56 protein-coding genes, 1 pseudogene and 1 riboswitch (1 of these 58 only partly in view) are annotated in these 57,671 nt (G+C 55.1%); of the genes and pseudogenes, 3 read left to right on the forward strand and 54 right to left on the reverse strand.

Annotation, left to right across the window (positions count from 1 at the left end; genetic code table 11):
• From sucC to smc, 14 genes are all read right to left on the reverse strand, one after another.
• Positions 1-898, reverse strand: the 5' portion of a protein-coding gene (sucC, locus tag ACZ2GZ_RS09350; RefSeq protein ID WP_021067107.1) for an ADP-forming succinate--CoA ligase subunit beta. It extends 263 nt beyond the left edge of the window; 898 of the gene's 1,161 nt are visible here — the first part of the coding sequence; its start codon is at positions 896-898; its stop codon lies beyond the left edge, outside the window.
• A 111-nt stretch (positions 899-1,009) separates the two neighbouring features.
• Positions 1,010-1,279: an EscU/YscU/HrcU family type III secretion system export apparatus switch protein gene (locus tag ACZ2GZ_RS09355; RefSeq protein WP_021067106.1), complete on the reverse strand. Its 270-nt coding sequence runs from the start codon at positions 1,277-1,279 to the stop codon at positions 1,010-1,012.
• Complete coding sequence (locus tag ACZ2GZ_RS09360) at positions 1,276-2,121, reverse strand: hypothetical protein (protein WP_021067105.1); 846 nt, start codon at positions 2,119-2,121, stop codon at positions 1,276-1,278. The genes ACZ2GZ_RS09355 and ACZ2GZ_RS09360 overlap by 4 nt, the downstream gene beginning before the upstream one ends.
• A gap of 11 nt (positions 2,122-2,132) precedes the next feature.
• A complete protein-coding gene (locus ACZ2GZ_RS09365) occupies positions 2,133-2,885 on the reverse strand; it encodes a ribonuclease HII (RefSeq protein ID WP_470295191.1) in 753 nt (250 codons plus the stop codon).
• 41 nt (positions 2,886-2,926) lie between these two features.
• Positions 2,927-3,787 (reverse strand): ribosome biogenesis GTPase YlqF, encoded by an 861-nt coding sequence (gene ylqF / locus ACZ2GZ_RS09370; protein ID WP_470295192.1) that lies wholly within the window; start codon positions 3,785-3,787, stop codon positions 2,927-2,929.
• A 12-nt stretch (positions 3,788-3,799) separates the two neighbouring features.
• On the reverse strand, positions 3,800-4,342 hold the full coding sequence (lepB, locus tag ACZ2GZ_RS09375; RefSeq protein ID WP_021067102.1) for a signal peptidase I: 543 nt from the start codon (positions 4,340-4,342) through the stop codon (positions 3,800-3,802).
• Positions 4,343-4,424: 82 nt separating this feature from the next.
• A complete protein-coding gene (gene rplS / locus ACZ2GZ_RS09380; protein ID WP_021067101.1) occupies positions 4,425-4,778 on the reverse strand; it encodes a 50S ribosomal protein L19 in 354 nt (117 codons plus the stop codon).
• Between the two features lie 113 nt (positions 4,779-4,891).
• Complete coding sequence (trmD, locus tag ACZ2GZ_RS09385; protein WP_021067100.1) at positions 4,892-5,608, reverse strand: tRNA (guanosine(37)-N1)-methyltransferase TrmD; 717 nt, start codon at positions 5,606-5,608, stop codon at positions 4,892-4,894.
• The gene (rimM, locus tag ACZ2GZ_RS09390; RefSeq protein WP_470295193.1) at positions 5,598-6,113 is read right to left on the reverse strand and encodes a ribosome maturation factor RimM; all 516 of its coding nucleotides are present in this window, start codon (positions 6,111-6,113) and stop codon (positions 5,598-5,600) included. The genes trmD and rimM overlap by 11 nt, the downstream gene beginning before the upstream one ends.
• A gap of 53 nt (positions 6,114-6,166) precedes the next feature.
• Positions 6,167-6,442 carry a 30S ribosomal protein S16 gene (rpsP, locus tag ACZ2GZ_RS09395; protein ID WP_021067098.1) on the reverse strand — a complete coding sequence of 92 codons (276 nt, stop codon included), beginning with the start codon at positions 6,440-6,442 and terminating at the stop codon, positions 6,167-6,169.
• An 81-nt stretch (positions 6,443-6,523) separates the two neighbouring features.
• Positions 6,524-7,864, reverse strand: a complete 1,341-nt coding sequence (gene ffh / locus ACZ2GZ_RS09400) for a signal recognition particle protein (RefSeq protein WP_021067097.1) — start codon at positions 7,862-7,864, stop codon at positions 6,524-6,526.
• 11 nt (positions 7,865-7,875) lie between these two features.
• Entirely contained in the window at positions 7,876-8,199 is a 324-nt protein-coding gene (locus ACZ2GZ_RS09405) for a putative DNA-binding protein (protein WP_021067096.1), read from the reverse strand.
• A gap of 96 nt (positions 8,200-8,295) precedes the next feature.
• Complete coding sequence (ftsY, locus tag ACZ2GZ_RS09410; protein ID WP_021067095.1) at positions 8,296-9,297, reverse strand: signal recognition particle-docking protein FtsY; 1,002 nt, start codon at positions 9,295-9,297, stop codon at positions 8,296-8,298.
• Complete coding sequence (gene smc, locus ACZ2GZ_RS09415) at positions 9,294-12,851, reverse strand: chromosome segregation protein SMC (protein WP_470295194.1); 3,558 nt, start codon at positions 12,849-12,851, stop codon at positions 9,294-9,296. Before smc ends, ftsY begins: the two co-directional genes overlap by 4 nt.
• 115 nt (positions 12,852-12,966) lie before the next feature.
• Here smc and ACZ2GZ_RS09420 point away from each other — a divergent pair, with 115 nt between their 5' ends.
• Positions 12,967-13,161, forward strand: a complete 195-nt coding sequence (locus tag ACZ2GZ_RS09420) for a DUF1128 family protein (protein WP_021067093.1) — start codon at positions 12,967-12,969, stop codon at positions 13,159-13,161.
• A gap of 51 nt (positions 13,162-13,212) precedes the next feature.
• Here the strand turns inward: ACZ2GZ_RS09420 and rnc are convergent, their stop codons facing one another.
• The 11 genes from rnc to ACZ2GZ_RS09475 form a co-directional block, all read right to left on the reverse strand.
• A complete protein-coding gene (gene rnc, locus ACZ2GZ_RS09425) occupies positions 13,213-13,992 on the reverse strand; it encodes a ribonuclease III (RefSeq protein WP_021067092.1) in 780 nt (259 codons plus the stop codon).
• A gap of 58 nt (positions 13,993-14,050) precedes the next feature.
• The gene (acpP, locus tag ACZ2GZ_RS09430; RefSeq protein WP_021067091.1) at positions 14,051-14,290 is read right to left on the reverse strand and encodes an acyl carrier protein; all 240 of its coding nucleotides are present in this window, start codon (positions 14,288-14,290) and stop codon (positions 14,051-14,053) included.
• Between the two features lie 59 nt (positions 14,291-14,349).
• Positions 14,350-15,090 carry a 3-oxoacyl-[acyl-carrier-protein] reductase gene (gene fabG / locus ACZ2GZ_RS09435; RefSeq protein WP_470295195.1) on the reverse strand — a complete coding sequence of 247 codons (741 nt, stop codon included), beginning with the start codon at positions 15,088-15,090 and terminating at the stop codon, positions 14,350-14,352.
• Positions 15,083-16,003, reverse strand: coding sequence for an ACP S-malonyltransferase (fabD, locus tag ACZ2GZ_RS09440; protein WP_021067089.1), 921 nt, complete (start codon positions 16,001-16,003; stop codon positions 15,083-15,085). Before fabD ends, fabG begins: the two co-directional genes overlap by 8 nt.
• A gap of 18 nt (positions 16,004-16,021) precedes the next feature.
• On the reverse strand, positions 16,022-17,011 hold the full coding sequence (gene plsX, locus ACZ2GZ_RS09445; protein WP_021067088.1) for a phosphate acyltransferase PlsX: 990 nt from the start codon (positions 17,009-17,011) through the stop codon (positions 16,022-16,024).
• Positions 17,008-17,577, reverse strand: a complete 570-nt coding sequence (gene fapR, locus ACZ2GZ_RS09450; RefSeq protein ID WP_021067087.1) for a transcription factor FapR — start codon at positions 17,575-17,577, stop codon at positions 17,008-17,010. The genes plsX and fapR overlap by 4 nt, the downstream gene beginning before the upstream one ends.
• A gap of 92 nt (positions 17,578-17,669) precedes the next feature.
• Complete coding sequence (gene recG, locus ACZ2GZ_RS09455) at positions 17,670-19,700, reverse strand: ATP-dependent DNA helicase RecG (protein WP_058763359.1); 2,031 nt, start codon at positions 19,698-19,700, stop codon at positions 17,670-17,672.
• On the reverse strand, positions 19,687-20,574 hold the full coding sequence (sdaAA, locus tag ACZ2GZ_RS09460; protein ID WP_021067085.1) for an L-serine ammonia-lyase, iron-sulfur-dependent, subunit alpha: 888 nt from the start codon (positions 20,572-20,574) through the stop codon (positions 19,687-19,689). The genes recG and sdaAA overlap by 14 nt, the downstream gene beginning before the upstream one ends.
• Positions 20,575-20,586: 12 nt before the next feature.
• A complete protein-coding gene (gene sdaAB / locus ACZ2GZ_RS09465) occupies positions 20,587-21,249 on the reverse strand; it encodes an L-serine ammonia-lyase, iron-sulfur-dependent subunit beta (protein ID WP_021067084.1) in 663 nt (220 codons plus the stop codon).
• A gap of 63 nt (positions 21,250-21,312) precedes the next feature.
• Entirely contained in the window at positions 21,313-23,004 is a 1,692-nt protein-coding gene (locus ACZ2GZ_RS09470) for a DAK2 domain-containing protein (protein ID WP_470295196.1), read from the reverse strand.
• 22 nt (positions 23,005-23,026) lie between these two features.
• Positions 23,027-23,389: an Asp23/Gls24 family envelope stress response protein gene (locus ACZ2GZ_RS09475; protein ID WP_016509701.1), complete on the reverse strand. Its 363-nt coding sequence runs from the start codon at positions 23,387-23,389 to the stop codon at positions 23,027-23,029.
• A 253-nt stretch (positions 23,390-23,642) separates the two neighbouring features.
• On the opposite strand from ACZ2GZ_RS09475, the gene rpmB reads away from it, so the two are divergent.
• Positions 23,643-23,831, forward strand: a complete 189-nt coding sequence (rpmB, locus tag ACZ2GZ_RS09480; protein WP_015881349.1) for a 50S ribosomal protein L28 — start codon at positions 23,643-23,645, stop codon at positions 23,829-23,831.
• Positions 23,832-23,889: 58 nt separating this feature from the next.
• On the opposite strand, the gene ACZ2GZ_RS09485 is transcribed toward rpmB, so the two are convergent.
• From ACZ2GZ_RS09485 to gmk, 14 genes and pseudogenes are all read right to left on the reverse strand, one after another.
• Positions 23,890-24,477, reverse strand: coding sequence for a thiamine diphosphokinase (locus tag ACZ2GZ_RS09485; protein WP_058763355.1), 588 nt, complete (start codon positions 24,475-24,477; stop codon positions 23,890-23,892).
• Positions 24,477-25,049: an energy-coupled thiamine transporter ThiT gene (thiT, locus tag ACZ2GZ_RS09490; RefSeq protein ID WP_021067081.1), complete on the reverse strand. Its 573-nt coding sequence runs from the start codon at positions 25,047-25,049 to the stop codon at positions 24,477-24,479. Before thiT ends, ACZ2GZ_RS09485 begins: the two co-directional genes overlap by 1 nt.
• Positions 25,050-25,125: 76 nt before the next feature.
• A riboswitch (TPP riboswitch) is annotated at positions 25,126-25,226 on the reverse strand.
• A 19-nt stretch (positions 25,227-25,245) separates the two neighbouring features.
• Positions 25,246-25,902 carry a ribulose-phosphate 3-epimerase gene (rpe, locus tag ACZ2GZ_RS09495; protein WP_029595716.1) on the reverse strand — a complete coding sequence of 219 codons (657 nt, stop codon included), beginning with the start codon at positions 25,900-25,902 and terminating at the stop codon, positions 25,246-25,248.
• A gap of 1 nt (position 25,903) precedes the next feature.
• Positions 25,904-26,788, reverse strand: coding sequence for a ribosome small subunit-dependent GTPase A (gene rsgA, locus ACZ2GZ_RS09500; protein WP_021067079.1), 885 nt, complete (start codon positions 26,786-26,788; stop codon positions 25,904-25,906).
• 44 nt (positions 26,789-26,832) lie between these two features.
• Positions 26,833-28,776, reverse strand: a complete 1,944-nt coding sequence (gene pknB / locus ACZ2GZ_RS09505) for a Stk1 family PASTA domain-containing Ser/Thr kinase (RefSeq protein WP_021067078.1) — start codon at positions 28,774-28,776, stop codon at positions 26,833-26,835.
• 5 nt (positions 28,777-28,781) lie between these two features.
• Positions 28,782-29,516 (reverse strand): Stp1/IreP family PP2C-type Ser/Thr phosphatase, encoded by a 735-nt coding sequence (locus ACZ2GZ_RS09510; protein ID WP_021067077.1) that lies wholly within the window; start codon positions 29,514-29,516, stop codon positions 28,782-28,784.
• An 8-nt stretch (positions 29,517-29,524) separates the two neighbouring features.
• Entirely contained in the window at positions 29,525-30,610 is a 1,086-nt protein-coding gene (rlmN, locus tag ACZ2GZ_RS09515; protein WP_021067076.1) for a dual-specificity RNA methyltransferase RlmN, read from the reverse strand.
• 2 nt (positions 30,611-30,612) lie between these two features.
• The gene (gene rsmB, locus ACZ2GZ_RS09520; RefSeq protein WP_021067075.1) at positions 30,613-31,941 is read right to left on the reverse strand and encodes a 16S rRNA (cytosine(967)-C(5))-methyltransferase RsmB; all 1,329 of its coding nucleotides are present in this window, start codon (positions 31,939-31,941) and stop codon (positions 30,613-30,615) included.
• 1 nt (position 31,942) lies between these two features.
• Positions 31,943-32,857 (reverse strand): methionyl-tRNA formyltransferase, encoded by a 915-nt coding sequence (fmt, locus tag ACZ2GZ_RS09525; RefSeq protein ID WP_353048041.1) that lies wholly within the window; start codon positions 32,855-32,857, stop codon positions 31,943-31,945.
• A 45-nt stretch (positions 32,858-32,902) separates the two neighbouring features.
• Positions 32,903-33,328, reverse strand: a pseudogene (def, locus tag ACZ2GZ_RS09530) (peptide deformylase); the annotation flags it as partial.
• Positions 33,329-33,339: 11 nt separating this feature from the next.
• Positions 33,340-35,664 (reverse strand): primosomal protein N', encoded by a 2,325-nt coding sequence (priA, locus tag ACZ2GZ_RS09535; RefSeq protein ID WP_214713808.1) that lies wholly within the window; start codon positions 35,662-35,664, stop codon positions 33,340-33,342.
• A complete protein-coding gene (coaBC, locus tag ACZ2GZ_RS09540) occupies positions 35,661-36,851 on the reverse strand; it encodes a bifunctional phosphopantothenoylcysteine decarboxylase/phosphopantothenate--cysteine ligase CoaBC (protein WP_214713810.1) in 1,191 nt (396 codons plus the stop codon). Before coaBC ends, priA begins: the two co-directional genes overlap by 4 nt.
• A 59-nt stretch (positions 36,852-36,910) precedes the next feature.
• Entirely contained in the window at positions 36,911-37,120 is a 210-nt protein-coding gene (gene rpoZ, locus ACZ2GZ_RS09545; protein WP_021067071.1) for a DNA-directed RNA polymerase subunit omega, read from the reverse strand.
• Positions 37,120-37,767 carry a guanylate kinase gene (gene gmk, locus ACZ2GZ_RS09550; RefSeq protein ID WP_029595720.1) on the reverse strand — a complete coding sequence of 216 codons (648 nt, stop codon included), beginning with the start codon at positions 37,765-37,767 and terminating at the stop codon, positions 37,120-37,122. The genes rpoZ and gmk overlap by 1 nt, the downstream gene beginning before the upstream one ends.
• Positions 37,768-37,898: 131 nt before the next feature.
• Between gmk and ACZ2GZ_RS09555 the strand changes: the two genes are divergently transcribed.
• On the forward strand, positions 37,899-39,587 hold the full coding sequence (locus ACZ2GZ_RS09555) for an Rqc2 family fibronectin-binding protein (RefSeq protein ID WP_214714076.1): 1,689 nt from the start codon (positions 37,899-37,901) through the stop codon (positions 39,585-39,587).
• Between the two features lie 401 nt (positions 39,588-39,988).
• Here the strand turns inward: ACZ2GZ_RS09555 and ACZ2GZ_RS09560 are convergent, their stop codons facing one another.
• The 15 genes from ACZ2GZ_RS09560 to ileS form a co-directional block, all read right to left on the reverse strand.
• Positions 39,989-40,924: an FUSC family protein gene (locus ACZ2GZ_RS09560; protein ID WP_021067068.1), complete on the reverse strand. Its 936-nt coding sequence runs from the start codon at positions 40,922-40,924 to the stop codon at positions 39,989-39,991.
• Positions 40,921-41,736 carry a hypothetical protein gene (locus ACZ2GZ_RS09565; protein ID WP_251135216.1) on the reverse strand — a complete coding sequence of 272 codons (816 nt, stop codon included), beginning with the start codon at positions 41,734-41,736 and terminating at the stop codon, positions 40,921-40,923. The genes ACZ2GZ_RS09560 and ACZ2GZ_RS09565 overlap by 4 nt, the downstream gene beginning before the upstream one ends.
• A 116-nt stretch (positions 41,737-41,852) precedes the next feature.
• Positions 41,853-42,482 (reverse strand): orotate phosphoribosyltransferase, encoded by a 630-nt coding sequence (gene pyrE / locus ACZ2GZ_RS09570; protein WP_131471147.1) that lies wholly within the window; start codon positions 42,480-42,482, stop codon positions 41,853-41,855.
• Positions 42,466-43,170, reverse strand: a complete 705-nt coding sequence (gene pyrF / locus ACZ2GZ_RS09575) for an orotidine-5'-phosphate decarboxylase (RefSeq protein WP_131471146.1) — start codon at positions 43,168-43,170, stop codon at positions 42,466-42,468. The genes pyrE and pyrF overlap by 17 nt, the downstream gene beginning before the upstream one ends.
• Positions 43,145-44,071, reverse strand: a complete 927-nt coding sequence (locus tag ACZ2GZ_RS09580) for a dihydroorotate dehydrogenase (protein ID WP_214713814.1) — start codon at positions 44,069-44,071, stop codon at positions 43,145-43,147. The genes pyrF and ACZ2GZ_RS09580 overlap by 26 nt, the downstream gene beginning before the upstream one ends.
• A complete protein-coding gene (locus ACZ2GZ_RS09585) occupies positions 44,068-44,787 on the reverse strand; it encodes a dihydroorotate dehydrogenase electron transfer subunit (protein ID WP_131471144.1) in 720 nt (239 codons plus the stop codon). The genes ACZ2GZ_RS09580 and ACZ2GZ_RS09585 overlap by 4 nt, the downstream gene beginning before the upstream one ends.
• On the reverse strand, positions 44,784-47,987 hold the full coding sequence (gene carB, locus ACZ2GZ_RS09590) for a carbamoyl-phosphate synthase large subunit (RefSeq protein ID WP_470295197.1): 3,204 nt from the start codon (positions 47,985-47,987) through the stop codon (positions 44,784-44,786). Before carB ends, ACZ2GZ_RS09585 begins: the two co-directional genes overlap by 4 nt.
• A gap of 1 nt (position 47,988) precedes the next feature.
• The gene (locus ACZ2GZ_RS09595) at positions 47,989-49,071 is read right to left on the reverse strand and encodes a carbamoyl phosphate synthase small subunit (RefSeq protein ID WP_029595727.1); all 1,083 of its coding nucleotides are present in this window, start codon (positions 49,069-49,071) and stop codon (positions 47,989-47,991) included.
• Entirely contained in the window at positions 49,049-50,329 is a 1,281-nt protein-coding gene (locus tag ACZ2GZ_RS09600) for a dihydroorotase (protein WP_214713819.1), read from the reverse strand. Before ACZ2GZ_RS09600 ends, ACZ2GZ_RS09595 begins: the two co-directional genes overlap by 23 nt.
• Complete coding sequence (locus tag ACZ2GZ_RS09605; protein ID WP_021067059.1) at positions 50,326-51,231, reverse strand: aspartate carbamoyltransferase catalytic subunit; 906 nt, start codon at positions 51,229-51,231, stop codon at positions 50,326-50,328. The genes ACZ2GZ_RS09600 and ACZ2GZ_RS09605 overlap by 4 nt, the downstream gene beginning before the upstream one ends.
• A gap of 130 nt (positions 51,232-51,361) precedes the next feature.
• A complete protein-coding gene (locus tag ACZ2GZ_RS09610; protein ID WP_214713821.1) occupies positions 51,362-52,663 on the reverse strand; it encodes a uracil-xanthine permease family protein in 1,302 nt (433 codons plus the stop codon).
• 48 nt (positions 52,664-52,711) lie between these two features.
• A complete protein-coding gene (pyrR, locus tag ACZ2GZ_RS09615; RefSeq protein WP_021067057.1) occupies positions 52,712-53,245 on the reverse strand; it encodes a bifunctional pyr operon transcriptional regulator/uracil phosphoribosyltransferase PyrR in 534 nt (177 codons plus the stop codon).
• A gap of 201 nt (positions 53,246-53,446) precedes the next feature.
• Entirely contained in the window at positions 53,447-54,358 is a 912-nt protein-coding gene (locus ACZ2GZ_RS09620; RefSeq protein WP_021067056.1) for an RluA family pseudouridine synthase, read from the reverse strand.
• Positions 54,358-54,831, reverse strand: coding sequence for a signal peptidase II (gene lspA, locus ACZ2GZ_RS09625; protein ID WP_021067055.1), 474 nt, complete (start codon positions 54,829-54,831; stop codon positions 54,358-54,360). The genes ACZ2GZ_RS09620 and lspA overlap by 1 nt, the downstream gene beginning before the upstream one ends.
• A gap of 58 nt (positions 54,832-54,889) precedes the next feature.
• A complete protein-coding gene (gene ileS / locus ACZ2GZ_RS09630) occupies positions 54,890-57,616 on the reverse strand; it encodes an isoleucine--tRNA ligase (RefSeq protein ID WP_470295198.1) in 2,727 nt (908 codons plus the stop codon).
• Between the last annotated feature and the right edge of the window lie 55 nt (positions 57,617-57,671).

A 57,671-nucleotide genomic window follows, 5' to 3' on the forward strand; every position in this document is an offset into this window, starting at 1 on the left:
CCGTTACTTTTTCTTTCGTTGCACCGCCGCCTACATCGAGGAAGTTAGCGGGTTCGGCGCCGTAATGCTTGATGATATCCATCGTCGCCATGGCCAAGCCAGCCCCGTTAACGAGGCAACCGATGTTGCCGTCGAGCGCGATATAGCTAAGGTCGTGTTTTGACGCCTCGACTTCACGCGGATCTTCTTCTGTCGTGTCGCGAAGGTCGACGATGTCTTTATGACGATAAAGCGCGTTGCTGTCGAAGTTGAGCTTCGCATCGAGTGCGATGACGTTGCCGTCTTTCGTCGTGACGAGCGGGTTGATTTCCGCGATCGTGCAATCTGTCTCGACGTACACTTTATACAATTTCATGACCATGTCGCTGAATTTGTTGACGAGTTTGGTCGGCACTTCCATCTTGAACGCGAGACGGCGTGCTTGGAACGGACGGAGTCCGACGACTGGGTCGACGACTTCTTTATGAATCTTTTCAGGTGTATGTTCAGCGACTTCCTCGATGTCCATACCGCCTTCTGATGAACCCATGATGACAATTCGGCCGATCGAACGGTCAAGCACAAGTCCTAAGTAAAATTCTTGGTCAATGGCAGAGCCTTCTTCAATGTAAAGGCGTTGCACGACTTTTCCTTCTGGTCCAGTCTGATGCGTGACGAGCGTCTTGCCGAGAATCTCTGACGCGTACTGTTTGACTTCTTCATCTGACTTCGCAAGTTTGACACCGCCGGCTTTACCGCGGCCTCCTGCGTGAATCTGAGCTTTGACAACTTTTAGTTCACCGTCTAGCTTGGCGGCGGCTGAGACTGCTTCTTCAACCGTGAACGCTGGATAGCCCGTAGGTACGGCCACTCCAAACGCCCGAAGCAATTCTTTCGCCTGATACTCATGGATATTCATTTCGTTTCCCCCTTAGTCCCCTTTAATATCGGCACGTCTATTGTAACGAAAAACTGAAAGCGCTGTCTATCGTTCTTGCTTTAAGTTTTCATCTTTTTTTCACATCTACCCCTAGACATCCTCGATTTTTCCTTGTTCCATCTGATAAAGAAACACGAAAAGCTCGGCGATGACCTGGTACAGGTCGTCTGGAATCTGCTCTTCAATCTGTAGCGCGGACAAGAGTGACAGTAAGGCCGGGTCCTCATGAATCGGCACACCGTTCGCTTGCGCGAGCGCGAGCATGCGCTCGGCGACGAGTCCGCCCCCTTTGGCGACGACGCGCGGTGACTCCATCGATTGCTCATAGGACAAGGCGATGGCTTGTTTGCGATCGGTCATACGCGTTGGTCCACCTTTCCGAGTGGGGCGAACGTGTCCGGCACCGTTTCACGCTTTGCTTCGAACGAGAAGCGGGACAGCTCATAGCCGCTCGCTTCGAGTGCCCGACCGAGCAACGGCTCGTAGGCGTTGACGAACGGACTCAAGTCATGTTGCTCGTTGAACACTTTAACCGACACGTGCCGCTTCTGGACGAGCAAATCGATGCCCGTCTCTCCATACTTCGGGGTCTCGAGGAATAGAACGATACGGGCGTGGTCGGAGTCGATGACCTCGCCTTTCGGCGCCTCGAGACGGAACCGCACTTGTTCAAATGGTCCTAAATGCGGTATGTGAAATGCTTGAACGACGAACGGCGGGGCCTGAACGGCGTTGAACGTCTCCTGGGCCCGGACGAACTGTTCGAACTTCGGGTCGCCTTTCGCTTTGAACAGCTCGCCGACGAGTTGCTTCACGTCAGCCCCGGCCCCGCTCTCGAGCAGTTGCCGACCTTGCGCCTGGAGCGGCTCGGGCGTAGCGAGTGGTTGGCGAGCCAGGCGCCCGAGCTCGCTGCCGAGCTGGGCGAGCGGTGACCGTTGGGCCTGCTGCGCCTCGATTTGTTGCGGCACGACCTTCAAGACGAGTTTCGGTTCGAGCTCGGTGACGACCATCTTGTACGTCACGTTCTCTTTGACGTCGGCGTTCACCCCGACCCGGAACATGCCTTGCGGCAGCTGCATGACCGCCTCGCCTCCCGGCAACAGTTGGAGCACCCGGCCGACGACCGTATTGCCGACGAGCAGTTGCCGTGAATTTTGTTCGGTGACCTTGAACGGCAGGACGCCTTGGTGATCGATGCGCATCGTTTCCCCTCCTACATCTGTTTAATCGGTGCGAACGACTTCCGGTGAATCGGTGTGATGCCGTGTTCCGCGAGGCCGGTCAAATGGTCTTTCGTGCCATAACCCGCATTCCGCTCGAACCCGTACCCGGGATAGAGAATAGCGTAATCCTCCATCATGTTGTCGCGCACGACTTTGGCGACGACGCTCGCCGCCGCAATCGAGACACTCCGGGCATCCCCTTTGATGAGTGACTGCTGCGGGATGTCGAGGTCGAGGCGCATCGCGTCAATCAACAGCGCATCGACCGTTCCGAGCTGCCGGACCGCTTCCACCATCGCCAGTTTCGTCGCCTCATAAATATTGACCTGGTCAATCACGTCAGCGTCGACGATGCCGACACCGACCGATGCCTCGTCCATGAGGATGCGGTATGCCAGTTCCCGCGCCCGTTTCGACATCTTTTTCGAATCGTTCAGGCCGGGATGATAAAACCCTTCCGGCAAGATGACGGCCGCCGCGACGACTGGTCCCGCGAGCGGCCCTCGACCGACCTCGTCGACGCCGCCGATGAGACCGAACCCTTGGGCCTTCCAATCGTCTTCGAACGCCTGACGGGCCGTATAGTCGGCACGGAGGGCATGTTCTTGTGCGAACTGTCGCTCCCGTTGCCGGATGAGCGTCTGGACGCCCGTCCGCGGGTCGTCTTTCAACTCGGCCCGTACCTGCTCCCACTCTTCATATCGGACCGTCTGTAGCCGTTGTTTAATCGCTTGAATCGTCATTCCGTTCCTCCTATTCAAAAAAGCCCTGTTTGCACAGGACTTCACGCCATGTCATGGTCGGCCGGCGTCTCGAGGGAGACGCGTCCGATTTTCTCATGACGCAGTTCGTTCAATAGTAATTCGCTCGCTTTCTCGAAATCGACGTAACCGCCGCTGAGGAGTCCACGTTTCTTCCCGATCAATTCGAGCAGTTCGACGGCATCTTCCGGCAATTGATCGATTTTGAATCGCTCTTTCAACTGGTCCGGATAGCGGGCCGACAGCTCGCGGGCCGTGTAGAGCGCGATATCATCAAGGTTCAAGATATCATCCTTGATGGCACCGGTCGCCGCCAAGCGATAGCCGACCATCTGGTCCTCGAACTTCGGCCAAAGAATCCCTGGCGTATCGAGCAATTCCATCTCGCCGCCTTTCATCTTGATCCATTGCTGACGCTTCGTGACACCCGGACGGTCGCCGGTGACAGCGATGTTACGTCCGGCGAGACGGTTGATAAGCGTCGACTTGCCGACGTTCGGGATGCCGATGATGAGCGCGCGGATCGGGCCGGGGTTCCGGCCTTTCTCACGCATGCGGTCATGCTTCTCTTGCATGAGCTTCTCGGCGCCCGACATGAGCTGTTTCAAGCCTTTGCTATGTTTCGCGTCGACGGCGACGACCTCGATGTCATCGCGCTTCAAGGCGCGGAGCCAGGCGTCAGTGACGACCGGATCGGCCATATCGGCTTTATTCAAGACGATGAGACGCGGTTTGCCTTCCGTGATCTCATCGACCATCGGGTTACGGCTCGATTGTGGAACACGTGCATCGACGAGTTCGATGACGACATCGATGAGCTTTAACTTTTCTGTTACTTGTCTTCGTGCCTTGGCCATGTGGCCAGGGAACCATTGAATTGCCAAACAAACACCACCTTATTCTTGTACGGTCCCGAAATCACCGAGCGGCCAGAACACGAAGTTCGTTTTGCCGACGACGTCCTCTTTCGGGACAAAGCCGATTTCACGGCTGTCTTTCGAGTTTTGACGATTGTCACCCATGACGAAGTACGAGCCTTCAGGGACGACCGTCTCGCCCGTCACTTGTTCGAGCGTAAAGTTTTCGGTAAGAGGAAAGCCGTTCATCTGTGCCTGGAAATCCTCTAAATACGGTTCTTCGACCGCCTCATCATTCAAATAAAGCGTGTCGTCCCGATATTCGAGCGTGTCGCCAGGAATGGCGATGACGCGTTTAATATAGTCTTTCGATTCTGTCGCGTGGAAGACGATAATATCGCCCCGGTCGAGCTCACCGACGTAGTTCGAGATTTTGCTGACGATCATGCGATCGGCATTTTGGAGCGTCGGCATCATCGACTCTCCTTCGACGATGACAGGTACAAAGATGAACGTCCGGATCACGAACGCGATGACGAGCGCAACGACGATCGCCTTAAGCCAACTGAACACTTCTTTCAACTTGCCTCACTCCTCTGTCCGTTTGAACTTATTGTACTAGAAAAAAAGAAGCTTGTCGCAAGCGACAAGCTTAATCCCCATCTTAACGACGGATTTCTTTAATACGTGCTGCTTTACCGCGAAGGTTGCGGAGGTAGTAGAGTTTCGCACGACGGACTTTACCGTAACGAACGACTTCGATTTGCGCGACACGTGGTGAGTGAAGCGGGAATGCACGCTCAACACCTACGCCGTAAGAAATCTTACGAACTGTGAATGTTTCGCCGATGCCGCCACCCTTACGCTTGATGACTACGCCTTCGAAGATCTGGATACGCTCGCGCGTTCCCTCTACGACTTTAACGTGGACACGTACTGTGTCACCAGGACGGAAAGCAGGTACGTCTGATTTGAATTGTTCTTCTGTGATTTCACGGAACAGTTTTTGTGTGTTCATGAATAGTTCTCCTTTTTCTTCAATGTTCATATCTTCATCTGCCCAAGCATCCAACAGCGGAACATCGGTAATTGGTGGGGTTAACCCACATGCTCAAACATAGCACAATTCGGTCAATCGCGCAACGATTCAATGAATTTTTTATCTGCCTTCGACAGTTCGATGCGCTCGAGCAGGTCCGGTCGCCGGCGATACGTGCGCAGGAGCGACTGCTCTCGGCGCCACGCTTCGATTTTGGCGTGATTGCCCGACAAGAGGACGTCAGGCACCTTCAGACCACGGAACTCCGCTGGGCGTGTATAGTGCGGATATTCGAGTAGCCCTGTCGAGAACGAGTCATCTTCATGGCTCGCCTGATCGCCGAGTACTTCCGGGATGAGACGGACCGTCGCATCGATCATGACCATCGCGGCGAGCTCACCGCCAGTCATGACGAAGTCACCGATTGACACTTCGTCCGTCGCGAGCTCATCATGAATCCGTTGGTCGAACCCTTCATAATGGCCGCATAAAAAGATCAAGTGTTCCTCGGACGCCCATGCTTCCGCCATCTGTTGGTCGAAACGGCGTCCGGTCGGCGTCGTGACGATGACGCGGGGACGCTTCTTGTCGATGGCGTCGAAGGCGTCAAAGATCGGCTGCGGGGTGAGCAACATGCCCGCCCCGCCTCCGTACGGGTAGTCGTCGACCTTATGGTGTTTGTTCGTCGAGAAATCACGGAAGTTCGTGAACGCCATCTCGACTTGTCCGAGGGTACGGGCCCGTCCGACGATTGAATGATCGAGCGGGGCGAACATCTCGGGGAATAACGTTAAAACATCAATCTTCATCGTCAATCATTCCCGGAATCGGGGTGATGACGACACGTTTCGCCTCGACATCGATGTCGTTCACGACCGATTCGATGTACGGGATGAGGGCGTCCGACTTGCCAGGGCGTTTGATGACCCAGACGTCGTTGGCACCAGTCTCGAAGATATCGTCGACGACACCGATGACCTCACCGTCGACGACGGCCTCGCAACCGATAATCTCATGATAGTAAAACTCATGCTCCGGTAACTCGTGAACGTGCTCGACGTGAACGTATAGTTTCATCCCTTTATACTTCTCGACGAGATTGATATTCTCAAGCCCTTTGAACGTCACGAGATGGAACTGCTTATGCGGACGATACGTCGTCACCTCGAACGGGAGCTTCTTGCCATCGACGTCCAAATAGAGCGTCTCGCCTTTCTTGAAGCGTTCGGCCGGGAAATCGGTCGCGGCGAGCAACTTCAGTTCCCCTTTCAAGCCGTGGGTATTGGCGATCTTACCTACGTATAACCATTCCATTGTTATGCCTCCTCAAAAAAATGGGCCGACCTCATAAAAGGTCGGCCACATCCTTACTTCGCGTTTTTCGCGTTGTGGAATTTCTCCATGATCCCTGCTTTAGAGAACAAGTTACGTACTGTGTCAGATGGCTTCGCGCCGTCTGCCAACCATTTGAGAGCGAGTTCTTCGTTGATGCGAACTTCTGCTTCTGGTTTTGCAACCGGGTTGTAGTGACCGAGTTGCTCGATGAAACGGCCATCACGTGGTGAACGTGAATCAGCTACAACGATCCGGTAGAAAGGTGATTTGTTTGCGCCCATGCGCTTGAGACGAATTTTAACTGCCATGGTAATATACCTCCATCATGTGTTTAAGAATTGACAACTTTAATAGTATACTGTTTTTTTGCCCGACTGACAAAAGTTTTCTTAGAAGAACGGAAGGCCGAGACCTTTTTTCTTCCCTTTCATTTGTCCTGACATCTGCTTCATGAGCTTCTTCATGTCATCGAACTGTTTGATGAGACGGTTCACTTCCTGGATGGAACGACCGCTCCCTTTTGCGATCCGCTTGCGACGACTCGCGTTGAGCACTTCAGGATTGGAGCGCTCATGCTTTGTCATCGAGCGAATGATCGCCTCGACATGATCGAGTTGCTTCTCGTCGATTTGGACGTTCTTCAACCCTTTCATCTTACCTGCACCAGGTAACATCGAGAGCAATTCATCAATTGGGCCCATGTTTTTCACTTGACCCAACTGCTCGATAAAATCATCGAACGTGAACGATGCATCGCGAATTTTGCTTTCAAGCTCCTTCGCAGCATCTTGGTCCATCTGTGACTCGGCTTTTTCAATGAGTGTGAGCACGTCCCCCATCCCAAGAATCCGTGACGCCATGCGTTCCGGGTGGAATGGTTCGAGGGCATCCAACTTTTCACCGAGACCGACGAACTTAATCGGCGCTCCCGTGACTGCCTTGATTGAAAGGGCTGCCCCACCACGTGTATCACCGTCGAGCTTTGTGAGCACGACGCCGGTGATTCCGAGTTTCTCATTGAAGCTGTCGGCCACATTGACCGCATCTTGACCCGTCATCGCATCGACGACGAGGAAGATTTCATTTGGTTTGGCAATCGTCTTCACGTTTTCGAGTTCGCCCATGAGCGTCTCGTCGATGTGAAGGCGACCGGCCGTATCGATCAACACGAAATCGTGATGATTGGTTTTGGCGTACTCGAGCGCTTTTGTGACGATTTCTTCCGGCTTCACTTGGTCGCCAAGTGAGAACACCGGTAAATCGAGTTGCTTGCCGAGTGTCTCGAGCTGTTTGATGGCCGCGGGCCGATAAATATCCGCCGCGACGAGAAGTGGACTCCGGTTATGCTTTTTGCGAATCAAGTTCGCGAGCTTCCCGGTCGTCGTCGTTTTCCCCGCACCTTGTAACCCGACCATCATGACGACTGTCGGTGGTTTTGGGTTAAATGTGATCGGGACGACGTCGCTTCCCATCAAAGTCGTTAGCTCTTCATGAACGATTTTGACAACTTGTTGGCCCGGTGTCAACGATTTCATGACGTCTTGGCCGATGGCCCGTTCTTTCACGTCGTTGACGAACTGTTTGACCACTTTGAAGTTGACATCGGCTTCAAGGAGAGCGAGACGAACTTCTCTCATCATCTCTTTGACATCTGCTTCGGAAATTTTACCTTTCCCCCGCATTTTCGCCAGTGTCGATTGCAACCGTTCGGATAATCCTTCAAATGCCATGCTTCAGCCCCCTACTCTAAATTCTCAAGCGCCGAAATCGTTTCCGTCGCGTCGGGCGAATGCTCGACTTGACGTTTGAGCGTCTGAAGCAGTTGTTGCCGCTGTTCGAACTTCTCGAACAAGGCCAACTTCTCCTCATACTGCTCAAGCATTGCTTCGGTACGCTTTATGTTATCGTAGACCGCTTGACGGCTGACTTCAAACTCTTCCGCAATCTCTCCGAGCGAGTAGTCATCTAGGTAATAAAGAGACATATAGTTGCGCTGTTTCGGTGTGAGTAGTGCTTGATAAAAATCGAACAAGTAGTTCATTCGATTCGTCTTTTCGAGCGACATGACCTCCACCTCCACATGTTAAGTGAAATCCCTTTACAACTACCAATAGTACAGCCGTCCCTAGCTCTTGTCAAGTTTTTTTCTTAACAGAGAAACTTAGGCGAGGTCATCGTTTGTCTGTTGTTTTTCTTCGAAGATGTCCCCGAATAATCCGTATACGAACTGTTCCGGGTCGAACGCTTGTAAATCATCGATTTTCTCGCCGAGCCCAACATATTTGACTGGAATATCGAGCTCGTTTCGAATCGCGAGCACGATACCGCCTTTGGCCGTGCCGTCGAGCTTCGTCAAGACGATGCCGCTCACGTTCGTCGCTTGTTTGAACGCTTTCGCCTGGACCATCGCGTTCTGCCCTGTCGTCGCGTCAAGCGCGAGCAACACTTCATGCGGTCCGTTCGGCACTTCACGCTCGATGACCCGCTTCACTTTTTCAAGCTCGTTCATCAAGTTGACCTTGTTTTGCAAACGTCCGGCCGTGTCACAAATCAAGACGTCGACACCGCGTGATTTCGCTGCCTGGACGGCATCGAACACGACCGCGGCCGGGTCCGAACCTTCGGCTTGACGGATGACCGGGACTCCGACGCGTTCGCCCCATACTTGGAGCTGGTCGATGGCACCTGCCCGGAACGTGTCGCCCGCCGCAAGCATGACCGAACGGCCTTCCGACTTCAATTGATGGGCGAGCTTGCCGATCGTCGTCGTCTTGCCGACGCCGTTGACGCCGACGAACAAGATGACCGTCAATCCGTCTTGCATGTTCAACTCACGGTCCGACTCGTCCTCTTGGAGTCGCTTCGCCACGACTTCGACGAGCGCATCGCGGACAGCGACCGGATCTTTCAAGTTGCGGCGCTTCACTTCTTCTTTCAAATCTTCGACGAGGTCCATCGTCGTCGTCACCCCGACGTCCGCCTGGATGAGCAGATCCTCGAGTTCATCGAAGAAATCCTCATCGACTTCGCGGAACCGATAGACGAGATCGTTGACGGCATTCGCGAACCCGTCGCGGGTCTTTGTCAATCCATCGGTAAACTTTTGTGACGCTTCTTGCGTCGAGGTCGTCAATTTATCTTTTAGCTTCTTAAAAAAACTCAACTTAATTCCTCCATCTCTTCTTCCGTCTCAACGACGCGCTTCGCTTCAGATAGTTCGACCGAAAGCACCTCGGAGACCCCGTTTTGTTGCATCGTCACGCCGTAGAGCGTATCCGCCGCCTCCATCGTCCCTTTCCGGTGCGTGATGATGACGAACTGCGTATCAATCGACAGCGTCCGGATATACTCCCCGAACCGATGGACGTTCGCCTCATCGAGCGCTGCCTCGACTTCATCGAGCACACAGAACGGCACCGGACGCGTCTTCAAAATCGCGAATAAGAGCGCGATCGCTGTCAAGGCCCGTTCTCCCCCCGAGAGCAGACTGAGCGTCTGCAGTTTCTTCCCGGGTGGTTTGGCGACGATATCGATGCCCGTATTGAGCAAGTCGGACTCGTCGACCAATTTCAAATCGGCCTCGCCGCCACCGAACAGTTCCTGGAACGTCTGTTTGAAGTGACCGCGGACGAGCGTATACGTCTCTTTGAACAATCGTGTCACTTCACGGTCCATCTCGTTGATGATGTCGTACAAATCCTCTTTGGCGCTGACGAGGTCGTCCCGCTGTTCAGACAAGAACATGAACCGCTCATTGACGAGGTCGAACTCTTCAATCGCATTCAAATTGACCGGACCGATCTCCTCGATTTGGCGGACGAGCAGTTTGAACTCCTCTTTCGCCTCATCGAGCGGGATCGTGAGCGTCGGCAGCAAATCGAAGACGAGTCCACGTTCGTCGAGCGCATCGAGTTTCCACTTCCGTTTCAACTCCAGTTCGTTCACGTCGGTCTCGAGTTTACGGACGTCCGCATCGAGTCGACGACGCACGTCCGTCGCCTGTTGTTCGCGCTGCCTTAGAATTCGGTATGATTCTTCTTCGGCATGGAGCTGGTTCAACTGTTGCGTCAGGCGCGCTTTGAGCGCATCCATCTGTTTGACCGCCTCGACATGTTCGAGCTCGAGTTCGGCTGAAGAGACGACCCGGCCGCTCGCCACATGTTCGAGCTCACGTTCGATTTGATGAAGGCGTGCCGTCTGTTTGGCGACCTCGGTCTCGAGCCGTTCGACTTCCGAGCGGACCCGGTCGAGGTCGAGCGTGTGCCGTTGGCGATCGAGTTCGTTTTGACGGATGGCTTCTTGCAGTTGCCCCGTCGTCGCGGCACCTTTCGCCTGCTCACCGCGGAGCGCCTCGAGCTCGGTCCGAATCGAGGCTTGCAACGCATCGGTCGCCTCGAGCTCTTGTGCGAGCCGCGTCAATTCGTTCGTTGCGGCTTCAATCGTATGGGCATAGCGGGCCATTTCATGATCGAACAGTTCAAGTTGCGCCTTGGCGTCTTGTGACACCCTCTCCAAGCTTCGGTACGCCTGTTCCGTCGACCGGAGCGTCTCTTCGGCCTCGCGCTTCTTGAGTCTGATTGACTGGAGCGACTCCCGCAACCGGGACATCTCATCGGTATACGTCGTCACGCGCAACTGTTGCTCATGGAGCATGGCCAGCCCTTGCGTCAATCCGTGCTTCAAGTCATCGAGTTCACGCGATTGCGTGAACAAGGCGACGCCTTGCTTCCGGCTACCCCCGGTCATCGAACCGCCGACGTTGACGATGTCCCCGTCGAGCGTGACGATGCGATAGCGATACCCGGTCGTCTGGGCGATCCGGTTGGCGACTTCGAGTGAGCTGGCGACGATGACGGCACCGAGAAGGGACCGTTTCAATTTGTCATAGGCCGGGTCCGTTTCGACGAGGTCGGCGGCGATGCCGACGAATCCGTCGAGCGATTCGAGCCGGTGCGCGACTTCACTCGGGACGTAACGTTCCTTCACGCTCGTCATCGGCACAAACGTGGCCCGTCCAGCATTCGCCTTCCGTAGCCGGTCGATTTCTCGGCGACCGACCACATCCGTCTCGACGACGATGTGTTGTTGCGTCTGACCGAGCGCCGTCTCGATGGCGGCCTCGTAGGACGGGAAGACGCGAATCAATTCCGCGACCGCACCGAGCACGCCCGGCCCCCGTTCTTTCAACACGAATTTGACGGCATGGAAATAGCCTTCATATGACTGCTTCATCCGCTCGAGCAATTCGATGCGGTCCTCGGTCTTCTGACGCCGGCGGTCGAGGTCGTGGTATGACTGCTCGGCCCGAGCCAGCTTGTCCCGCAGTGTCGTCTCTTGTTCGGTCAAATCGGCTTCTTGCGCGAGCAGCGTCTCCCACGTCGTCCGCGCTTCGTCGAGACGAGCCTGCTCGGCCTCGAGTGAAGCCGTCTGTTCGGTCCGCACATCGAGGCGATCCTTATTCTCACGCAGGAGGCGGGCTTTCGCTTCCTCGGCTTGTTCGATATCCCGGCGTTCCCGCTTCTGTTGATTGCTGAGCGTGGCGCGAGTCGTCGCCAGTTCGAACGCCTCGCCTTGGAGCTGTTCGATTTCCGCGTTAAAATCGCGTGTCGCTGCCGTCAATTGTGTGTCGAGTTTGACGCGTGCCGATTCGACGGTATGTAACGCCTCGGTTTTAGACGCCAAATCCGCCTCGGCCACGTGCAATTTCTGCGTCAACTGTTCGGCCTCTTCGGCCAACTCGACCCGCTGGCGCTCGAGACGTTCTTTCGTTTCCGCCCCGTGCTCTTCCCGGGCTTTCGCGAGCTTGATTTCGCCGGTCAATCGTTCCAGTTCGGTCGCCTGCGTCCGTTCGTCCTGGTGGAGCGTATCGAGCGTTTCCCGATCGACGGCGAGTGTCGCCTCGAGCTCCGTCCGTTCCGCCACAATCGCGTTCAACGCGCCGTCTTGCTCGGCGAGATGGGCGGACGCCGTCCCGAGTTGTTCGTTCGTACGGGTGATTCCTGTTCCGAGTTCCGTAATCTCGGCACCGAGAATACCTGTCTCGAGCTCATCGTGCCGAGCTTTTGCGACTTGATACTCACGGGCGAGCGCGGCTTGTTCACGGAGCGGTTCGACCCGGTCGGCGAGTTCATACAAGATATCGTCGACGCGGGACAAGTTCAATTCAGTGTCCTGCAGTTTCCGTTCCGCTTGTTTTTTACGCTGGCGGTATTTCAAGACACCGGCCGCTTCTTCGATGACGGCCCGGCGGTCTTCCGGTTTCCCGGAGATGACCTGCTCGACCCGGCCTTGGCCGATGATGGCAAACGCATCACGCGACAGACCCGTATCCATGAACAGGTCAATCACATCTTTGAGACGGCACGGCTTCTTGTTCATAAAGTAGTCGCTGTCGCCGCTCCGCGTGACACGGCGCGTGACGCTCACTTCTTCATACGGCAGCCGCAAATGGGCGTCCGTATTGTCCAACACGAGCGTCACTTCGGCGACGTTACGATGGTTCTCCCCTTCACTGCCGGCAAAGATAACATCTTCCATTTTCGCTCCGCGGAGCGATTTGGCCGACTGCTCACCGAGTACCCAGCGAACAGCGTCCGATATATTTGATTTTCCGCTCCCGTTCGGTCCAACCACGGCTGTGACGCCGGGACGAAAATCCAGTTCAATCCGCTTGGCAAACGATTTAAAGCCAGCGAGTTCGATTCGTTTTAAGTGCATCGTGACCATCCTATCCTCAGTAAGCATTCATTTGTTTATTTTACCACAGTTGCCAGTTCGTCAAAATGCTAGAATCATGCTATTCTAAAAAGAACTGTAGAAAGGGGTACGACCGATGACTAACGAACAAATGATTGAGGAAATTCTCGACAAAATGAACATCATCAACCGCGGCGCCATCAAAGCGGAAGAATATAACCGTGCCGACGCCTCGGCCGTCAAAGAGATTTACGACTACGTGATGAATCGTTCATCGTTGTCGATTTCTGAAGTGGATGGAATCGTCGAAGAACTCGGGCAATTGACGTAACTAGATGATACAAAAAGGAGTGGACCCGTTGAGAGGTCCACTCCTTTTGTGTTAGAGGCCGGCGTATTGCCGATTGAATTCGATTAACGCTTCTTTCGCCGCAAGCTGCTCGGCTTCTTTCTTCGATCGGCCGATGCCTTCCCCGACGATGTCGTCAGACAGACGGGCGTGGGCGACGAACTCCCGGCTATGGGCCGGCCCGCGCTCTTCGATAATCGTGTACGAGACGGGCCCGAGCCCTTCGCGTTGCACGCTCTCTTGGAGCTGGCTCTTATAATCAGTCTGTTCTTCAAACACACCGGCTAAGACTTTCGGAAAAACCGCTTCGGCGAGGAACTGTTCGACTGGTTCAATCCCTTGGTCCAGATAGAGCGCACCGATGTAGGATTCGAACACATCGGCGAGTAACGCCGGACGCTTGCGACCGCCGGTCAACTCTTCGCCTTTCCCAAGCAAGATAAAATCAGAGAAAGCATAGGCTTCCGCGAAGTTGACGAGTGACGGCTCACAGACGATGGCCGCCCGCAACTTCGTTAATTCCCCCTCGGAGCGCTCCGGATACGTCTCATACAAAAACCGAGACACCGTCAACTCGAGCACCGCGTCGCCTAGAAACTCTAAGCGCTCATTGTCTTTTTTCAGACCGCGTTGTTCGTTGACGTATGAGGAGTGGGTGAACGCTTGCATCAATAAATCTTGATTCGTGAATCGAACGGATAGCCGTTCTTCAAGTGTCTTGAACTGCTCGAGAATCCGAGACCGTTCGAGCTCATTTCGTCGGCGTCGTTGCGCCGACCCTTGACGGTCAAACCGTCGCTTGTCCTTTGTCATAATTCCCTCCGTGAATAAGCACAAGCCCACCGCTCATGACGAGCGGTGGGAGGCTTGATTACAATTTAGTTTCGATGTAAGCGACAACGTCGCCGACAGTTGCAAGTTTCTCTGCATCTTCATCTTCGATTGTGATATCGAATTTGTCTTCAAGGTCCATGACCATTTCCATAACTTCGAGCGAATCCGCACCGAGGTCGTCTTTGAATGATTTGTCGGCTGTGATCTCAGATACATCTTTCCCGAGTTTCTCTGCCACTGCTGCTTGTACGTCTACTAAGATTTGTTCTGTTGTCATGATAAAATCCCTCCAAATTAAAGTATATAAAATGTGATTCGATTGGTAAAGTTCTGATTTTAAGCCATCGTCATCCCGCCGTCAACGGCGATCGTCTGACCCGTCACGTAAGCCGCCTGGTGTGAAGCGAGGAATGAGACGACGTTCGCCACGTCTTCGACTTGGCCGAAGCGGTTGAACGGGATTTGTCCGAGCGTCGCCTCACGCTGGGAGTCGGTCAAGGCATCGGTCATGTCCGTCTGGATAAATCCAGGACAGACGGCGTTCACCGTGACATGGCGTCCGGCGAGTTCACGCGCGACTGATTTGGTCAGGCCGATTAGCCCGGCTTTCGCCGCCGCATAGTTGGCCTGTCCGGCGTTGCCCGTGATGCCAACGACCGAGGCGATATTGATGATGCGGCCCGACTTCGATTTCAAGAGCGTCCGCGTCGCAGCTTGCGACGTCAAGAACGCACCTTTCAAGTTCGTCGACAAGACATCGTCAAAGTCAGCCTCTTTCATGCGCATGAGCAGACCGTCACGCGTGATGCCCGCATTGTTGACGAGGCAATCGATGCGGCCGAACGTGTCGACCGTCGTCTTGATGAGCGCCTTCACGTCATCCGCATTCGAGACGTCCGCTTTGACGGCGATGGCCTCGCCCCCGTTCGCTTCAATCTCACTGACGACAGCCTTTGCTTTCTCAACACTACCCGAGTAATTCACGACGACCCGAAAGCCGTCCTCCCCTAAACGCTTCGCGATGGCGGCCCCGATCCCCCGGGACGCGCCTGTCACGATTGCTACTTGGTCATGCACGTACTTCTCCTCCTAACGCGGCCACCTCTTCGAGCGTCGTCGCCTGTTTGATCGTCACGTTCGCATCGATTCGCTTGATGAGACCCGACAATGGCGACGTCGGACCGAATTCGATGAACGTGTCGACGCCAGCGTCGATCGCTTTGCGGACACACGCCTCGAATCGGACCGATGCGTACAGTTGCTCGGTGAGGAGTGCTTTCAATTTCTCCGGGTCGGTATGGACCTCGGCATCGACGTTCGAGATAATCCCGATCGCCGCCGGTTTAAACGGTGACGAAGCGAGCACGTCTTTGAACCGCGTCGCGGCTGGCATCATGTACGAGCTGTGGAACGCACCAGAGACGTTGAGCGGTAAGACGCGTTTCGCGCCGGCCTGTTTCAAGTCCGTCTCGGCTTGTTTGACCGCGTCGACGTGTCCCGAGATGACGAACTGACCCGGACAGTTGTAGTTGGCGATTTGTACAAGGTTCCCGCTAGCACTGATTTTCTCCGTCACATGGAACGCCTCGTCGACATCGGTCATCCCGATGACGGCTGCCATCGCCCCATCCTTCACTTCTGACATGAGCTTACCGCGTTCGTGGACGAGCACGCTCGCCTCTTCCAAATCGATGACGCCGGCGATGACGAGTGCCGCATATTCTCCGACGCTGTGACCGATCACCATGTCTGGCGCGGCCCCTGTTTTGGCGTGAGCTTGTGCGAGTGATGCCGCATGCGCCACGATGGCCGGTTGGGCCAGTTCCGTCCGTTGAAGCTCTTCTTTTGATCCTGCCGCCATGGCGTCGAGTAAATCAAATCCGAGGCGACGGCCGATCGCGTGCAGTTGCTCAGGATTGTCGAGGAACGTTTGGCCCATGCCGACGGCTTGTGACCCTTGTCCTGGAAATACCCATGCTGTTTTCCCCATGTACTCACCTTCTTTGAATTAGTTTGTGGCTTTGGCTTGCTTGATCTTCGCGACGACGTCGTGATCGACCATGATTTTCGCCTGTTTGAGCGCGCTCATGATGGCGAGCGCATCGCTCGAACCGTGCGCTTTAATGACCGGGGCGTTGATGCCGAATAACCCGGCTCCACCGTGTTCCCGATAATCTAATGTTTGTTTCAATCGTTTCAACTTCGGTTTTAAGACGAGAGCGGCGAGCTTCGAGACGAAATCGCTCGTGAACTGCTCTTTCATCATCTTCATGAGCATCGATGACGAACCTTCGACACCTTTGAGCAAAATGTTTCCGGCGAACCCTTCGGTGACGATGACGTCCACGTCACCGGACATCGCCTCACGTGCTTCCACGTTGCCGACAAAGTGGACCGGTGCTTGTTCAAGGAGGGGGTACGCCTCTTTCGTGAGGGCGTTTCCTTTCCCAGCCTCGGTCCCGATGTTCAGTAGCGCGACGCGCGGGCGCTTGACGCCGCGGACGTGCTCAGCGTAGAGCGAGCCCATGATCGCATAGTCGACCAAGTGCTCAGGCTTAGCGTCCGGGTTGGCCCCGACGTCTAAAATGACGACACCGCTACCCGTATATGTAGGGAACGTAGGTGACAACGCGGGACGCTCGATGCCGGGAATCCGTCCGATGACGAATAGTGACGCCGCCATGAGGGCGCCGGTATTCCCAGCCGAGACGAGGGCGTCGGCCTCTCCGTCTTTGACGAGTTTGGCCGCCACGACGAGCGAGCTGTCCTTTTTACGGCGGACGGCCCGGACCGGCTCATCGTCTCCGGTGATGACTTCACTTGCCGGAACGATTTTGATTCGCGGGTCGGTCAACCCATAAGAGGCGAGTTTGACCTCATCTCCGACTAAAAACAGTTCCATCTGCTCATTCGGGAACGCGTCGGCAAACTGTTTGACGCCTTCCACGATTGCTTTCGGGGCATGATCCCCGCCCATTGCATCGATTGCTAATTTCATGCCTGTTCCTCCTCACCGCGACGATAGATCGTGAAGTCTCCGCTAAAGACACACTCTTCGCCGACATAACTATCCACTGTGACGTCCGTTCTTCCGTCCCGACGTAGTTTGATTACACGAGCCTTGGCAACGACTCGCTCTCCAAGATGGACCTGGCGACTAAACCGGATGTCCGCTTTAGTGGTCAACGCCAATTCATCATTGATGAGCGCCACCGCTAACGAGTTGGCCTGGGCGAACAATACGTGTCCCCGGGCGATCTCGTTGCGGCTAAAGACGTGTTCTCTCTCAATGTCGAGAACCGAGATGGCCGATTCATCGAGCTTCAAGTCAATCATATCACCGATGACCTCGCTCATGGCGAGCGACTTCACTTCATCGAGGTGTTCTGAGGCAACGTGCTTGATCCGTTCTCTCACTTCCGGAATCTTTAACTCCATCCGATCGAGTCGAATCGTTTGAATACTGACTGCAAACTGTTTCGACAGCTCTTCGTCTTTGATGAACGGGTTGCGATCAATCGTTTCTTGCAATAAGCGTTGCCGCTCTTTCTTAGGTACCCGCATTCAGTTCCCTCCTAAACTCTATGCTAAAGAACTTAATACCTGGTACTAATAGCAGTATATATTCTTTAGATTTTATTTTCAAGTGTTGTTTGTCATTCCAATCGTTCTCCGACGAGTAAGTCGAGTCGTTTCAAATAGTGTCGGAGCGGGGCATACGTCGCCTCGTTCCAAAACGCCTCGCTCCCGAGCAGCCGTACGGCGTCTTGCATCGCCACTTCCATCACTTTTAAATCGAGTACTGGATCAGCGACGCGGAAGCTTGGCAGACCGCTCTGGGCCGTCCCAAAGAAGTCACCGGCCCCGCGGAGTTCCAAGTCTTTCTCGGCGAGCACGAATCCGTCATTCGTCTCGGTCATCGTCTTTAAACGAAGTTTCCCGACGTCGGACTTTGGATCCCCTACCAATATACAATAAGATTGATCGGCGCCTCGACCGACACGCCCACGCAGCTGGTGCAGTTGCGCCAAGCCGAATCGTTCGGCGTCGTGGATGATGATGAGCGAGGCGTTCGGCACGTTCACCCCGACCTCGACGACCGTCGTCGAGACGAGGATTTGGAGGGCGTTGCTAGCGAAAGCCTTCATGACCTCGTCTTTCTCGGTGCTCGACAGTTTACCGTGCATGAGACCGACCGCATAATTCGGGAAGCGCTCCCGTAACATGTCGTAGAGCGCGGTCGCGCTCTCGACTTCGAGCGTGTCCGATTCCTCGATGAGCGGCGCGATGACGTACGCTTGACGTCCGAGGGCGAGCTCACGGTTCACCATCGCATGGACCCGGTCGATTTGATCGGTCTTGGCCCAATACGTCTCAATCGGCTTCCGCCCGGCCGGCATCTCATCAATCGTCGAGACGTCCATCTCCCCGAAAGCGCTGATGGCGAGCGTCCGTGGAATCGGCGTCGCTGTCATATAGAGCACGTCGGCGAGTTCCGCCTTGTCACGGAGCATTTTCCGCTGTTCGACCCCGAACCGGTGTTGCTCATCGGTGATGGCCAGATGCAGACGCGAAAACTCGACCGGCCCTTGAATCAAGGCGTGCGTCCCGACGATGATATCGACGTCGCCGTCTTTAATCGCCTGGAGCAATTCGTTCCTAGCCTTGCCTTTGACCGAACTCGTCAGTAGCCCGACGCGCATGCCGTAAGGTTCGAACAGCGCCTGCAACGAGGCGAGATGCTGTTCGGCCAAAATCTCCGTCGGGACCATGAGCGCCCCTTGATAGCCGGCGCACACCGTCGCATACAAGGCGATCGCGGCAACGACTGTCTTTCCGCTCCCGACATCCCCTTGTAACAACCGATTCATCCGTTCTGGCTTTTCTAAGTCGCCGACAATCTCCCGGATGACACGTGTCTGTGCCCCTGTCAACGGGAACGCGAGCTGTTTGACGAACTCGTTCAACCGCTGCTTGTCGAGCGTGAGCGCGCGCCCTTTCCCCGCCCGCTCCATCTTACGGAACGCCTGGAGTTTCAATTGATAGAGCAGACACTCTTCATAGACGTAACTTCGGCGTGCCTGTTTATACGTCTCGACCGAATCAGGGAAATGCATCCCTTTCAACATCGTCTCCCGGTCCTCGAGACGATAACGTTGCCGAATCGATTCGGGCAGGCGATCCTCGAACGAGGTCGTCTGTTCGAATGCGAGTTTGACGATGCGTCCGAAATTCTTTTGGGTCAGTCCGGCCCGGAGCGAATAAATCGGTTGCAACCCATCCGAGAGCTCACCGAACTCGAGGTCGGTCGCACTGATCGTCATCCGATTCATATCCCATTTCCCTTTGACCGTCACCGTGGCGCCGAGCGCGAGCTTGTCTTTATAAAAGGCCCGGTTGAACATCGTCACGTGGACGACGTAGCGCTCCTCGAGCAACAAGCGGAATTGGAGCCGGTTCTTGCCTTTGCTGTAATAGCGTACGAGCGGTGCCGCCTGGACGGTGCCGCTCCATTTGACGAGGTCGCCGTGAATGGCCGTCGTCACGGTGCCGCTATTATAATTTTCATAACGAAACGGGACGTGCTCCAGCACGTCCTCGATTCGTTCGAGACCCATCGTCTCTAATTTTTTGGCCATTTCTGGCCCGACCCCTTTCAGCGTCGTCAACGCCTCACTTCTGGACATTTTCTTTCTCTCCAAAGATGTTTCGTTCGAGACGGCGTGCCGTCGGCGTATTGGCGAGACCACCACGCGCTGTCTCTTTCAACGCGGTCGGCATCATCTGGCCAATCTCATGCATCGCGGAAATGACCTCGTCGCAAGGGATCCGTGACGTGATCCCGGCGAGTGCCATATCGGCTGCAACGATGGCGTTCGCCCCGCCCATGGCGTTCCGTTTGACGCACGGCACCTCGACGAGCCCCGCCACCGGGTCACAGACGAGACCGAGCATGTTTTTCAGTGCGATTGCAAACGCCGTCGCCGATTGTTCCGGCGTCCCGCCGGCCGCTTCGACGATGGCCGCGGCGGCCATCCCGGTCGCTGAGCCGACTTCCGCCTGACAACCACCAGCCGCTCCCGAAATCGAAGCGTTGTTTGCGACGACGAAGCCGAACGCTCCTGACGTGAACAAGTAGCGGACCATCGCGTCACGGTCCATCTCCAGACGTTCTTTGACCGCAAACAACGTACCCGGTACGACGCCGGCGCTTCCGGCGGTCGGGGTCGCGCAGATGCGTCCCATCGCCGCGTTGACTTCATTCGTGCCGATCGCTTTTGCGACCGCATCTAAAATCAAGTCTCCGGCGAGCGATTTGCCGGAACGGATATAGTCGGTCATGAGCACGGCATCGTTCCCCGTGAGACCCGTCACGGACGTCACGCCTTCGAGTGCCCGGGCGACCGCTTCTTCCATCACTTCTAGATTGCGCTCCATCATACCGACGACTTCTTCCCGCGTCGAGCGTCTGACGTGCACTTCTTGCTCGATCATCACTTCTGAAATCGGAATGCCTCGCTCTGTTGCCGTTCTGACTAATTCTTCTACTGATTTAAACATATTGGTTTCTCCTTATTCCCCAAAGATGGCTACCCGCTCGATTTGAGGTAACCGCTCAATTTCCGCTAACACGTCTTTTGACAGATGTTCATCAATCTCAATCGCCATAAGCGCTTGCTTGCCTTTCTCGTGACGACTCACTTCCATATGCCCAATATTCAACTCATGCCGGGCCAAGATGCCAGTCACGGCCGCGATCGCCCCGAAGCGATCATGGTGCAACACGACGAGTGCCGGACCGCCGCCTGACAGTTTAAGCGGGAATCCGTTCAACTCGGTAATCTCGATCGTCCCGCCGCCGATTGAAATCCCGACGATTTCGAACGTGCCATCCTCGTCCTCGAGGTGGACCCGGGCCGTGTTCGGGTGGTCTGTCAACGCATCGCTCGTCTCAAAGACGACCTCGATGCCGCGCTCTTTGGCGATATCGAGTGCTTGCGGGATGCGCAAATCGAACGTATCGAAGCCCATGATGCCGCCGACGATGGCGACATCGGTACCGTGCCCCCGATACGTATCGGCGAACGACCCATAAAACGTGATGTGCGCGAGCCGTGGCGTACGCCCGAACAACTTCCCAGCCATGAGGCCGATGCGCGCGGCTCCGGCCGTATGCGAACTCGATGGACCGACCATGACCGGACCGATGATATCAAACACACTGCGATATTTCATCGCATTTCCCCCTTTCAAAAAAACCCTACCTTCATTATACAGAAGGTAGGGCTGAGTTACAGCTTATTCCACACTAAAAATGTAGGAGTAGAGCGGTTGTTTCCCGTCATGAACCTCGATTTCAATCTCGTCGTTCTTCGACTCGATATACGCCGAGAGTGCTGCGACGTCTTCCGCTGACGAACCTTCGCCCGTCAAAATCGTGATGATTTCGTCATCGGCATCCACGAGCGCGTCGACAAGCGCTTTCGCCGCTTCGAGGCTCGAAGCCGATGAGGCGACGATTTTCTTCTCGGCAATCGCCATGTGGTCGTCTTTACGAATCTCGACACCGTCGATGCTCGTATCACGAACCGCATACGTCACTTGACCAGACTTGACGGCGCTTGCCGCAGCCTTCATGACGCTCTCGTTCGTTTCCACATCCGCTTCCGGATTGAAGGCGATCGCTGCCGCGAGTCCTTGTGGCACCGTCTTCGTCGGAATGACCGAGACGCCGCAAGGTGCGACCGAGGCCGCTTGTTCAGCAGCCATGATGATGTTCGAGTTGTTCGGGAAGATGAAGACGTGATCCGCGTTGGCCGCTTCAATCGCCTTGACGATATCTTCCGTCGATGGGTTCATCGTCTGACCGCCCTCGATGACGTGGGCCGCCCCGAGTGAACGGAACAATTCGCTGACACCTTCGCCCATCGCGACCGTAACGATCGCGAACGGCGCTTTCGCCTTCGGAGCCGTCGGAGCAGCCGTTTGAACGCCGTGCTGGTTGGCGCCATGCTCTTCTTCTAAGATGGTCGAGTGCTGTTGACGCATGTTCTCGATTTTGACAGCGACGAGTTCCCCGTAACGCTGTCCTTTCGTGATGACGTCACCTGGCGTCTCGACGTGAACGTGAACTTTGAGCAACTCTTCGTCTGCGACGACGAGGAGCGAGTCACCGAGTTCAGACAATTCATTGCGGAACACGTCCTCGTTGAACGGCGCGTCCTTCAATTTCTCGTCTTGGAACCGGACCATGATTTCCGTGCAATAGCCGAACTCGATGTCTTCCGTCGACATGAATCCTTGCGCAGCGTGGGCATGATGTTCAGCTTCAATGAGCGCATCCATGACCGGTGCATGTGGTTTCTCAAGTTCTTTGCCTTCGAGGCTAGCGAGGAACCCTTCATAAATGACGAGCAAGCCTTGGCCGCCTGAATCGACGACGCCGACTTCTTTTAAGACCGGCAATAAGTCCGGTGTCCGTTCGAGTGAAGCTTTCGCTTCGACAATCACGAGTTCCATGAACTCGTTGAAGTCGCTCGTCGACTCTGAAGCACGGAGCGCTTCGTCGGCCGCTTCACGAGCAACCGTCAAAATCGTTCCTTCAACCGGTTTCATAACCGCCTTGTATGCCGTATCGACGCCACGTTTCAACGCTTCGGCGAAATCGACTGTCGACACTTCTGTCTTGCCTTCGATTGCTTTACCGAAACCACGGAACAACTGGCTCAAAATAACGCCCGAGTTCCCACGTGCCCCCATCAAGAGACCGCGTGCAAACTTCGATGAGACGTCAGCGATATTCGCCGAGTTGAGTGCGGCCACTTCTTTCGCACCCGATGTCATCGTCAAATTCATGTTCGTCCCCGTGTCGCCGTCCGGCACCGGGAAGACGTTAAGCGAATCTACATAATCCGCATTCTGGCTCAAGTTGGCTGCACCGTTCGCGACCATGTTCGCGAACACCAATCCATCTAAACGTTTTAAACCCACACCAAATCCTCCTTCGTTCTCGTCAGTCATTCGTCAGACGAACGCCTTGTACGAATATGTTTACCGACGAAACGTTTAATCCTAAAGTTTCACCGAGCGTGTATTTTACACGGCTTTGCACGTTGTATGCGACTTCCGACACTTTCGTCCCGTAGCTTACAATGATGTGCATGTCGATATGTACGTCTTCTCCATCTTGACGTACGACCACGCCTCGGGCGTAGTTTTCACGTTTCAATAGTTCTGCGATCCCGTCTTTCAATTGAGCTTGAGACGCCATTCCCACAACGCCGAAACATTCCATCGCCGCACCGCCTGCGAGTGTCGCGACCACGTCGTTCGTGATGTCAATATTGCCATATGTTGTCTTCATTTCAATTGCCATATGGAGTAGCCTCCTTTATTCGGAATGATTCCTTCACTACATTCTACAATAAGTACCTAGTTATTAAAAGAACCTGCTCCATAAACTCGGTCAATTGTAGCCGTAACCCTCATTCATTATTAAAATCCTTTCCAGTAATGTCAAGTTTTTTTCTTGTCATCCTATGATTTTCTAGTTGCATCGTGAAAAAACCCGTGCTAATATAAACGAGTGTCTATTAGGACGAACCCACATAAAAAAGGAGGGGAAACGCATGGCACGTAAATGCTACGTAACAGGTAAATCACCTAAATCAGGTAACAACCGTTCGCACGCACTCAACAAGACAAAACGCACTTGGGGTGTAAACGTACAAAAAGTTCGTATTCTCGTTGACGGTAAACCTAAACGAGTTTGGGTTTCAGCTCGCGCTCTTAAATCAGGTCTCGTTGAACGCGTATAATTTTTATACACGAACGAAATAAATCCCAGCGGCATTCGCCGATGGGATTTTTTTGTGTTCATTTTTTGACATACAGCACGAGCACCATGCCTTCGTGCACGATCAAATCCGCCGCTTCATCGTCCCATTCGTTCGAGATGGTGAGCGCCTCATGGCTGACGACATCGTGACGGTCGAGCGGATATTTGACGCCGCGGATGGTCACGTTCGCCTGCTTCCATGGGATGAGCGACAAATAGTGACCGTCTTGACGCGGGAGTTCATAGCGTCCCGACCCGACGAGTCGTACCGTCTGCCCTGCCGTGACGAGACGCATCTCCGGATACGCCTCGAGCAGACCGATATTGCTGAGCGTCATATCGAGCCGGCCGCCGAGCGCACCGTAGACAATCATCTCCGTCGCGCCATGCCCCCGTGCCGCCTCGAGAGCGATCTCGAGGTCGGTCACATCTTTCTCAGATGGATAGCGGACGGCGTCGATCGGCACTTCGCCCGTGAAGGAGTCGAAATCGCCGACGACGAGATCTGGGTTCAGCCCGTGGTTCAACAGTGTCTCGTACCCCCCATCGACGCCGATGATGTAATCGACGTCACGCGGGAGTCCCGAGATTGGTTCCGGGCTGGCCGCCACAATCAACACCCGCATTAGCGGACGTCCCGGGTCGCGAGCGTCGCGAAGCGCGGCGCCGAGACGAACAAGAGGACGAGGACGACGGCCGACACGAGGAAGGACGGGAGCATGTACGTCATGTTATAGGCGAACGAGTAGGCGACGACCGGACCTTCCGCGTATTCGGCGAAGAAGACGATCCCCGACAAGACGTGGGCGCCGTAACGAAGCAGTGAACCGAGGAGCGCGCCGAGCACCAAATAAACGACGAGCGTCTTTTTCGCCTCATCCTTGGCGGCTCGTTTCACTTGACCAGCAAACAGTCCCGCCATCCCGACGACACCGTAAGCGAACGTGTAGTCGAGCAGGAACTGGACCGGCGTGAAGATGTAGGCCCCGAACAGCAGTTGCAGCGTTCCGACAAGTGCACCGGTCGCAAGTCCGCCTTTCAAACCGTGACGATACGCCATGACGAAAATCGGCAACATCGCCAAGCTGATTGACCCGCCTTGCGGCATCCGGAACGGGATGAGCAAATCAAAAATCAAACCGAGTGCGGCGAACAATGAGATTTCAATGAGCGCCTGTAATTTTAAACGTTGTTTCATCTATTTCCCTCCTTAAAATATGAGCGAACGACAAAAAGCAGCATGACGTAAACGCCATGCTGCTATCGAGTAGCAACGTGCATTTTCGCCACATCCCTACGTCCGTGTGAACGGAACAGGTTCAAAGGGTTAGCGTATGCCTCTCAGCCACAAAATGTGACACCCCTTGCGACAATATTTGTTGTTCTATGGACGATTATACACGAGATGCGTTGCGAATGCTATCGATTGCGTCTTTATAGCTCGGCTCGTTATAGATGGCCGAGCCGGCCACGAGCACGTCAGCACCGGCATCGATACATAATTTCGCAGTCTCCGCATTGACGCCGCCGTCAATCTCGATTTCAAAGTCGAGACGGCGCGCTTGGCGCATCTCGTTCAACGCCGCGATTTTCGGCACGACCGATTCGATGAACTTCTGACCCCCAAAGCCAGGGTTCACCGTCATGAGAAGTACCATGTCGACGTCACCGAGCACGTGTTCAATCAATGACAGCGGCGTATGCGGGTTGAGAACGACGCCACACTTGGCTCCGGCCGCCTTGATTTGTTGAAGCACGCGATGCAAATGGTTCGTCGCTTCGACGTGGACGGTGACGATGTCCGCTCCCGCCTTGATGAAGTCTTCGACGAAGCGCTCCGGTTGGTCGATCATCAAATGGACGTCTAACACCATGTCCGACTTCTTCCGTAAGCTCGCGAGCACCGGGAGACCGATCGAGATGTTCGGGACGAATTGACCGTCCATGACGTCAAAATGGATATAATCCGCGCCGGCCTCTTGGACCGCCTTCACTTCTGCCTCTAGGTTGGCGAAGTCCGCCGCTAAAATCGAGGGTGCAATTTTAATCATGTCAGTACCTCCGTTGTCTATCGTTTAACTCTGCCATAAACGTAACATAATTCTCATAACGGGTGGAAGCGATTTCTCCCGCCTCGACGGCCGCTTTGACGGCACAACCCGGTTCGTTCAAATGGGCACAGCCTCGGAACTTACAGTCGTCGTGCCGCTCGACGAACTCAGGGAAGCACCAACGCATCTCCTCGACTTCGAGTTCTTCTGGGAACTCGAGGCTTGAGAAACCAGGCGTGTCAGCGACGAGCCCGTCAGCGAGCGTGATGAGCGTGACGTGACGCGTCGTGTGCTTGCCTCGGCCGAGCGACTTCGAGATTTTCCCGGTCGCGAGTTCTAGTTCCGGCGCGACCGCGTTCAAGAGCGAACTCTTGCCGACTCCGGTCTGTCCGGCAAACACGCTCGTCTTCTCTTTAAACGACCCACGAATTTGTTCAATCCCCGACCCGGTCTCCGTCGACGTCTCGATGACCTCATAGCCGATTGACCGATATAAGGCCGCTGCCGCTTGAATCGTTTCGAGTTCCGACTCCGTCAACAAGTCCATTTTCGTTAAGACAATAATCGGATGGACTTGCTTCGATTCGATTAAGACGAGGAAACGGTCGAGCAGATGGAACGAGAATGCCGGTTCCTTGACCGAGAACAGCAAGAACGCTTGATCGATGTTAGCGATCGGCGGGCGGACGAGATGGTTCGACCGCTCATCGACGGCCAAGATATAGCCTGTGCCGTCCCCTTGGTCTTGAATATCGACATCGTCGCCGACGACCGGCGAGATGTTCCGGTTGCGGAAATTGCCGCGGGCGCGACAACGGATCTCTTGTTTCTCTTCCGTCATGACATCATAAAACCCGCCTTGTAATCGAATAATCGTACCTTTCATCCTATGACCTCCTTAGAAAAAGAGGCGACGCGCGCGCCACCTCTTCATTGTGAATCTTTTGCTTGTGCGTACGTCACCGTATCCGTCCGGACGACTTCCCCGTCGACTTCGATCGTCGCGGTTCCGACTTCGTCCGGTGCAATGACGAGCGTATACGAGTAAGTCGTCGTCTCCGTTATCTTATCACGCAACACTTCGACTTCGCCACGGGCGTCTACCGTCCGAATGACGACCTCGAGTGCCACAGGTTCTTCGCCTTCAGCAGGCGGATCGATTTCGACGTTGACTTCCCGTTCAATCGAGACGTCGGTCGGTTCGACCCCTTGCGACACGATGACGGTCAATTCCGTCCCCGGGTCGACGGCTGTTCCGGCCGTCGGTAACTGACGAATGATTTGGTTGGCGGGCACGCTCGTTGAATACTCGTCTCGTTTGACGATTTTCAAGCTATTCTGTTCGGCGTACGTCGTCGCTTCCTCAAACGTATACCCGGCTAAATTGGCGAGTTCGACTTTATTGCTACCGGTCGAGACGACGAGCGTCACCGTCTCTTCAGACGGGACGACCTCGTTGTCCGGAGCAATCGACTGGGAGATGACATCGCCGCTATCGACCGTCTCCGACGCCTCGGATTGAATTTCGATATCCGCAAAGTCGAGGTCTTTGAGCGTCCGCTCGGCCGCCGACTGAGACAATCCTTCGACGTCCGGCATCGCGACCGTCTCTTTCCCGGCCGACACGACAATCGTCACGGTCGTTCCGCGTTTCGGTTTCCGACCGGCTTGCGGTGTCTGCGAAATGACGTCGCCAGCGGCGATGTTATCGCTCGCCCGCTCTGTCGCTTCGACGACAAAACCGGCTGTTTCGAGTTCGGTCGTCGCTTCGTCGTTCGTCATCCCGACGACGTCTGGCACGACGGCACGGGACATCTCATCGGCGATGACATATGCCCCGATTCCGCCGCCAATCAACAAGAAGAGGAGTAGGAGCCAAAGCCACCACTTCTTCTTCCGTTTCGGCTTCGGGTTCGCTGTCTCAGGTTCGCTCGGTGCGACCGGTTGTTCCGGTGTCTCTTTGACGTTCGGTTCGTCCGGGACGACCGGTGACATGACGAGCGTCTGATCGAATGCGTCCTGTTCCGTACTGAGGCGTTTCGGTTCGTTCGCACGTTCCGGGTCGAGCGCCGTCATGCAATCCTTCTTAAAGGCGGCGACCGATGTGTGACGGGCGCCCGGTGATTTCGCCAGCGCCTGCATGATGCAGTTCTCAAGCGCTTGCGGGATGTTCGGGTTCAAATCCATCGGTCGAATCGGGTCGTCTTGCAAATGTTGAAGTGCGACGGCGACTGGCGTCTCGCCGATGAACGGAACGCGTCCGGTCACGAGTTCATACAGGACGGCACCGAGTGAATAAATATCTGACTTCTCATCGGCGAACTTTCCGCGCGCCTGTTCTGGAGAAAAGTAATGGACCGAGCCGAGCACTGACATCGTATGGGTCAGCGTCGCGTTCGACATGGCCACCGCAATCCCAAAGTCCGTCACTTTGACGTTGCCGCTCTGATCGATCATCATGTTTTGCGGTTTGATGTCCCGATGAATGATTCGATTCGCATGGGCATGGTCGATGGCATCACAAATCTGTCCCATGATGCGAAGCGCCTCGTCGACAGATATGTACTCTTCTTGCAAATATTGTTTGAGCGTCATCCCATCGACGTGTTCCATGACGATGTAATAGATGTCACGCTCGTCTCCGACGTCGTAGATGGCGACGATATTCGGATGGTTCAGACTAGTCGCCGCGTGGGCTTCCCGTTCGAACCGGCGTATAAATTGTTCGTTATGCGAGAATTCAGATCGCAACACCTTGATGGCGACGGTTCGGTTTAAAATCTCATCGTGAGCCCGGTAGACATTTGCCATGCCGCCGCTGCCGATTTGCTGTTCGATCCGATAACGATCGTTGATTCGTTCTCCACTTCGCATCGGATTCATCCTCTCTTTCTATCTGTGAACTGGACGAGGGCAACGGTGATGTTGTCACTCCCACCCAAACGGTTGGCTTGATCGATCAATTGATCCGCCTTGACGTCCGCCGAGACGGGACGTTTCAAGACTTGCTTGATTTCCTCATCAGTCAAATGAGTCGTCAAGCCGTCCGTACAGATTAAAATCGTGTCAAACTCGGGTTCGGCAAACACTTGCAGATCAGGTTCGACATGCTCATTCGAGCCGATTGAACGGGTGATAATGTTACGTTTCGGATGGACGCGCATCTCTTCCTCGGTCAATTCGCCGAGTTGTTTCAACACGTTCACGTAGGAATGATCTTCCGTCAATTGCTGCAGCTTATCATCTCGCAAGGCATATACACGACTATCCCCGACGTGGACGATGACGATCGTCTCGTCGTGCCAACAGACACCGGCAATCGTCGTCCCCATCATGAGGAGGTTGGCTTGTTTCGAGAAATCGAGCACTTGATCATTGGCCAGTTCCACGTTTTGGCGGAACCAATTCTCCATCTCCATCGGCGAGGCCGGAAGCGTCGAGAAGGCACGGCGAAACTGCTCGATGACGAGCTGACTCGCGACCTCCCCGGCTTCATGTCCCCCCATCCCGTCGGCCACGAGAGCAATTCCGGCATGTTCGTCCCCTAAAATCAAGACGGCATCCTCGTTCTGTGCTCTCACTTGGCCTCGGTCGGTTCGGTATGCTAATTCCATCTTCGTGATTACCTCGTTTCTTGTTCGCGCTCCTTCGCTCGAAGCTGCCCACAAGCCGCATCGATATCCGAACCTTGTTCGCGACGAATCGTCACGTTCACTTTTCGATCTTTGAGCACTTTTTCAAAGGCAAAAATTTGTTTACGTGGTGTGCGGACGTAATCGCGCTCGAGCACGTGGTTGACTGGAATCAAGTTGACGTGGCATTTGACGCCTTTCAACAAGTCAGCGAGTTGATGCGCGTGTTCTTCCGTGTCGTTAACCCCGCCGAATAAACCGTATTCGAACGTGATGCGGCGACCGCTCTTCTCTGTATAGTAGTTGACGGCTTCCATCAACTTGTCCAAGTTGTAAGCACGGTTGATCGGCATAAGGCGTGTCCGAATCTCCGTCGTCGGCGCGTGAAGCGAGATTGCGAAGTTGATGCGCATGCCTTCATCGGCAAACTTGTAAATCTTCGGTACGATCCCACTCGTCGACACGGTGATGTGACGTGAACCGATGTTCAAGCCGTCATCGTGGTTGACCGTGCGCAAGAAGCGCATCAATTCGTCGTAGTTATCGAACGGTTCGCCGATTCCCATGACGACGACCGAGTCGACCCGCTCTTCGCTCGCGTCGAGCGCGCGCTGGACGTCGAGGACTTGGGCCGTGATTTCACCGGCCTCTAAGTTACGTTTCAAACCACCGAGCGTCGAAGCACAGAACGTGCAACCGATGCGGCAGCCGACTTGCGTCGTGACACAGACCGAGTTTCCGTACTCATGGCGCATGAGTACCGTCTCGATAGAATAACCGTCTTGAAGCTCGAACAAGAACTTGATTGTCCCGTCCTTTGATTCTTGACGGACGAGTTCTTTCAATGTCGTCAATTGGAACGCCGCGTCTAATTTCTCGCGGAGCGGTTTCGAGACGTTCGTCATATCGTCGAACGATGTCACACGCTTGACGTACATCCAGTCATATAACTGTTTCGCGCGGAACGATTTTTCTCCTGCCTCAATCAGCCATTGTTCGAGCTCTGAGTACGTGAGGGAATAGAGTGACGGCTTGGCACCGACTAATGGATTTTTTTCAACTGCTTTTGGATTCATGTTTATACCTCTTTCTTGAATGCGGCGATATAGAAACCGTCCGTCCCGAACGACGTCGGGAGTAATTTGAGTTCAGCGCGGTCCGATGACATCATCGGGTGCAATACTTGTGGAAGACGGTCTTGGAGTGTCTCATCCCACGTCAATCCGTTCGACAAAATGTAATCTGCCTGCTGTTCATTCTCAGTAGGGTCGATGGTACATGTCGAGTACACTAGCGTACCACCTCGTTTAAGCAGTGGCAAGACGGCGTCAATGATTTCACGTTGGACTTTCGGCAGTCCGGCGAGGGCGGACTTGTCTTTCGTCCATTTGATATCGGGCTTGCGACGGATGACACCGAGTCCCGAGCATGGGACGTCGAGTAAAATCCGGTCGAAGCTCTCCGGTTCAAATTTGTCCCCGGCCTGGCGGGCATCGAGGGCAAGTGCGGTCACTCCATCGATATGCAGACGCTTCGCTTGACGTTCAATCAACTTCGCTTTATGCGGATGCAAGTCGAGGGCGACGAGCGTTCCACCGTCCATGCGTTCTGCCGTATGCATCGCTTTTCCACCTGGTGCGGCACACGCATCGAGGACGCGTTCCATTTTCCCGGCTTGAAGCGCATCGGCGACGATCATCGAGCTCTCGTCTTGAATCGACAACAAGCCCATATCGATGAACGCTGTCGAGTGCACGTTTCCGGATTCGATGATGAGTCCGTCCGCTGACAGCTCCGAGCGTGTCGCGACGACATCGACTTCGGCGAGCCGTTCAATCATCTCTTCGACCGTGACGCGCTGGCGGTTGACCCGAACCGTGACCGGAGCCGGCTCATTGTTTAATTTACACATCGCCTCGGTCGCTTCGACACCGTACGTTTCCACCCATTCGGCGACGAGCCAATCGGGATGGCTATGTTCGATGGCAATCCGTTCAGCGTCCGGAAGCGTGCTCAAATCCGGGAACCCGTCCCGAATGACGTTGCGCAACACGCCGTTGACGAACTTACCGGTACCCGAATGGCCCCGTTTTTTCGCAATCTCGACCGCTTCGTGCAAGACGGCCCGATCCGGAATCTTGTCGAGGTAAAACAGTTGATAGACACTCATCCGTAAGAGCGGCAAGACGAAACGGTCCAATTTTTTCGGGTTTTGAACCCGCTTCTCTAAAATATAATCGAGCGTCCGTTTCCGGCCGAGCGTCCCATAGACGAGCTCTGTGTATAGGCCGACATCTTTCGTCGCCAATTTCTTCTGTTTCAATAAATCGTTGACCGCAATCGTCGAATAGGCGCCGCCTTGTTCGATTTTGATTAGCGTATCCAGTGCTGCAACTCGTACGTTCATATTATCCTCCTAGTCGATCGCCGACTTGTAACTTTTGGCCGGCCCCACGCATAAATGTGGCCCCGTCCATTCGTTTTTTACCAGATGGTTGCAAGTCGACCACTTTAATGGCGACCGCGTCGCCTGTCGCGACGACAAATCCATCCTCTTCAAGTCGTACAATCGTTCCCGGTTCACCCGTCCCTGTCGTTTTCGACCCGAAGAACAGTTTGACCCGTTCCCCGGCAATCGTCGTATACGCCGTCGGGAACGGATTCATCCCTCTGATGTGGTTATAAATATCTGCACCGGCACGGGTCCAGTCAATCTGTTCCCGCTCTCGGCTAATGTTCGGTGCGAACGTGACGTCACGCTCGTCTTGCGGTACGGCTTCAATCCAACCAGCGAGGAAGGCAGGAAGCGTCTTGAGCAACAAGTCTGATCCTGCGACCGCGAGCTTGTCGAACAACGTACCGACCGTGTCCAATTCTTCAATCGGGACGACCGTGTTGGCAATCATGTCGCCAGCATCGAGCTTATCGACCATATACATGATGGTGACACCCGTCTCTTTGTCCCCATCGAGGATGGCTTGATGAATCGGCGCGCCACCTCGATATTTCGGCAACAGCGAGGCATGGACGTTGATGGCGCCATGTTTTGGTGCTTCTAACAGTTCGGTCGGGACGATTTGTCCGTACGCCGCCGTCACAATCAAGTCCGGTTCGAGTGCCAAGATATCCGCGAAATCGGTCCGCACCTTTTCAGGCTGTAACACCGGGATATTGTGGCGCAGGGCACACTCTTTCACCGGCGTCGGTTTCAGTTCGCGTTTACGGCCGACCGGTTTGTCCGGTTGCGAGACGACACCTACGACATTGTATCCTTCTTCGAGCAAGCGCTCAAGTACGGATACGGCAAACGTCGGCGTCCCCATGAAGACGATACGCTGATCCGTCCCTTTGTCCGGCACGGCGAGCTTGTCCGTGAACAATACTCCGTCCAAATGGTCGATCTCATGTTGAATCGCCCGAGCGAAGAATCCGCTCGCCTTCACTTGTTGGGTGCGGCCTTTCAAATCCTGCGTCTTGACGACGATCGTCTCATGCCGTTCGACGAAACCGAACTCACCCGGGATACTCAAGCAGCCTTCAAGACCGATCTCGGTCCCGGACGTCTCGATGATTTCCGGATTGATCAACACGAGCGGTCCCGTCTCATCATCCGTATGGACGACAGCGAGCCGTTGATTCAAATTGACCTGTGGGGCGGCCACGCCGACCCCATCATATTCATACATCGTGTCGAACAGTCGATCGACCGTCTGACGCAATTTTTTATCAAACTTTGTCACCGGATCACACGTGACCCGTAAAATCTCATTTGGAATCTCTACTACTTTATACATCTGGTTCCACCTCACATGAATACGTATGGGTTTACGTCGATACTCAATTGATATTCTTTTTTGCTAATCGCCTTTGCCCGTGCCTGTTGCAGCGTGGCGAGGACCGGATATAACGCTTCCGGATGTTTCGTCTTGATGAACAACTGATAGCGGAACAAGTTCTTCAGTTTCGACAACGGTGCCGGCATCGGCCCGTTCAGTCGCGACTGGGCCACGTGCGCCTCGACGAAATCGGCGGCGAACAGCTCGGCCTCGGCTTGGGCGACGAGCGGACTTTCCGCCGCGAACGTGACGAGCGTGACGTACCAATATGGGGGATGATTACCGACTTGGCGCAGTTGCATCTCCCGGGCGTAAAACGATTCATAATCATGTTCACTCGCCGTCTCGATGACATAATGGTCCGGGTTGTACGTCTGAACGTACGCCTCACCCGGCAGACTACCGCGTCCGGCCCGACCGGCGACTTGGGTCACGAGTTGAAACGTACGCTCGGTCGCCCGGAAATCGGGCATGCCGAGCGTCGCATCCGCCGCGAGCACGCCGACGAGCGTGACGTTCGGGAAATCGAGCCCTTTGGCGATCATCTGGGTACCGAGCAAAATGTCGGCCTCCCCATCCTCAAAGCGTTTCAATAGTTGTTCGTGCGACCCTTTGCGTGACGTCGTGTCTTGGTCCATCCGAATGATCCGCGCCTCAGGGATGCGATTCAACAGCTCGGTCTCGATCTTTTGCGTCCCGGTGCCGAACTGTTTGATTTTCTTGCTGTCACACGTCGGGCACTTCGACGGCATACCGATCTCATAGCCGCAGTAGTGGCATTTGAGCCGGTCGCCGTGTTGGTGATACGTCAAGTTGACGGCGCAGTGCGGACAGGTAAGCCCTTCCCCACAGTCGCGACACATGACGAACGTCGTGAAACCACGACGGTTGAGCAAGATGACGCACTGTTCTTTTTTCGCGATGCGGTCGTTGATGGCGACAAATAAATCTTCTGAAAACATCGTCGTGTTGCCTTTGGCGAGCTCACGCCGCATGTCGATAATATGGACAGGCGGCATCTCGCCACCGTACCGTTCGCTCAGTTGCAAATAGCGATAGACGCCTTTTTGGGCGCGGGCGTAAGACTCGAGTGACGGGGTCGCACTTCCGAGGACGACCGGGCACTCGTGGTACTCGGCCCGCCAAATCGCGACGTCACGCGCGTGATAGCGCGGGTTCTCTTCTTGCTTGTACGTCGTCTCATGCTCTTCGTCCAAGATGATGAGGCCGATGTTTTCGAGCGGTGCGAAAATCGCCGAGCGTGCCCCGACGACGACATCGACTTCACGTCGTTTGATTTTGCGCCACTCGTCATATTTCTCTCCTTGTGACAAGGCGCTATGGAGCACGGCGACCCGGTCTCCGAAGCGACGTTTGAATCGTTTGACCATCATCGGCGTGAGCGAGATTTCCGGGACGAGCAAAATCGCCTGCTTGCCGTCATCGACGACTTGACCGATCGCTTCTAAATAGACCTCGGTCTTCCCACTGCCGGTGACACCGTGTAAGAGTAACGTCTCCCCGGCTTCCGCATCGCGGATGGCATGGACAGCCGTGGCTTGACTTTCATTCAGTTCGACCGTCTCGATGACCTGTTCAATCGTGGCGTACGGGTCGCGGTTCAGTTCGACCTCGGTCACTTTGACGGCACGGAGCGACTCCATCTTTTGCAGTTGTGCGCGCGACAAGCCGATTTGACGTAACGACGACCAATACATCCGCGGGACGTCCTTCAGCAACTGAATCGCTTCTTGTTGTTTCTTCGCCCGGGCCGGGATGAGCGTCGCATCGATGAGCTCGATGACGAGGTCCGTCTTCACCGTCCGTTTCTCTTTTAACACCGGCGCGAGCAAGATGTCCCCTTTTTTGGCGAGCGCCAAGATGATGGACTGCGTCTCTTTCGGATACTCCGAAAGATGGGTACCGGCTCGAACGCCGTCCGGGAGCGTCTCGCCTTTAATCTCTTTGTCGTAACTCACTTTCAGCGCTGCCGGCAACATGGCGAGGAGTGCCGACGACCGGAAACAGAGCGTCGTCTCTTTCACATGGGTCGATAAGTCGAGCAACTCGTCCGTCAGTGATGATTCTTCATCTAATAGGGCTTCGAGCGGTTTCAACCCTTCGCGCGTCCCTTCTGAGACACCGGTGACGATTCCGAGCAGGCGTCGTGAGCCGAACGGGACCGAGACACGCATGCCCGGTTCGATTAACGTCTCGAACTGGGGCGGCACTTCATAATCGAACGGACGGTCGATCGTGATGACGGGCGCATCGACATGGACGTGGGCGATCATCGCAAATCTTCCTTAAAATGTGTGAGCAACTCGACAGCGAGTGCACGTTTGCTCTGTCGCGGTAAGCGGACATGAGCCCCGTCCGCCCGAAACAACGTGACTTCGTTGTCATCGGCGCGGAAGCCGATATCTGGCTGGGACACATCGTTGGCGACGAGATAGTCAACCCGTTTACGGGCGATTTTATCGCGGGCGTGTTGCTCGAGATTCTCCGTCTCGGCCGCAAAACCGACGAGGAGCTGATGCGTCTTCTTCTCCCCGAGCGTCTTCAAGATGTCGGTCGTCTCTTCGAGTTCGATCGTCAACGGGCCGTGCACTTTTTTATGTTTCTCGCTATGGACCGTCTTCGGGCGATAGTCGGCGACGGCGGCCGATTTGATGACGAGGTCTTGGTCATCGAAACGCGCGAGCACCGTCTCGAGCATATCCGTGCCTGATTCGACGGCGATGGCGGTCACGCCGTCCGGTACGGGTACTTGCAGCGGTCCGTGGACGAGCGTGACGTATGCGCCCATATCGCGGGCAGCCGCGGCGAGCGCGACGCCCATCTTGCCAGAGGAGTCGTTCGATAAAAAGCGGACCGGGTCGATGCGTTCGACCGTCGGACCGGCCGTGATTAGCACGCGTTTCCCGAGCAGATGTTTCGGGACGAACTGGCTCTCGACGATACGGACGAGGTCTTCCGGTTCCGGAAGGCGTCCACCACCGATCCACCCGCACGCGAGATTGCCGACGCCCGGTTCGATGATTTGATAGCCGAACGTTTTGAGCGTCTCGATATTGCGGCGCGTGGCCGGATGTTCGAGCATATTGACGTTCATCGCCGGTGAGACGATGACGGGACATTTGGCCGCTAAAATCGAGGTCGTGATGAAGTCATCGGCAATACCGGCTGCGAGTTTCGCAATCATGTTCGCCGTGGCGGGTGCAACGACGATCAAGTCACTCGTATCGACGACGTCGATGTGGGCGATTTTGGTCGGATCGTGTTCCTCGAACACGTCGGTGTATACCGGATTTCGGCTGAGCGCCTGAAACGTCGCTTTGCCGACGAATTCTTCGGCTGACGCGGTCATCGCCACTCGAACGTTCGCACCGGCCTGGACGAGTTTCGACGTGAGCGCGCACGCCTTATACGCCGCGATACCGCCGCTCACACAAAGCAAGATATTCCGATCGTTCAACATTCACAATTCTCCCCCTTATAGACAATGAGACCCAAGTCGCATCCGACTTGGGTCACACTTCATCCGTTGTTTTTTTCGTTCGTGATGATTGTCGTGTCACCCGAATACAATTCTTCTAGCGCTTGACCGACCGGCTTATACGATTTTGGCGCGGCGATTTTTGTTGCTTTTCCGTCCTGGATTTGGCGGGCCCGCTTCGCGGCCACCGTGACGATTGTGTATTTCGACGGGATGATACGTTGTAAGGCATCAATCGAAGGGTATAACATTAAATGACCTCCATCATGGCTTTTTTATAGAGAGACGCGACACGTTCACGTTTACAATGTTCGGCCGTCACGATCGCTTTGATACGATCGATCGCTTTATCCACTTCATCATTCGTAACGACGTAATCGTATGCATCCATCAATTCAATTTCTTCCCGGGCGACGAGCAAGCGTTGCTTGATCACGTCTTCCGATTCCGTGCCTCGACCGACTAAGCGGTTACGTAGTTCTTGCAGGCTTGGCGGAGCCAAGAATAAAAAGACCGCTTCCGGGAAACGCTCTTTCACTTGGAAAGCGCCCTGGACTTCAATCTCGAGGATGACGTCCTTCCCGCTTTCGAGTGTCTCACGAACCCATTCAACCGGTGTCCCATAATAGTTGCCGACAAATTCAGCGTGCTCGAGCAATTGTTTATGCTCGATCATGTGTTCAAATTGTTCTCTCGTCTTAAAGAAGTAGTGTACGCCTTCCACTTCTCCTTCGCGCGGTTTGCGGGTCGTCGCCGAGACCGAATATTGAAGGTTGTTGTCCTTCTCTTCACGGAGTACTCGACAAACGGTACCTTTCCCGACGCCGCTCGGGCCAGACAAGACGATTAATAATCCTCGTTCTTTAAAATTCACTGCAAGACCTCCATCTTCTAACATCACATTTAATTATAATAGCAGTCAATCAATTGTTCCGGCAAGAAGAAGTTCGGATTTCCTACTTCATCGTACCATATTTTCCGTGAATCTGATAACGTAGAGACAGAAAAAGAACAAAGGTGATGAGACTAGTGGCATATGATGGATTAATGACATATCGTGTTGTAACAGAATTACAAGCGCTCGTCGGGGGGCGCATCAATCGCGTGCACCAACCGTATTCGCTCGATTTGATGATTCAAGTCCGCTCGAACCGCCAAAGCGTCCAATTGCTCGTTTCGGCGAATGCGATGTACGCACGGCTCCAACTGACCGACAACCCGACCAAGAACCCGCAAGAACCGCCGATGTTTTGTATGATGCTCCGAAAACACATCGAAGGCGGCTTCATCACGGCAATCGAACAAGTCGGACGTGACCGTGTCATCGTCCTGTCGATCCGTTCACGAAACGAGCTCGGCGACGAAGAGAATAAGAAAGTGTATATCGAACTAATGGGGCGTCACTCGAACGTCGTCTTGACGAACGAGGACGGCAAGATTTTAGACGCCATCAAACATCTTCCGCCGTCACAAAACACATACCGGACAATCATGCCGGGCAGCGAGTACTTACTGCCACCGGCCCAAGACAAGTGTGATCCGTTGACGGAGCGTGAAGCCGGTTTGAAACGTATCGACTGGAACGCCGGCTCGCTCGACAAGCAGCTCGTGGCCAGTTTCGCCGGGCTCAGCCCGCAAATCGCCCAAGAGATCGTCCACCGGGCCAAACTCCCGAACCGGGCCAGCATCGAGGAGTCGTTCGTCAGCGTGATGAGCGACCTCGAAGGCCCTTACGTCTTCCAACAGCTCGCGTCGGGCAAAGAACGCTTCAGTCCAATCGTGCTCACGTCCGGTGAGATCACCTCTGAAGAGAGCTATGAGACGAGCAAAGACGTGCTCGACCGTTTCTTCTATGAGAAAGCGAACCGCGACCGTGTCAAACAACAAGCTCACGATGTCGAGCGTCTGCTCAAGTCCGAGCTTGAGAAAAACCTGTTGAAGCGTAAGCGACTGCTTGACGATTTGAAGGCGACGGAACGGTCCGACGAACTTCAGAAATACGGGGAGCTGTTGACAACATACTTGTTCCAGCTCGAGAAAGGCATGACCGTCGCCCACGTCGTCGATTATTACGACGAGGAAGGCGGCATGATCGACATCCCGCTCAACAAGCTCAAGACACCGAACGAGAACGCACAAGCGTACTACAAGAAATACAACAAGTTGAAAGTCGCCAAAGTCGAAGTACAGAAACAAATCGAATTGAACGACGCCGAAATTGAGTATTTAGAGACGCTCGTCGCCCAGCTCGACGTCGCCTCACCGGCCGACATCGTCGAGATTCGAGAAGAGTTGGCCGAAGGCGGCTACATGAAGCAACGGAATCAAAAGAAGAAACAGACGAAGAAAATTTCGCTCGAGGCGTATACGTCGTCGACGGGGACAGAGTTCTTCGTCGGGAAGAACAATACGCAAAACGATCATTTGACGTTCAAGTTCGCCCGTCGCGACGAGATTTGGCTTCATGTGAAAGATATTCCCGGATCCCACGTCATCATCCGTTCGGGCGAACCTGACGAGACGACGTTGCTCGAGGCGGCGACCGTCGCCGCTTATTTCTCGAAGGCCCGTGCCTCGAGCGGTGTGCCGGTCGATTACACGAAAGCACGTTACGTGAAAAAGCCGAGCGGTGCCAAGCCTGGATTCGTCATATATACGGACCAGCAGACGGTGTACGTCACGCCGGATGAGCGGCTCGTCAAATCACTCCAGCAATGAGTTCTGGCCACGTCACATGACGTGGCTTTTTCTTGTTAGCCCATGGTCACTCGTCCTCTCGGCGCCTACGCTTTCCGCAGGCAACCCCGGAGCCGCATCGCGACTCAATGTCGCTGCTGGGTCTCCGTTGGGTTGCTTTCCTGCAGGAGTCGGGACGCCGGCGGACGAACGAAAGGATTGGTACACGTCTGATCGACAGGCGAGCAGACACATGCCAAGGCCGGCACCCGAACTCCTAGGGGATAGCGATGCAAGGATGACCCTGTAAAGTGCGGCACGCACTGCGGAGGCATCCGCATCGCCCCAGGAACGGAGGGTGTCGCCAAAGGCATGTGTAAATATGACATCTCCACTTACATTGACAACAAATAAAGGCCCCGTCGCTAAAACGGGGCCTTCGTTTATTTCGGATTATGTTTGAACGCTTCGAGCTGTTCATGATAGTCGAGCAAGTGCCCGTGTAAAATTTCAGAAACGGATAAATCCTCATGCGGCAACGTGAACAGCGCATGCGGCTTGTCACACGTATAAAGGATATCGTGGTGATGCGCGAGGAGGTATAAAAACTCGGACTCGAACACCCGGCGTTCTTCCTCGTCCATGACCAATAGCGCCTCCCGATGTTCAGCGAGACTCTCGAGCAATAAGACGAGCTTGTCCTCAAGGTGAATCAATAACCGGTATTGCTTCATCGTCAAATGCTTCAATTTCACGTTCGTCACTTTCATATCCTCTTGGAGCATCATGTGCAGCTCCTGATGGCCGAGGATACGGGCCCGCGTCTCGAGCAACTCGGACGGCGACCCGACGAGCTCGCGCCAGTGCTGGAACATATACGCCGACGTCTTCCGAATCTCACTGAGCAACCGCTCCTCGTAACGAGGCGGCATGAACGCATAGTTGACACCGAGCGAGACGAAGACACCGACGGCCGTCAACAGGGAACGGGTCCACGCATAGTGGAAGAAGTCGGTCGTCGGGTTCTCGAGCATGAGCACGATCGCGAACGCCGCATACGTCGACATGTGCGTCTTATCGAACGTCGTATTGAGCGTGAGCGCGACGATGACGGCGAGCCCGATTGAAATCGGGTTGACCCCGAACGCATAGACGATCAGGAGACCGCACATGAGCCCGACCATCGTCCCGAAGATGCGGCTGAAGACGATTTTCGATGACCGTTTCACGGTCGGTTGCATCGCGACGACGGCCGCGATGGCCCCCATGCCTGAATAGATGCCGAACACGTACCAGGACAAAGCGATGGTGATGGCGACGGCGATGCCGGTTTTCAAAGTTCGAAGTCCGACTTTTGGGATGTAACGTTTGTTCATCATTTAAGCTCGACCTTTCCTGTCTCGGAAATGAGTTCGATGTTTGGTCGGTTCGAGTTCGACAGATGGTACACGCCGCCCCCGATTTCGTTGAACCGTTCCGACGCCGTCACGTTGCCTGTGGTCGTGACGTTCACTTGTCCGGTCGCATTACGCGGCGCGTACGCGAGCGTCCCCGCCTCCGTCTGAATCGTCATGCTTTGATTGACGACGATGTCGCTCACGGTCGCGTTCCGATACGAACGGATATCTCCCGTGACGACACGGACGGTTTCGAGTGTCGTATCACTCCGTGTTTCGACACGAAGCCGATCACTTTCGAGTTTTTTTACATTAACGGCGTTCGCCTCCAAGACGATCGTCTTGACAATCAATCCTTGGCCGGTCACTTGCTCGGCCTCGACTTCAATCGATGTCATCGAGCTCGGCAAGGCGACTCGGATTTTATAACGGGATGGTTCATCACTCGCCCGACTACCGAATTGACTGAATTGGCCGTAGCGCTCGACGACCGAAATCGTATCGCCGACCGATTTGACTTTGATGCGACGCTCTTTCGAGTTCGTCTGTAACACATCAATGTGGACTTTCTCATTCGTGCTACGAACGAATTCGACATTGCCGTGCGCCGTCTCGAGCCGAAGTTTCTTCATTTGATAGCGGTCCTCGTACGTGTCCCCAAGTGCCAACACGTGACTGAATATGAATAAATTCAAGAAGAAAATGAGGGGCAAGACGGTGAGGACGAGTCCGAACGCAAGTTTACGATGTTTCGGGATTGCTTGAAAACGGACTTTCAAGGATTTTCCCTTCATTCTAGAATACGCCATACACATCTCCTTTATTGACTGCTTTCCCTATTCTAACATGTTCAGTATGCCATGTACCGAATAGAAAAAGAATCCGCCCGGAGGTGGATTCTCGTTACAGATTATGAAGATAAGACACGTTCGCTCCAACCTGTCGGATCATTTCGCCAGTCCCGTAAGGAAGCATATTCTTCTTTACTGATGATTCGCTTCTTGACGGCAACGTCGAGCAAATCCGAAAGTGTAATCAGTGCATGCGCAGTGAAGCCGGAGTCTAACAGATTGATGGCGAGGCGGCTCAGACTGTAGGAGAAAATCGCTTGAATCTTGACGACTTCCCCGCCGGCTTCCTGAATCGCTTTGGCGGCCTCGATGCTCGACGAGCCGGTCGACAACAAGTCTTCAATCACGACGACACGAGCCCCCGGTTCAAACCGGCCCTCGATTTGATTCCCTTTCCCATGTCCTTTCGCACTCGAACGGACATAGACGAGCGGCAACCCGAGCCGGTCGGCGACAAGCGTCGCATGGGGAATTCCCGCTGTCGCTGTTCCGGCGATGACGTCGACATCGAGCGGACGGATCACCTCAACGAGCGCGTCGATGATGAGGTTGCGGACGTCAGGATAGCTGAGCGTCAAGCGATTGTCACAATAAATCGGACTCTTCATCCCGCTCGACCACGTATACGGGTTTTCCGGTGACAGGGTCACGGCCTCGATTTGTAATAAAGCTTCAGCGATTTGTCTCATAAGTTCGACTCCATTCTTGTAAGTAGTATGCATAGGCAGCGTTCGGGTCTTCAGCCCGGGTGATGGGTCGGCCGACGACGATGGCCGACACACCTGCGTCACGAGCCGCTTTCGGCGTGGCAATCCGGACTTGGTCGTCCGCTGTCTCGTTCATGCGGATACCGGGCGTCACGGTCAAAAATGACGAGCCGAGCGCTTGGCGAATCGAGTGGGCCTCATGCACGGACGCGACGACTCCGTCGAGCCCGGCCCGGTCGGCCATGGCAGCCTGGCGAAGGACGGCCTGTTCCAATCCCCCTTCGATGTGTAGCTCTTCGGCGAGCATTCGTTCATCGGTCGACGTCAACTGGGTGACCCCAATCAATTTCGTCGTATCAGTCACATCGCGTAAGCCGTCCAAGGCGTAACGCATCATCGTCTCGCCGCCGAGCGTATGGACGTTCGTCAACTCGACGCCGAGGCGGCCGATTTGACGGAGCGTCCGCCGTGCCGTCTCCGGGATGTCATGAACTTTGACGTCTAAGAAGACCGGGTACCCGCTGTCGACGAGTTGCTCGACAAAGCGGCCCCCTTCCCGATAGAACAGTTCCATCCCGACTTTGACGGCCGGTTTTTGTTCGATTCGTTCCAATAATCGGAACGCGTCGGCGCCCGTTTCGACATCAAGCGCGAGATACAGTCTGTTCATAAGCTTTCCCCCTGATGTCTAAAATATGATCGATCCCAAGTTCGTCAAGTCGTCCTGGTAACGCTTCGATGATTTCCTGACAGACGAAAGGATTTTCAAAATTGGCCGTTCCGACCGCGACTGCCGAAGCACCCGCATAAATGAACTCCAAGACGTCGTCGACCGTCCGCACGCCGCCCATCCCGATAATCGGGATCTCGACGGCCTGGGCGACCTCATAGACCATCCGAATGGCGACCGGTTTGACGGCCGGTCCAGACAAACCACCGATGCGGTTGGCGAGAATCGGCTGCCCGGTCGTGACGTCGATGCGCATCCCGACGAGCGTGTTAATCATCGTAATGCCATCGGCCCCGGCCGCTTCGACCGCTTTCGCCATCGCTGTGATTGACGTGACGTTCGGTGACAGTTTGACGTATACCGGTTTTGTTGACGCCGCTTTGACGAGTCGGGTCAATTCCGCCGCCATGTCGGGATCGGTCCCGAACTGCATCCCCCCGCACTTCACGTTCGGGCACGAGATGTTCAGTTCGAGCGCCTTGATGGTCGGGTCGGCACTGAGCTCTCGCGCGACATGAATGTACTCTTCGGGCGTCGAGCCGGCCACATTGGCGATAATCTCTGTATCGAACGCGGACAAGAACGGTAGTTTGTGTTCGATGATGGCGTCGACACCCGGGTTTTGGAGGCCGATGGCGTTCAACATGCCTTGTGCCGTCTCGGCGACCCGCGGCGTCCCGTTGCCGAATCGCGACTCGCCTGTCGCCGCCTTAATCATGATTCCGCCTAACATCGATAAGTCATAGAGTTTGGCGAACTCTTCCCCAAATCCGAAACAGCCTGATGCCGGCATAATCGGATTCTTTAACTGTAAGCCTGGCAAATCGACGTGTAGTCTCATAGCGTCACCTCTTCTGCCCGAAATACCGGTCCGTCACTGCACACTTTGACGTAACCGCTTGGCGCTTCGCACACGCAAGCGAAACAAGCGCCGATGCCACACCCCATCCGATTCTCAATCGAGATATATCGCTCTTCGATATGTGACGCGGCGACCGCTTTCAGCATCGGTTCCGGCCCGCAGCTGAATAAGACATCGGCGTCGACCCGCGCGAGCGGACTGGTCACAAATCCCATTTCTCCATACGTTCCATCGACCGTCGTGATGATCGTCTCCCCAAGTTCACGGAACGCGTCTTCATAAAAAATGCTCGTTTTCGTATCAAACCCGAGAATTGCTACCGTCTCGATGCCACGGGCGGCGAGCAGGCGCCGCGTGTAGTAGAGCGGCGGCACCCCGATGCCCCCGCCGACGAGCACGACCCGTTTACCCGTCTGTTCAAGCGGGAAACCGTTGCCGAGCGGTCCGAGGACGTCTAAGACGTCTCCCGTCCGACGCGCGGCCAAATCTGCCGTCCCGCTGCCGATCACTTTATACAGGAATGTGACGACGTTGTCTTCGACGTTCGCGACCGAGAGCGGCCGGCGCAACAGCTCTGACGTCTTCACATGGAAGAACGTGCCCGGCGCAACGGCCTGCGGTGCGATCTCGATTTTCATCTCCATCGTCGCCGTCGCAATCAATCGGTTCGATAAAATGGTCGCGAGTTGTCTCATACGGTCACCCCGAATGTCGTGAAGGCCGGTAAACTCGTCGTTTGGAACGACAGGCTCTCGATGACTTGGAGCAGCGCCTCGACCGTGTCGAGCGACGTCAAGCAGAGCACCCCTTGCTCGGCCGCGGCCCGACGGATGATGAACCCGTCTTTCGTCGCAAGGGCGTCACGCGTCGTCGTGTTCAAGACGATATCGACTTCCCCTCGTTCGATGACGCTCAGCATCGTCTCTCCGGCCTCATTGATTTTCCCGACCGGGTGGACCGGCAAGCCATCTGCCGAGAGCGCCTGCGCCGTGCCAGACGTGGCCATCAGGCGGAATCCGAGTCGGTTGAAACGGCGGGCGATGTCGAGCGCCTCTTCCTTGTCTTGGTCGGCGACCGTCAACAGGACGTTCCCTTTCAAGGCGATCGTCATGCCGGCGGCGACGAGTCCTTTATATAACGCCTTTTCGAGCGTGCGATCTGTCGCCATGACTTCACCGGTCGATTTCATCTCCGGCCCAAGTGATGGGTCGACTTCTTTCAGTTTCGCGAAACTGAATACCGGGACTTTGACCGAAATCGCGTCCGCTTCCGGATGTAAGCCGGTCCCTAAACCGAGGTCTTTCAAACTCGTTCCGAGAATCGTCTGCGTGGCGATGCGTGCGACCGGAAGGCCCGTCACTTTAGAGATGAACGGGACGGTCCGGCTCGCCCGCGGGTTGACCTCGATGACGTATAAGTCGTCCGCGTAGACGAACTGGATATTGAGCAACCCTTTGATCCGGAACGCCTTGGCGAGTTTAATCGTGTAATCGACGACTTTCTGTTTCAACGCTTCGCTCAACCGCTGCGGCGGGTACACGGCAATCGAGTCGCCCGAGTGGACCCCGGCCCGTTCGATATGTTCCATGATGCCCGGGATGTAGACGTCCGTCCCGTCACAGATGGCGTCGACTTCAATCTCGATGCCCGTCAAGTAGCGGTCAATCAGTACGGGACGGTCTTTCGAGGCGACGACGGCGTGGCGCATATACCGCTCGAGCTCCGAGCGCTCATAAACGATTTCCATCGCCCGGCCGCCGAGGACGTATGATGGGCGGACGAGTACCGGATAGCCAAGCATGTCGGCACACGCGACGGCCTCTTCGACCGTGACCGCCGTCTTGCCTGGAGGTTGGGCGAGCTGTTCGGCCGAGAGCGTCGCTTCGAACGCTTTCCGGTCTTCGGCGCGATCGATGTCTTCAAGCGATGTCCCTAAAATCTGGACCCCTTCTGCTTCGAGCGAGGCTGCCAAGTTGATGGCCGTCTGGCCACCGAACTGGACGATGACGCCGAGTGGCTGTTCGTTGCGGATGACCTCGAGTACGTCCTCGGTCGTAAGCGGTTCGAAGTAGAGCCGGTCCGAGATTGAGAAGTCGGTCGACACCGTCTCCGGGTTGTTGTTTATGATGATCGCTTCATAACCTGCGTCACGAATCGTCTGAATCGAGTGGACGGTCGCGTAGTCGAACTCGACACCTTGACCGATGCGGATTGGGCCCGAGCCGAGGACGAGAATCGACGGCTTGTCCGTCTTCACGGCCTCGTTCTCAACTTCGTACGTCCCGTAAAAGTATGGTGTTTCCGAGGCGAACTCAGCCGCACACGTGTCGACCATCTTGTACACCGGACGGATGCCCCAGTCGTTCCGAAGCGACGTCACCGTCTCCACGTTCTCGTTTATGATGCGGGCGATCATCTTATCGCTGAACCCGAGACGCTTCGTTTCGACGAGTCGTTCTTTCGTGAGCGGCTCAAGCCGGAGCGTCTCTTCATGTTGCCAAATCCGTGCGAGTTTCGATAGGAAGAAACGGTCGATTTTCGTCAGCTCATGCAGCTGTTCCGTCGAATAACCGCGACGGAGTGCCTCATAAAGCATCCAGAGTCGCTCATCAGTCGGCGTCGTCAACTCGCGATTGAGCTCATCCGTCGTCAATTGTGCGAGCCGTGGTACGGCCAAGTCTTCTGTCCCGAGTTCAAGCGAACGGACAGCCTTAAGGAGCGCTTCCTCCAAGTTGCGGCCGATCGCCATCACTTCCCCGGTCGCTTTCATCTGAGTGCCGAGCCGGCGGTCAGCCGTCTCGAACTTATCGAAAGCGAAGCGCGGAATCTTAGCGACGACATAGTCGAGCGCCGGTTCGAACGAGGCGTAACTCGTCTCCGTCACCGGGTTCTTCAATTCTGACAACTTGTATCCGACCGCTACTTTCGCAGCCAACTTGGCGATCGGATATCCCGTCGCTTTCGAGGCGAGCGCCGAACTGCGGGAGACACGTGGGTTGACCTCGATGACGTAGTACGTGAAGCTGTCCGGGTCAAGGGCGAACTGGATGTTGCATCCCCCTTCGATGCCGAGAGCGCGGATGATGTCGAGTGAGACGCTGCGGAGCATCTGATAGTCGCGGTCCGACAGTGTCTGCGTCGGAGCGAAGACGATCGAGTCGCCCGTATGGACCCCGACCGGATCAAAGTTTTCCATCGCACAGACGATGATGGCCTGGTCGCTCGAATCGCGCATCACTTCATACTCGACTTCTTTCATGCCGGCAATCGATTTCTCGAGCAACACTTGTGTCACTGGACTCGCTTTCAGCCCTGATTCGACGAACTGTTCGAATTCATTCCGGTCATGGGCAATCCCGCCACCGGTTCCTCCGAGCGTGTACGCCGGACGGATGATAATCGGATAGCCGATCCGGTAGGCAAAGCCCCAAGCCGACTCGAGCGACTGCACGATTTCGCTTTCCGGGACCCCGTGGCCGAGCTTATACATGAGGTCGCGGAACTGTTCCCGGTCCTCAGCTTGTTCGATGGCCGATAATTTTGTCCCGAGCAATTCGACGCCACAATCTTCAAGCACGCCGCGACGATCGAGTTCCATCGCCAAGTTGAGACCGGTCTGGCCGCCGAGTGTGGCCAGGAGCGCGTCCGGTCGCTCTTGACGGATAATCCGTTCGACGAACTCCGGTTCGAGCGGTTCGATATAGACACGGTCCGCCGTCGTCGGGTCGGTCATGATCGTCGCCGGGTTCGAGTTGACGAGGATGACTTCATATCCTTCTTCTTTCAAGGCAAGACACGCCTGGGTACCAGCATAGTCAAATTCTGCCGCCTGTCCGATGACGATTGGGCCGGATCCGATTACAAGGATTTTCTGAATATCTGGTCGTTTTGGCATGTCACATTCCTACTTTCTGTTTGTTTTCTTGAACGAGTTGCATGAAACGGTCAAATAAATCGTTGGCGTCGTATGGACCCGGTGCCGCCTCGGGATGGTATTGGACCGAGAACGTCGGATGATGTAGATGCTTCACACCTTCGACCGTGCCATCGTTGACGGCGCGATGCGTGACGACGAGTCCTGTCGTCGCGAGCGACGCTTCATCGACTGCGTAGCCGTGGTTTTGGGACGTGATTGTCACCGCTCCGGTCTCTAGTTCGACCACGGGATGGTTGGCACCGCGATGACCGAACGGGAGTTTGAACGTGTTGGCACCGCTCGCGAGTGCAATCAACTGATGGCCGAGACAGATTCCGAAGATCGGGAGTGTCGGCATGAGGCGCTCGATGAGCGGTAACGCCGTCGGGACGTCTTTCGGATCCCCCGGTCCGTTCGACAGCATGACGCCGTCCGGCTCATAGCGCATCACTTCTTCTGCCGTCACGTCGTGCGGCAAGACGACGACTTCACAGTCGCGTTTCACGAGTTCACGCATGATGCCGAGCTTCGCGCCGAAATCGATGAGGGCAATCCGTGGACCGCTGCCGGTGCTGACATACGCCCGCTTCGTCGAGACACGCTCGACTTGATTGGTCGGCAGGAGAACATCGAAGCGGTGTTGGACCGTCTCCCACGTCGAGTCGCCGTCGACCATGACACCGCGCATGACGCCGAGTGAGCGCAAGTGACGCGTCAACATGCGTGTGTCGACTCCTGCTAGACCCGGGATGTTGAAGCGTTTGAGCGTATCATGAAGCGTCGCGGTCGAGCGGAAGTTCGACGGTGTGTCGCACACTTCTTTGACGATGAGCCCTTTCGCCATCGGAACGGTCGTCTCGAAATCTTCGCGGTTGACGCCATAGTTCCCGATCAACGGATTCGTCAACACGATGAGTTGGTCACAGTAAGACGGGTCAGACAACATCTCTTGATATCCGGTCATCCCAGTCTGGAAGACGACTTCCCCGATCGTCTCCACACTTGCACCAAACGCTGTTCCTACAAATGAAGTACCGTCCTCAAGCCATAATGTTCGTTTCATCGAATCTCCCCTTATATACGATTTTTCCAGCCACGATGGTCATCACCGGCCAGCCAACTAGTTTCTTCCCAGCGAACGGTGTGTTCTTCCCTTTCGAGCGGAACGTCGTCGGATCGACGACCCGCTCCGTCTCCGGGTCGATGAGGGCGAGGTCCGCCGCCCGGCCGACTTCAATCACACCGTACGGCAACCCGAACACGTCGCTCGGTCGTTTCGTCATCCACTCGATGAGCGCCGCCTCTTCCATATGTCCCGTTTTGACGAACGTCGTGTACAAGAGCGGGAACGCCGTCTCGAAACCGGTGATCCCGAACGGGGCCCGTTCCATGCCGGCCGCTTTCTCCTCGGCCGTGTGCGGGGCGTGGTCGGTCGCGATCATATCGATCGTGCCATCGAACAAGCCCTCGAGTAGCGCCTCCCGGTCGTCCGCACTCCGGAGCGGTGGATTCATTTTAAAGTTCGGGTCGAGGCCTGGGATATCGTCTTCACAGAGGATGAGGTGATGCGGTGTCACTTCGGCCGTGACCCGGATGCCGGCTCGTTTGGCGTCGCGGATGACGCGCACCGACTGTCGTGACGAGACGTGGCAGACGTGATAGTGACAGCCTGTCTCTTCGGCGATCAAGACGTCCCGGGCGATATGGATGCTCTCGGCGAGGCTCGGGATGCCTTGGATGTCATGTTCTTCACTGAACCGGCCTTCGTGGACCGAACCGGCCTTGAGCGTATTGTCCTCGCAATGGGCGACAATCGCCTTGTCGAGTCGTTTCGCTTCCCGCATCGCCGCGCGCATCATCGCTGCCGATTGGACGCCAACTCCGTCGTCGGTGAAGGCGAATGAATCTGCGAGCGAGGCCATGTCGACTTGCTCGGTACCGAGCTGTCGTTTCGTGATGGCGGCGTATGGCAGGACACGCACGATGGCGTCTTGCTCGATTTTAGCCAACAGCTGGTCCATCGTTGCGCGGTCGTCTGGGACCGGACGCGTGTTCGGCATCGCACAGATTGTGGTGAATCCGCCGGCTGCAGCCGCCTCTGTCCCGGTCTTGATTGTCTCTTTCTTCTCCCCACCCGGTTCGCGCAAGTGGACGTGGACATCGACGAGTCCTGGGATGAGTAGCATCCCTGTCGCATCAATCACTTCGTGTCCTTCAGTCGTGCCGTTATAGTCGACCGAGCGGATCTCGCCGTCTTCAATCAATAGCGTCGTCGTCCGTTTCGTATTCCCGTCATACCAAGTTGCGTGTTGAAGTATCATAATTGTCCCCCTAATGCTCGATTTAAGATGGCCATCCGGGCGTAAACACCGTTCGTCATCTGTGGAAAGATACGCGACTGTGGATGTTCGATTAAACTGCCGGCAATCTCGACGTCCCGATTGACCGGGGCCGGATGCATGATGATGGCTTGCGGTTTCATCCGCTCGACGCGTTCCGGCGTCAAGCCGTAGCGTACATGGTAATCTTCTTTCGAGAAGATATCGCCCATGATGTGGCGTTCGTGCTGGACGCGCAGCAACATGATGACGTCACAGTCGGCCAACACGTCGTCGAGGTCACGATGCTCGAGCCCCATCGACTCGTCCCACCAGGAGGCGGGACTACAGCCGACGACGTTCGCGCCGAGCCGCTTGAGCACCGAGGCGTTCGAGCGGGCGACACGGCTATGAACGAGGTCACCGCAGATGGCGATATTCAATCCTTCGAACGTCTTGAACTCTTCAAAGATCGTGACGAGGTCGAGGAGTGACTGGGACGGATGTTCCCCGCTCCCGTCACCGCCGTTCAACACCGGGATATTCAATGTTTCGACGAGTTCATGGTAGTAGCCCGACTCCGGATGGCGGATGACGAGGGCATCGACCCCGATCGCCTCGAGCGTCTTGCACGTGTCGTAGAGCGTCTCACCTTTCGTCACCGATGACGTCGCCACGTCGAACGGGATCTCCTGGACCTTCAAGTGCCGTTCGGCCATTTGAAACGAATTTTTCGTTCGCGTCGAGTTTTCAAAGAATAAATTCGCGACCGTCTTCCCATCGAACAATGGGGGCATGTTCCCTTGTTTATAGCGGAGTGACTCCTCGATCAAACCCATAATCTCGTCGAGGGATAGCGTGTCCAGGCTGACAAAATGCTTCGGTTGTTGTTTGATGATGTTCATGTTCGTCTCCTCCTTTTATGTGAAGGCAAAGAGAAAAGGCGTCTCTTCACCTACGTGAAGGGACGCCTTTATCTGGGCAGAACACACCCAAATAAACGAGCCTTCACTTTGCCGACCTCACGGGATCGAATTAAAAGTTACTTGCTTGTCGTGTGTCTTCAGTTGTTTCGGCAGCAGGTTCTTCCACGCTTTCCGCTTTTGGCAAGAAGGCGTTCAAGAGAATCCCGACGACCGTTGCGAGCGCCATCCCTTGGACCGGGAAGCTACCGAGTTGAACCATCGCCCCACCGAGTCCGATGACGAGGATGACCGAGGCGATGATGAGGTTGCGTTTCTCGGCGAGATCGACGTTGCTCTCGACCATCGTCCGGAGACCGTTCGAGGCGATGACCCCGAACAAGAGGATCGAGATGCCGCCTTTGACCGGGTTCGGAATCGTCGAGATGAACGCTTCGACGTGTCCGAGGAATCCGAAACTGATGGCCATGAGCGCCGCTCCGGCGATGACGTAGACGCTATACACTTTCGTGATAGCCATGACCCCGTTGTTCTCACCGTAAGTCGTACACGGTGGACCACCGAGTGCCGAGGCGACCGCTTTCCCGACCCCGTCGCCGAGGAGGGTCCGATGGAGACCTGGGTCTTTCATCGTCTCGCGGCCGATGATTTTCGACGTGACCATCTGGTCGCCGATATGTTCCGTCATCGTGACGAGTGCGACTGGGACGATGGCGAGGAGTGCCCCGACTTGCCACATCGGCATGTAGTCGACGAACACCATCGTGAAGTCAGGCAGTTGGAACAAACTCGCTTGTCCGAGCGCCGAGTAGTCGATGATTCCGAACAGTGCGGCGATGAAGTAACCACCGATGATTCCGAACAAGATCGGAACAGCGCCCCATACTCCTTTGAGCGTCGTCATGGCGAGAATCGTAATACCGAGCGTGAGCAACGCGACGGTGATGAACGTTCCGTTGTATGCCCCGTCCTTATTCATCGACATGTCGATGGCGACCGGTGCGAGCGATAAGCCGATGACCATGATGACCGGACCGACGACGACCGGCGGCAGCAAGCGTAGCAACCAGTTCACGCCTGTCTTATAGATGACGAGCGAGACGACGCCGTAGACGGAACCGGCGATGATGCCTCCGAACAAGGCGGCTTCGACACCCCATTGTTGACTGACGGCGATAATCGGCGCGATGTACGCGAAGCTCGATCCGAGATAAGTTGGGACTTTGAAACGTGTGATTGCTAGGAATGAGAGCGTGGCCACACCGGAAGCGACGAGGGCGACGGACGTGCTTAGGCCCGTCAAAATCGGGACTAAAATCGTCGCTCCGAACATGGCGAAGACGTGTTGCAGGCTGAAGAGCAGCCATTGCGGTAAGTGAGCGGGACGCTCGTGGATGTTGAGGATGGGTTTCATATGTGGTTCTCCTTCCTGGCCTCTCTGGACCACCTTAAAGGTTTTTGATTATTGCTGTTTGATGAATACTTCGTCGGTCGCATCGACTTCACTGAGTCTGACGACGACTTGTTCCGACTTCGACGTCGGGACGTTCTTGCCGACAAAGTCGGGGCGAATCGGTAACTCACGGTGTCCGCGGTCGATCAAGACGGCGAGCTGGATATAATCCGGCCGACCGTGGTCGACGAGCGCGTCCATGGCAGCCCGCACTGTCCGGCCTGTATAAAGGACGTCGTCAATCAAGACGACCGTCTTGCCGTTGATATCATGCGGTAACTCGGTCGCTTTCACTTCCGGGTCGAGTGATTTCTTTGATAAGTCATCCCGGTAGAGCGTGATGTCTAAGTTGCCGAGGGCAATCGGTTTGCCTTCGATTTCTTCGATTCGGCGGGCGAGCCGGTCGGCGAGCGTCTCGCCTCTGGTTTTAATCCCGACGAGTACGACGTTGTCCGTCCCTTTGTTTCGCTCGATAATCTCATGGGCAATTCGGGTAAGTGCGCGGCGGATGGCCGCTTCGTCTAAAATGGTGGAACGTTTCAACTAGTTCCCCCCTCTCACAAATTATATAAAAAAAGAAGACTTCCTCATCCGGCTGGAAAAGGAAGTCTTCATATGTGAGGGCAGACCTCTGCCTCAAATAATCGACGTGTCGTGGCCGCGGCCACAATCCTTTCACAGCCTCTCTGGACTGGGTTTAAAGGTGTTATGCTTCCTAGACTATAAATCGGAATCGGTTGAAAGTCAACGCGTTTTCTCGATTTTGTCTAATTTGGCAAGCTCCGCCTCGAAGTCGGCTGGGAGTTTCGCCTCGAATTCAAGCCATTCGTTCGTGCGTGGATGGAAGAAACCGAGCGTCGCCGCGTGGAGCGCCTGACCGTTCAATTGAATCGTACGGCGTGGACCGTATTTCGGGTCACCAGCAAGCGGATGGCCGATATAACGCATGTGAACGCGGATTTGGTGCGTCCGTCCCGTCTCCAATTTACACTCGACGAGCGTGAAATCTTTGTATCGCTCGAGCAGACGGAAGTGCGTGATCGCTTCTTTCGCGTTCTTGTCGGTCACCGTCATCCGTTGACGGTCGTTCGTGTCACGTCCGATTGGCGCTTCGATTGTCCCAAGTTCATGGGCGACTTCGCCGTGGACGAGGGCGATATATTCACGCTTGATTTTACGATCCTTCAACTGGCTCGCGAGCGATTCGTGGGCCACATCATTTTTCGCGACCATGAGAAGACCGGTCGTGTCTTTGTCGATGCGGTGGACGATGCCTGGACGTTTGACGCCATTGATGCCTGACAAATCGTCACAGTGGTAAAGGAGCGCGTTGACGAGCGTCCCTGACGTATGGCCGGCCGCCGGATGGACGACCATGCCGCGTGCCTTATTGACGACGATGACATCCTCGTCCTCATAGACGACGTCGAGCGGGATATCCTCAGGTAACACTTCGAGTTCGACGGCATCTGGGACCGTCACGACGATTTCGTCGCCTTCTTGCAATTTATAGTTCGGCTTGACGATCTGTCCATTGACGAGCAGGTCTCCCGCCTTGATCCAGTCTTGGATTTGCGAACGTGACCAATCACTTTGTTCGCTCATCCATTTATCGATACGAGCCTTTTCTTCGGCGACAAATGTGTAAGTTTCCATTACGATTGTCCCCTTTCTTTGTTTAATTTTTCTTCGAACAAGACGCCGATGATCATAAAGATGACCCCGAACGTGAGCGCCATATCGGCGACATTAAAAATGGGGAAGTTGTATCCGAACGGGTACGTGTCGACAAAGTCGACGACTTCTCCACGGAAGAGACGGTCGATAAAGTTCCCGATGGCACCGGCGAGTAGCAACCCGACGCTATAACCGAGCAAATCGAACCCGTTCACTTCTTTATGCAAGAAGTAAATCAAACCGACGACGACGATGGCCGTGACGATAAAGAAGAACACCATCTGCCCTTCGAGCATGCCCCAAGCCGCACCTTTATTACGGTAAGACGTCAAATAAAGCAACCCAGGGATGAGTTCAATCGACTGTCCGATCGTCATCGTCTGGACGACGATCCATTTGGTCACTTGGTCGAGCAAAATGAGGAAAAGTGCTAATCCGTAGTAACGTTTCATCAGATTCTCCTTTCAAGTCATAAGAAACCGGAGTGGACGATCGCCACTCCGGTCCGGCTTATGCGATGACTTCTGTACAACGCGGGCAAAGCTCTGGGTGCTGTTCGTCTTGACCAAGTTCAGTCGAGTACGTCCAGCAGCGGGCACAAGCGGCACCATCAGCTTTCAAGACGCTGATTTCTGCTGTCGCATAATCGACATCAGCCGAGTCGACGTAATCAAGCTGTGACACTTGTAGCAATTGGCGCACGTTGTCGATCGTCTCGAGCAACTGTTTCGTCTCACCTTTCGGCGCGACGAGCAACTTCGCTTCGAGCGGTTTCCCGATCAATTTCTCACCACGTGCAATCTCGATCGCTTTCAAGACGTCGTCACGGAACGTGAGGAACTTCGACCATTTCGCAAGCAACGCCTTCTCGTCTTCCGACAATGCCGCTACTTCGTCAAGGTCCGTCAAGAAGACGCTATCCCCTTGTTTCGCCGGCACTTCTTGCCATACCTCATCCGCCGTGTGCGGAAGGATTGGGGCGAGCAATTTCGTGAGCGTGACGACCGTGTCATACATGACCGTTTGAACGGCACGACGACGCGCATCATCTTCGCGCTCGATATACAGGATATCTTTCGTGAAGTCGAGATAGAATGACGACAACTCGTTGACACAGAAGTTATGGCTCAAGTGATAGACGGCCATGAAGTCGAACGTGTCGTATGCTTTGACGACTTTCGCTTGAAGCTGTTTGAGTTTTGTCGCCATGAAGCGGTCCGCTTCCGGCATGTCTTCGAACGCGACACGCATCGACGGGTCGAATCCGTTCAAGTTACCGAGCAAGAAGCGCAACGTGTTGCGGATTTTCCGGTATACTTCCGACACTTGTTTAAAGTTATCGTGTGACGCGCGGACATCTGACTGATAGTCGACCGACGACACCCAAAGACGGACGATTTCTGCTCCGTACTGTTTGACGAGGTCGTTCGGTGCAATCGTGTTACCGAGTGACTTCGACATCTTGCGTCCGTCTCCGTCGAGAACGAAACCGTGGCTGAGCACGTTGCGATACGGCGCTTTGCCAGTCGTCGCGACAGCCGTCGAGAGTGACGAGTTGAACCAGCCGCGGTATTGGTCCGATCCTTCAAGGTACAAGTCGGCCGGGCGGCGCAAGTTGTCGCGCTGTTCGAGTACGCCCGCATGTGACGAACCTGAGTCGAACCAAACGTCCATGATGTCGAGCTCTTTACGGAACTCGCCGTTCGGGCTGTTCGGGTGTGTGAAGCCTGCTGGCAACAAGTCTTTCGCTTCACGCTCATACCAGACGTTCGATCCGTGCTCGTGGAACAAGTTGGCGATATGTTCGATCGTCTCGTTCGTGATGATCTCCGTTCCGTCTTCGGCATAGAAGATCGGGATTGGAACACCCCAGGCACGTTGACGGCTGATGACCCAGTCCCCACGGTCACGGACCATGTTGTAAAGACGTGTCATGCCCCATTCCGGCACCCAGTTCACTTCTTCGATTTCACGGAGCATATCGGCACGGAAGTCTTTGATTGAGGCGAACCATTGCGGTGTCGCGCGGAAGATGACCGGTTTCTTCGTACGCCAGTCGTGCGGGTACGAGTGTTTGATGAATTTCAAGTTGAGGAGATAGCCGTTCTCTTCGAGCTTCATCCCGATTTGTTTGTTCGCGTCTTCATAGAACAAGCCTTCGAAACCTGGCGCCTCATCCGTCATATAACCACGGTCGTCGACCGGGCACAAGACGTCGAGTCCGTACGCTTGTCCGACACGATAGTCGTCTTCCCCGTGTCCAGGTGCCGTATGGACGAGACCTGTCGCATCAGCCGTGACGTGATCGCCAATCATGACGAGCGAGGTCCGGTCGTAAAGCGGGTGTTGCGCCGTCATGTGTTCGAACTCACGTCCGTTCCAAGAACCGCTCACCGTGTAATCCGTCCACTTGAGTGCCGTCGTCACTTCTTCCACGAGCGATTCGGCGACGATATAGCCTTTGCCGTCATGCTCGATACGCGTATACGTCAACTCGTCGCTGACCGCGATCCCGAGGTTGGCTGGAATTGTCCATGGTGTCGTCGTCCAGATGACGAAATGATCGGTCGTCTGAAGAACGTCTTTCCCGTCGACGACTTGGAACGCCACGTAAATGGCCGGTGACTTCTTGTCATAATATTCGATTTCCGCCTCAGCGAGCGCCGATTCAGAAGAAGGTGACCAATAGACCGGTTTCTTCCCTTTATAGATGTAGCCTTTTTCGGCCATCGTCCCGAAGAGACGGATTTGAGCCGCTTCGTATTCTGGGAGGAGCGTGATGTACGGGTTGTCAAAGTCAGCGAGCAACCCGAGGCGTTTGAACTGTTCACGTTGCGAGTTCACTTGTTCCATCGCATACGCTGCACACTTCTCACGGAACTCGGCGACCGTCATTTCTTTGCGGTTGACACCCGCTTTTTGAAGCGCGTTCTCGATTGGGAGACCGTGTGTGTCCCAGCCCGGAATCATCGGTGACTGGTAGCCGTTCAATGATTTGAAACGGACGATGATGTCTTTCAATACTTTGTTGAGCGCGTGGCCCATATGGATGTCGCCGTTCGCGTACGGAGGTCCGTCGTGAAGGATGTATTGCGGTTTCCCGGCGTTTTTCTCTTGGACGCGGTTGTATAGGTCCATTTGTTCCCAAGCCTCATGCATCGCTGGCTCACGTTTTGGCAGATTTCCGCGCATCGCGAATTCTGTGTCAGGCATCAATAGTGTGTCTTTGTAGTTCATTGAAACTCCTCCTGCAACTTTTTTTTGACAACAAAAAAACCCGCCCCTAATAGGG

Source organism: Exiguobacterium sp. KKT215 (assembly GCF_055635335.1).

Excerpts from the sequence above, each read along its gene's own strand:
- ACZ2GZ_RS09580 (WP_214713814.1), bottom strand. The coding sequence starts at position 44,071 with ATGAGACTACACGTCGATTTGCCAGGCTTACAGTTAAAGAATCCGATT.
- ACZ2GZ_RS09510 (WP_021067077.1), bottom strand. The coding sequence starts at position 29,516 with ATGGAATTAGCATACCGAACCGACCGAGGCCAAGTGAGAGCACAGAAC.
- ACZ2GZ_RS09405 (WP_021067096.1), bottom strand. The coding sequence starts at position 8,199 with ATGTCGCTCGAAAAGACGAATCGAATGAACTACTTGTTCGATTTTTAT.
- rsmB (WP_021067075.1), bottom strand. The coding sequence starts at position 31,941 with ATGAACGTACGAGTTGCAGCACTGGATACGCTAATCAAAATCGAACAA.
- rsgA (WP_021067079.1), bottom strand. The coding sequence starts at position 26,788 with ATGAAAGGTACGATTATTCGATTACAAGGCGGGTTTTATGATGTCATG.
- sdaAA (WP_021067085.1), bottom strand. The coding sequence starts at position 20,574 with ATGTTTAAATCAGTAGAAGAATTAGTCAGAACGGCAACAGAGCGAGGC.
- recG (WP_058763359.1), bottom strand. The coding sequence starts at position 19,700 with ATGTCCAGAAGTGAGGCGTTGACGACGCTGAAAGGGGTCGGGCCAGAA.
- ACZ2GZ_RS09475 (WP_016509701.1), bottom strand. The coding sequence starts at position 23,389 with ATGGCAATTGAAATGAAGACAACATATGGCAATATTGACATCACGAAC.
- coaBC (WP_214713810.1), bottom strand. The coding sequence starts at position 36,851 with ATGTTGAACGATCGGAATATCTTGCTTTGTGTGAGCGGCGGTATCGCG.
- gmk (WP_029595720.1), bottom strand. The coding sequence starts at position 37,767 with ATGTTAGAAGATGGAGGTCTTGCAGTGAATTTTAAAGAACGAGGATTA.
- plsX (WP_021067088.1), bottom strand. The coding sequence starts at position 17,011 with ATGAAATTAGCAATCGATGCAATGGGCGGGGATCATGCCCCGAAAGCA.
- ACZ2GZ_RS09585 (WP_131471144.1), bottom strand. The coding sequence starts at position 44,787 with ATGAGACAACTCGCGACCATTTTATCGAACCGATTGATTGCGACGGCG.
- ACZ2GZ_RS09620 (WP_021067056.1), bottom strand. The coding sequence starts at position 54,358 with ATGGAAACTTACACATTTGTCGCCGAAGAAAAGGCTCGTATCGATAAA.
- rlmN (WP_021067076.1), bottom strand. The coding sequence starts at position 30,610 with ATGAATCCAAAAGCAGTTGAAAAAAATCCATTAGTCGGTGCCAAGCCG.
- acpP (WP_021067091.1), bottom strand. The coding sequence starts at position 14,290 with ATGACAACAGAACAAATCTTAGTAGACGTACAAGCAGCAGTGGCAGAG.
- carB (WP_470295197.1), bottom strand. The coding sequence starts at position 47,987 with ATGCCAAAACGACCAGATATTCAGAAAATCCTTGTAATCGGATCCGGC.
- ACZ2GZ_RS09600 (WP_214713819.1), bottom strand. The coding sequence starts at position 50,329 with ATGATACTTCAACACGCAACTTGGTATGACGGGAATACGAAACGGACG.
- pyrF (WP_131471146.1), bottom strand. The coding sequence starts at position 43,170 with ATGAACAGACTGTATCTCGCGCTTGATGTCGAAACGGGCGCCGACGCG.
- fmt (WP_353048041.1), bottom strand. The coding sequence starts at position 32,857 with ATGGGGACGCCGACGTTTGCCGTATCCGTACTTGAGCGCTTGCTCGAA.
- ACZ2GZ_RS09420 (WP_021067093.1), top strand. The coding sequence starts at position 12,967 with ATGACTAACGAACAAATGATTGAGGAAATTCTCGACAAAATGAACATC.
- pknB (WP_021067078.1), bottom strand. The coding sequence starts at position 28,776 with ATGCGAAGTGGAGAACGAATCAACGATCGTTATCGGATCGAACAGCAA.
- rnc (WP_021067092.1), bottom strand. The coding sequence starts at position 13,992 with ATGACAAAGGACAAGCGACGGTTTGACCGTCAAGGGTCGGCGCAACGA.
- ACZ2GZ_RS09565 (WP_251135216.1), bottom strand. The coding sequence starts at position 41,736 with ATGAAGGGAAAATCCTTGAAAGTCCGTTTTCAAGCAATCCCGAAACAT.
- ACZ2GZ_RS09610 (WP_214713821.1), bottom strand. The coding sequence starts at position 52,663 with ATGAAACCCATCCTCAACATCCACGAGCGTCCCGCTCACTTACCGCAA.
- rpe (WP_029595716.1), bottom strand. The coding sequence starts at position 25,902 with ATGATTAAAATTGCACCCTCGATTTTAGCGGCGGACTTCGCCAACCTA.
- lspA (WP_021067055.1), bottom strand. The coding sequence starts at position 54,831 with ATGAAACGTTACTACGGATTAGCACTTTTCCTCATTTTGCTCGACCAA.
- fapR (WP_021067087.1), bottom strand. The coding sequence starts at position 17,577 with ATGCGGGTACCTAAGAAAGAGCGGCAACGCTTATTGCAAGAAACGATT.
- ACZ2GZ_RS09605 (WP_021067059.1), bottom strand. The coding sequence starts at position 51,231 with ATGAACATCATCAAACAACAACCGAAGCATTTTGTCAGCCTGGACACG.
- ACZ2GZ_RS09365 (WP_470295191.1), bottom strand. The coding sequence starts at position 2,885 with ATGACGATTCAAGCGATTAAACAACGGCTACAGACGGTCCGATATGAA.
- ffh (WP_021067097.1), bottom strand. The coding sequence starts at position 7,864 with ATGGCATTTGAAGGATTATCCGAACGGTTGCAATCGACACTGGCGAAA.
- ACZ2GZ_RS09560 (WP_021067068.1), bottom strand. The coding sequence starts at position 40,924 with ATGATGAACAAACGTTACATCCCAAAAGTCGGACTTCGAACTTTGAAA.
- rpoZ (WP_021067071.1), bottom strand. The coding sequence starts at position 37,120 with ATGTTATACCCTTCGATTGATGCCTTACAACGTATCATCCCGTCGAAA.
- rimM (WP_470295193.1), bottom strand. The coding sequence starts at position 6,113 with ATGGAATGGTTATACGTAGGTAAGATCGCCAATACCCACGGCTTGAAA.
- rpmB (WP_015881349.1), top strand. The coding sequence starts at position 23,643 with ATGGCACGTAAATGCTACGTAACAGGTAAATCACCTAAATCAGGTAAC.
- trmD (WP_021067100.1), bottom strand. The coding sequence starts at position 5,608 with ATGAAGATTGATGTTTTAACGTTATTCCCCGAGATGTTCGCCCCGCTC.
- smc (WP_470295194.1), bottom strand. The coding sequence starts at position 12,851 with ATGCACTTAAAACGAATCGAACTCGCTGGCTTTAAATCGTTTGCCAAG.
- ACZ2GZ_RS09485 (WP_058763355.1), bottom strand. The coding sequence starts at position 24,477 with ATGCGGGTGTTGATTGTGGCGGCCAGCCCGGAACCAATCTCGGGACTC.
- ACZ2GZ_RS09595 (WP_029595727.1), bottom strand. The coding sequence starts at position 49,071 with ATGAAACGAACATTATGGCTTGAGGACGGTACTTCATTTGTAGGAACA.
- ileS (WP_470295198.1), bottom strand. The coding sequence starts at position 57,616 with ATGAACTACAAAGACACACTATTGATGCCTGACACAGAATTCGCGATG.
- thiT (WP_021067081.1), bottom strand. The coding sequence starts at position 25,049 with ATGAAACAACGTTTAAAATTACAGGCGCTCATTGAAATCTCATTGTTC.
- fabD (WP_021067089.1), bottom strand. The coding sequence starts at position 16,003 with ATGGGGAAAACAGCATGGGTATTTCCAGGACAAGGGTCACAAGCCGTC.
- sdaAB (WP_021067084.1), bottom strand. The coding sequence starts at position 21,249 with ATGAAATATCGCAGTGTGTTTGATATCATCGGTCCGGTCATGGTCGGT.
- priA (WP_214713808.1), bottom strand. The coding sequence starts at position 35,664 with ATGATCGCCCACGTCCATGTCGATGCGCCCGTCATCACGATCGACCGT.
- ACZ2GZ_RS09360 (WP_021067105.1), bottom strand. The coding sequence starts at position 2,121 with ATGCGCATCGATCACCAAGGCGTCCTGCCGTTCAAGGTCACCGAACAA.
- rplS (WP_021067101.1), bottom strand. The coding sequence starts at position 4,778 with ATGAACACACAAAAACTGTTCCGTGAAATCACAGAAGAACAATTCAAA.
- ACZ2GZ_RS09355 (WP_021067106.1), bottom strand. The coding sequence starts at position 1,279 with ATGACCGATCGCAAACAAGCCATCGCCTTGTCCTATGAGCAATCGATG.
- rpsP (WP_021067098.1), bottom strand. The coding sequence starts at position 6,442 with ATGGCAGTTAAAATTCGTCTCAAGCGCATGGGCGCAAACAAATCACCT.
- pyrE (WP_131471147.1), bottom strand. The coding sequence starts at position 42,482 with ATGAGACAAATCGCTGAAGCTTTATTACAAATCGAGGCCGTGACCCTG.